Source organism: Brevibacillus invocatus (assembly GCF_003710915.1).
Lineage (GTDB): Bacteria > Bacillota > Bacilli > Brevibacillales > Brevibacillaceae > Brevibacillus > Brevibacillus invocatus.
Genome location: NZ_RHHR01000014.1, coordinates 57,534 through 114,387, shown reverse-complemented (window position 1 = coordinate 114,387; position 56,854 = coordinate 57,534). Strand labels below are relative to the sequence as shown.

Annotated in this window: 57 protein-coding genes, 1 pseudogene and 1 riboswitch (2 of these 59 only partly in view); of the genes and pseudogenes, 14 read left to right on the top strand and 44 right to left on the bottom strand. The window is 50.6% G+C overall.

The genetic code is table 11. The features are described 5' to 3' along the window. Together EDM52_RS10235 and EDM52_RS10230 are read left to right on the top strand one after the other, a co-directional pair. Positions 1 to 955: the 3' portion of a M23 family metallopeptidase gene (locus EDM52_RS10235; RefSeq protein WP_122908904.1), read on the top strand. Its footprint begins 53 nt before the window's first position; 955 of the gene's 1,008 nt are visible here — the last part of the coding sequence; its start codon lies off the left edge, out of view; the stop codon is at positions 953 to 955. A 218-nt stretch (positions 956 to 1,173) separates the two neighbouring features. Then, positions 1,174 to 2,706 (top strand): aldehyde dehydrogenase family protein, encoded by a 1,533-nt coding sequence (locus EDM52_RS10230; protein ID WP_122908903.1) that lies wholly within the window; start codon positions 1,174 to 1,176, stop codon positions 2,704 to 2,706. A 19-nt stretch (positions 2,707 to 2,725) separates the two neighbouring features. Here EDM52_RS10230 and kynA read toward each other — a convergent pair whose 3' ends face one another. Beyond that, the gene (kynA, locus tag EDM52_RS10225; protein ID WP_122908902.1) at positions 2,726 to 3,574 is read right to left on the bottom strand and encodes a tryptophan 2,3-dioxygenase; all 849 of its coding nucleotides are present in this window, start codon (positions 3,572 to 3,574) and stop codon (positions 2,726 to 2,728) included. Between the two features lie 180 nt (positions 3,575 to 3,754). On the opposite strand from kynA, the gene EDM52_RS10220 reads away from it, so the two are divergent. Beyond that, complete coding sequence (locus EDM52_RS10220) at positions 3,755 to 4,453, top strand: hypothetical protein (RefSeq protein WP_183184969.1); 699 nt, start codon at positions 3,755 to 3,757, stop codon at positions 4,451 to 4,453. 70 nt (positions 4,454 to 4,523) lie between these two features. Here the strand turns inward: EDM52_RS10220 and yunB are convergent, their stop codons facing one another. From yunB to EDM52_RS10195, 5 genes and pseudogenes are all read right to left on the bottom strand, one after another. After that, positions 4,524 to 5,252, bottom strand: coding sequence for a sporulation protein YunB (gene yunB, locus EDM52_RS10215; protein WP_245996761.1), 729 nt, complete (start codon positions 5,250 to 5,252; stop codon positions 4,524 to 4,526). 42 nt (positions 5,253 to 5,294) lie between these two features. Beyond that, on the bottom strand, positions 5,295 to 5,597 hold the full coding sequence (locus EDM52_RS10210; RefSeq protein ID WP_122908900.1) for a hypothetical protein: 303 nt from the start codon (positions 5,595 to 5,597) through the stop codon (positions 5,295 to 5,297). Positions 5,598 to 5,665: 68 nt separating this feature from the next. Further along, positions 5,666 to 6,199, bottom strand: a pseudogene (locus EDM52_RS10205) (DUF4004 family protein); the annotation flags it as partial. Between the two features lie 121 nt (positions 6,200 to 6,320). Then, entirely contained in the window at positions 6,321 to 7,637 is a 1,317-nt protein-coding gene (locus EDM52_RS10200; RefSeq protein WP_122908898.1) for a globin-coupled sensor protein, read from the bottom strand. 198 nt (positions 7,638 to 7,835) lie between these two features. Continuing rightward, positions 7,836 to 9,674 carry an AMP-binding protein gene (locus tag EDM52_RS10195; protein ID WP_276330109.1) on the bottom strand — a complete coding sequence of 613 codons (1,839 nt, stop codon included), beginning with the start codon at positions 9,672 to 9,674 and terminating at the stop codon, positions 7,836 to 7,838. Positions 9,675 to 9,987: 313 nt separating this feature from the next. Between EDM52_RS10195 and corA the strand changes: the two genes are divergently transcribed. Then, the gene (gene corA, locus EDM52_RS10190; RefSeq protein WP_122908896.1) at positions 9,988 to 10,923 is read left to right on the top strand and encodes a magnesium/cobalt transporter CorA; all 936 of its coding nucleotides are present in this window, start codon (positions 9,988 to 9,990) and stop codon (positions 10,921 to 10,923) included. A gap of 6 nt (positions 10,924 to 10,929) precedes the next feature. On the opposite strand, the gene EDM52_RS10185 is transcribed toward corA, so the two are convergent. The 5 genes from EDM52_RS10185 to EDM52_RS10165 all read right to left on the bottom strand — a co-directional run bounded on the left by EDM52_RS10185 (position 10,930) and on the right by EDM52_RS10165 (position 15,706). Continuing rightward, positions 10,930 to 12,024, bottom strand: a complete 1,095-nt coding sequence (locus EDM52_RS10185) for an HD-GYP domain-containing protein (RefSeq protein WP_122908958.1) — start codon at positions 12,022 to 12,024, stop codon at positions 10,930 to 10,932. A gap of 140 nt (positions 12,025 to 12,164) precedes the next feature. Next, a complete protein-coding gene (locus EDM52_RS10180; RefSeq protein WP_122908895.1) occupies positions 12,165 to 12,467 on the bottom strand; it encodes a YunC family protein in 303 nt (100 codons plus the stop codon). A 74-nt stretch (positions 12,468 to 12,541) separates the two neighbouring features. Next, positions 12,542 to 13,981, bottom strand: coding sequence for a bifunctional metallophosphatase/5'-nucleotidase (locus EDM52_RS10175; RefSeq protein ID WP_122908894.1), 1,440 nt, complete (start codon positions 13,979 to 13,981; stop codon positions 12,542 to 12,544). Between the two features lie 28 nt (positions 13,982 to 14,009). Next, positions 14,010 to 14,834: a sulfite exporter TauE/SafE family protein gene (locus EDM52_RS10170; protein ID WP_122908893.1), complete on the bottom strand. Its 825-nt coding sequence runs from the start codon at positions 14,832 to 14,834 to the stop codon at positions 14,010 to 14,012. A gap of 20 nt (positions 14,835 to 14,854) precedes the next feature. After that, entirely contained in the window at positions 14,855 to 15,706 is an 852-nt protein-coding gene (locus tag EDM52_RS10165; RefSeq protein WP_122908892.1) for a DUF72 domain-containing protein, read from the bottom strand. Positions 15,707 to 15,762: 56 nt separating this feature from the next. Between EDM52_RS10165 and EDM52_RS10160 the strand changes: the two genes are divergently transcribed. Continuing rightward, on the top strand, positions 15,763 to 16,215 hold the full coding sequence (locus EDM52_RS10160) for a M67 family metallopeptidase (protein WP_122908891.1): 453 nt from the start codon (positions 15,763 to 15,765) through the stop codon (positions 16,213 to 16,215). Here the strand turns inward: EDM52_RS10160 and EDM52_RS10155 are convergent. Next, entirely contained in the window at positions 16,191 to 17,597 is a 1,407-nt protein-coding gene (locus tag EDM52_RS10155; RefSeq protein WP_122908890.1) for an aspartate kinase, read from the bottom strand. The genes EDM52_RS10160 and EDM52_RS10155 overlap by 25 nt on opposite strands. 287 nt (positions 17,598 to 17,884) lie before the next feature. Here EDM52_RS10155 and EDM52_RS10150 point away from each other — a divergent pair, with 287 nt between their 5' ends. Beyond that, positions 17,885 to 18,634 carry a polysaccharide deacetylase family protein gene (locus EDM52_RS10150; RefSeq protein ID WP_122908889.1) on the top strand — a complete coding sequence of 250 codons (750 nt, stop codon included), beginning with the start codon at positions 17,885 to 17,887 and terminating at the stop codon, positions 18,632 to 18,634. Positions 18,635 to 18,801: 167 nt separating this feature from the next. On the opposite strand, the gene EDM52_RS10145 is transcribed toward EDM52_RS10150, so the two are convergent. Continuing rightward, positions 18,802 to 20,343, bottom strand: coding sequence for a flotillin family protein (locus EDM52_RS10145; protein ID WP_276330105.1), 1,542 nt, complete (start codon positions 20,341 to 20,343; stop codon positions 18,802 to 18,804). Positions 20,344 to 20,346: 3 nt separating this feature from the next. Then, positions 20,347 to 20,883 (bottom strand): NfeD family membrane protein, encoded by a 537-nt coding sequence (locus EDM52_RS10140; protein WP_122908957.1) that lies wholly within the window; start codon positions 20,881 to 20,883, stop codon positions 20,347 to 20,349. A gap of 66 nt (positions 20,884 to 20,949) precedes the next feature. On the opposite strand from EDM52_RS10140, the gene EDM52_RS10135 reads away from it, so the two are divergent. Further along, entirely contained in the window at positions 20,950 to 21,693 is a 744-nt protein-coding gene (locus EDM52_RS10135) for a GerAB/ArcD/ProY family transporter (RefSeq protein ID WP_183184967.1), read from the top strand. Next, the gene (locus tag EDM52_RS10130; RefSeq protein WP_122908887.1) at positions 21,690 to 22,001 is read left to right on the top strand and encodes a hypothetical protein; all 312 of its coding nucleotides are present in this window, start codon (positions 21,690 to 21,692) and stop codon (positions 21,999 to 22,001) included. Before EDM52_RS10135 ends, EDM52_RS10130 begins: the two co-directional genes overlap by 4 nt. 138 nt (positions 22,002 to 22,139) lie before the next feature. Here EDM52_RS10130 and EDM52_RS10125 read toward each other — a convergent pair whose 3' ends face one another. Next, positions 22,140 to 23,558 (bottom strand): aminotransferase-like domain-containing protein, encoded by a 1,419-nt coding sequence (locus EDM52_RS10125; protein ID WP_122908886.1) that lies wholly within the window; start codon positions 23,556 to 23,558, stop codon positions 22,140 to 22,142. 148 nt (positions 23,559 to 23,706) lie between these two features. Between EDM52_RS10125 and EDM52_RS10120 the strand changes: the two genes are divergently transcribed. Further along, positions 23,707 to 24,621, top strand: a complete 915-nt coding sequence (locus EDM52_RS10120; RefSeq protein ID WP_245996759.1) for a DMT family transporter — start codon at positions 23,707 to 23,709, stop codon at positions 24,619 to 24,621. A 27-nt stretch (positions 24,622 to 24,648) separates the two neighbouring features. Here the strand turns inward: EDM52_RS10120 and EDM52_RS10115 are convergent, their stop codons facing one another. Both EDM52_RS10115 and EDM52_RS10110 read right to left on the bottom strand, forming a co-directional pair. After that, positions 24,649 to 25,116 carry an NUDIX domain-containing protein gene (locus EDM52_RS10115; protein WP_122908884.1) on the bottom strand — a complete coding sequence of 156 codons (468 nt, stop codon included), beginning with the start codon at positions 25,114 to 25,116 and terminating at the stop codon, positions 24,649 to 24,651. A gap of 16 nt (positions 25,117 to 25,132) precedes the next feature. Then, complete coding sequence (locus tag EDM52_RS10110) at positions 25,133 to 25,669, bottom strand: suppressor of fused domain protein (RefSeq protein ID WP_122908883.1); 537 nt, start codon at positions 25,667 to 25,669, stop codon at positions 25,133 to 25,135. Positions 25,670 to 25,883: 214 nt separating this feature from the next. On the opposite strand from EDM52_RS10110, the gene EDM52_RS10105 reads away from it, so the two are divergent. Continuing rightward, complete coding sequence (locus EDM52_RS10105; protein ID WP_122908882.1) at positions 25,884 to 26,591, top strand: L,D-transpeptidase family protein; 708 nt, start codon at positions 25,884 to 25,886, stop codon at positions 26,589 to 26,591. A gap of 470 nt (positions 26,592 to 27,061) precedes the next feature. Beyond that, positions 27,062 to 27,325, top strand: a complete 264-nt coding sequence (locus EDM52_RS10100; protein WP_245996755.1) for a hypothetical protein — start codon at positions 27,062 to 27,064, stop codon at positions 27,323 to 27,325. Positions 27,326 to 27,500: 175 nt separating this feature from the next. Here the strand turns inward: EDM52_RS10100 and sufB are convergent, their stop codons facing one another. The 15 genes from sufB to EDM52_RS10015 all read right to left on the bottom strand — a co-directional run bounded on the left by sufB (position 27,501) and on the right by EDM52_RS10015 (position 42,355). Then, complete coding sequence (sufB, locus tag EDM52_RS10090; protein WP_122908881.1) at positions 27,501 to 28,898, bottom strand: Fe-S cluster assembly protein SufB; 1,398 nt, start codon at positions 28,896 to 28,898, stop codon at positions 27,501 to 27,503. A 40-nt stretch (positions 28,899 to 28,938) separates the two neighbouring features. Beyond that, the gene (gene sufU / locus EDM52_RS10085; protein WP_122908880.1) at positions 28,939 to 29,376 is read right to left on the bottom strand and encodes a Fe-S cluster assembly sulfur transfer protein SufU; all 438 of its coding nucleotides are present in this window, start codon (positions 29,374 to 29,376) and stop codon (positions 28,939 to 28,941) included. Further along, positions 29,363 to 30,589 (bottom strand): cysteine desulfurase, encoded by a 1,227-nt coding sequence (locus tag EDM52_RS10080; RefSeq protein ID WP_122908879.1) that lies wholly within the window; start codon positions 30,587 to 30,589, stop codon positions 29,363 to 29,365. Before EDM52_RS10080 ends, sufU begins: the two co-directional genes overlap by 14 nt. Continuing rightward, positions 30,589 to 31,887: a Fe-S cluster assembly protein SufD gene (gene sufD / locus EDM52_RS10075; protein WP_122908878.1), complete on the bottom strand. Its 1,299-nt coding sequence runs from the start codon at positions 31,885 to 31,887 to the stop codon at positions 30,589 to 30,591. The genes EDM52_RS10080 and sufD overlap by 1 nt, the downstream gene beginning before the upstream one ends. 21 nt (positions 31,888 to 31,908) lie before the next feature. Beyond that, on the bottom strand, positions 31,909 to 32,697 hold the full coding sequence (gene sufC / locus EDM52_RS10070) for a Fe-S cluster assembly ATPase SufC (RefSeq protein WP_122908877.1): 789 nt from the start codon (positions 32,695 to 32,697) through the stop codon (positions 31,909 to 31,911). A gap of 268 nt (positions 32,698 to 32,965) precedes the next feature. Then, on the bottom strand, positions 32,966 to 34,414 hold the full coding sequence (locus tag EDM52_RS10060) for an alanine/glycine:cation symporter family protein (protein WP_122908875.1): 1,449 nt from the start codon (positions 34,412 to 34,414) through the stop codon (positions 32,966 to 32,968). A 199-nt stretch (positions 34,415 to 34,613) separates the two neighbouring features. Continuing rightward, entirely contained in the window at positions 34,614 to 36,191 is a 1,578-nt protein-coding gene (gene pckA / locus EDM52_RS10055; RefSeq protein ID WP_122908874.1) for a phosphoenolpyruvate carboxykinase (ATP), read from the bottom strand. Between the two features lie 298 nt (positions 36,192 to 36,489). Beyond that, positions 36,490 to 37,644 (bottom strand): M20 peptidase aminoacylase family protein, encoded by a 1,155-nt coding sequence (locus tag EDM52_RS10050; RefSeq protein ID WP_122908873.1) that lies wholly within the window; start codon positions 37,642 to 37,644, stop codon positions 36,490 to 36,492. A 95-nt stretch (positions 37,645 to 37,739) separates the two neighbouring features. Continuing rightward, a complete protein-coding gene (locus EDM52_RS10045; protein ID WP_122908872.1) occupies positions 37,740 to 38,084 on the bottom strand; it encodes an SCP-2 sterol transfer family protein in 345 nt (114 codons plus the stop codon). Positions 38,085 to 38,314: 230 nt separating this feature from the next. Beyond that, positions 38,315 to 38,716, bottom strand: a complete 402-nt coding sequence (locus tag EDM52_RS10040) for a VOC family protein (RefSeq protein WP_122908871.1) — start codon at positions 38,714 to 38,716, stop codon at positions 38,315 to 38,317. 24 nt (positions 38,717 to 38,740) lie between these two features. Next, entirely contained in the window at positions 38,741 to 39,175 is a 435-nt protein-coding gene (locus EDM52_RS10035; protein WP_122908870.1) for a hypothetical protein, read from the bottom strand. A gap of 264 nt (positions 39,176 to 39,439) precedes the next feature. After that, positions 39,440 to 39,820: a glycine cleavage system protein GcvH gene (gene gcvH / locus EDM52_RS10030; RefSeq protein WP_122908869.1), complete on the bottom strand. Its 381-nt coding sequence runs from the start codon at positions 39,818 to 39,820 to the stop codon at positions 39,440 to 39,442. Between the two features lie 87 nt (positions 39,821 to 39,907). Then, the gene (locus EDM52_RS10025; RefSeq protein WP_122908868.1) at positions 39,908 to 41,095 is read right to left on the bottom strand and encodes an aminotransferase class I/II-fold pyridoxal phosphate-dependent enzyme; all 1,188 of its coding nucleotides are present in this window, start codon (positions 41,093 to 41,095) and stop codon (positions 39,908 to 39,910) included. A 2-nt stretch (positions 41,096 to 41,097) separates the two neighbouring features. Next, a complete protein-coding gene (locus EDM52_RS10020; protein WP_122908867.1) occupies positions 41,098 to 41,460 on the bottom strand; it encodes an arsenate reductase family protein in 363 nt (120 codons plus the stop codon). Between the two features lie 82 nt (positions 41,461 to 41,542). Beyond that, on the bottom strand, positions 41,543 to 42,355 hold the full coding sequence (locus tag EDM52_RS10015) for a DUF2797 domain-containing protein (RefSeq protein ID WP_122908866.1): 813 nt from the start codon (positions 42,353 to 42,355) through the stop codon (positions 41,543 to 41,545). Positions 42,356 to 42,513: 158 nt separating this feature from the next. On the opposite strand from EDM52_RS10015, the gene EDM52_RS10010 reads away from it, so the two are divergent. Beyond that, positions 42,514 to 43,209 carry a polysaccharide deacetylase family protein gene (locus EDM52_RS10010; protein ID WP_122908956.1) on the top strand — a complete coding sequence of 232 codons (696 nt, stop codon included), beginning with the start codon at positions 42,514 to 42,516 and terminating at the stop codon, positions 43,207 to 43,209. 56 nt (positions 43,210 to 43,265) lie between these two features. Here EDM52_RS10010 and EDM52_RS10005 read toward each other — a convergent pair whose 3' ends face one another. From EDM52_RS10005 to EDM52_RS09995, 3 genes are all read right to left on the bottom strand, one after another. After that, positions 43,266 to 43,724, bottom strand: coding sequence for a cupin domain-containing protein (locus tag EDM52_RS10005; protein WP_122908865.1), 459 nt, complete (start codon positions 43,722 to 43,724; stop codon positions 43,266 to 43,268). Then, positions 43,721 to 44,452 (bottom strand): amino acid ABC transporter ATP-binding protein, encoded by a 732-nt coding sequence (locus EDM52_RS10000; RefSeq protein WP_122908864.1) that lies wholly within the window; start codon positions 44,450 to 44,452, stop codon positions 43,721 to 43,723. The genes EDM52_RS10005 and EDM52_RS10000 overlap by 4 nt, the downstream gene beginning before the upstream one ends. A 138-nt stretch (positions 44,453 to 44,590) precedes the next feature. After that, a complete protein-coding gene (locus EDM52_RS09995) occupies positions 44,591 to 46,498 on the bottom strand; it encodes a heavy metal translocating P-type ATPase (RefSeq protein WP_245996774.1) in 1,908 nt (635 codons plus the stop codon). Between the two features lie 269 nt (positions 46,499 to 46,767). Here EDM52_RS09995 and EDM52_RS09990 point away from each other — a divergent pair, with 269 nt between their 5' ends. After that, positions 46,768 to 47,022, top strand: coding sequence for a hypothetical protein (locus EDM52_RS09990; protein ID WP_122908862.1), 255 nt, complete (start codon positions 46,768 to 46,770; stop codon positions 47,020 to 47,022). Positions 47,023 to 47,029: 7 nt separating this feature from the next. After that, complete coding sequence (locus EDM52_RS09985) at positions 47,030 to 47,230, top strand: RDD family protein (RefSeq protein ID WP_122908861.1); 201 nt, start codon at positions 47,030 to 47,032, stop codon at positions 47,228 to 47,230. 127 nt (positions 47,231 to 47,357) lie between these two features. Here EDM52_RS09985 and EDM52_RS24615 read toward each other — a convergent pair whose 3' ends face one another. The 9 genes from EDM52_RS24615 to EDM52_RS09940 all read right to left on the bottom strand — a co-directional run. Further along, entirely contained in the window at positions 47,358 to 47,495 is a 138-nt protein-coding gene (locus tag EDM52_RS24615) for a hypothetical protein (protein WP_183184965.1), read from the bottom strand. Between the two features lie 174 nt (positions 47,496 to 47,669). After that, on the bottom strand, positions 47,670 to 48,854 hold the full coding sequence (locus EDM52_RS09975; RefSeq protein WP_122908859.1) for an MFS transporter: 1,185 nt from the start codon (positions 48,852 to 48,854) through the stop codon (positions 47,670 to 47,672). A gap of 21 nt (positions 48,855 to 48,875) precedes the next feature. Continuing rightward, the gene (locus EDM52_RS09970; protein WP_122908858.1) at positions 48,876 to 50,951 is read right to left on the bottom strand and encodes an ABC transporter ATP-binding protein; all 2,076 of its coding nucleotides are present in this window, start codon (positions 50,949 to 50,951) and stop codon (positions 48,876 to 48,878) included. A gap of 15 nt (positions 50,952 to 50,966) precedes the next feature. Continuing rightward, on the bottom strand, positions 50,967 to 52,715 hold the full coding sequence (locus EDM52_RS09965; protein ID WP_122908857.1) for an ABC transporter ATP-binding protein: 1,749 nt from the start codon (positions 52,713 to 52,715) through the stop codon (positions 50,967 to 50,969). A 163-nt stretch (positions 52,716 to 52,878) separates the two neighbouring features. Continuing rightward, the gene (locus EDM52_RS09960) at positions 52,879 to 53,445 is read right to left on the bottom strand and encodes a GNAT family N-acetyltransferase (protein WP_122908856.1); all 567 of its coding nucleotides are present in this window, start codon (positions 53,443 to 53,445) and stop codon (positions 52,879 to 52,881) included. A 68-nt stretch (positions 53,446 to 53,513) separates the two neighbouring features. After that, on the bottom strand, positions 53,514 to 53,966 hold the full coding sequence (locus tag EDM52_RS09955; protein WP_245996754.1) for an OsmC family protein: 453 nt from the start codon (positions 53,964 to 53,966) through the stop codon (positions 53,514 to 53,516). An 82-nt stretch (positions 53,967 to 54,048) separates the two neighbouring features. After that, positions 54,049 to 55,089: an S-methyl-5-thioribose-1-phosphate isomerase gene (gene mtnA, locus EDM52_RS09950; protein WP_122908855.1), complete on the bottom strand. Its 1,041-nt coding sequence runs from the start codon at positions 55,087 to 55,089 to the stop codon at positions 54,049 to 54,051. After that, positions 55,086 to 56,315, bottom strand: a complete 1,230-nt coding sequence (gene mtnK / locus EDM52_RS09945) for an S-methyl-5-thioribose kinase (protein ID WP_122908854.1) — start codon at positions 56,313 to 56,315, stop codon at positions 55,086 to 55,088. The genes mtnA and mtnK overlap by 4 nt, the downstream gene beginning before the upstream one ends. A 159-nt stretch (positions 56,316 to 56,474) precedes the next feature. Beyond that, positions 56,475 to 56,620: riboswitch (SAM riboswitch) on the bottom strand. A gap of 91 nt (positions 56,621 to 56,711) precedes the next feature. Further along, a protein-coding gene (locus EDM52_RS09940) for an anti-sigma factor (RefSeq protein ID WP_122908853.1) crosses the window boundary here: on the bottom strand, positions 56,712 to 56,854 show its end. Its footprint extends 1,039 nt past the window's final position; the window shows 143 of its 1,182 coding nt (coding positions 1,040-1,182); its start codon lies beyond the right edge, outside the window; it ends in the stop codon at positions 56,712 to 56,714.

The following is a 56,854-nucleotide window of genomic DNA, read 5'->3' as shown; positions in this document are numbered from 1 at the left end:
CCTGCCGTTGGAGATGGCAGGCGCAGCTCCATCCGCCAAGCCTGCCGATCCAATTCTGCAGGAGCGACTCCAGCTATTTCATCAAATGGAAGCCACATACGGGATAGCCTGGACGTATCTGGCTGCCATCGATCAATATGAACGGGCGATGAAAATACGCAAGAAGCGAAATACGGAACCAGAGACTGCGGCAAAAAGATTGACCGCGATCGACATCCCTGTCTCGAAATGGGGAGGGGACTTGAATCCGGATGATACCGATACGAACCCCGCATCGATTCAGTTTTTTGGCGGAATGGGTCTGGACGGCGATGGTGATGGGATAGCCGATCGCAACAATGACCGGGATGTCCTGGCAGCCATGATTCACTTCCTGTCCGACTACGGGTTTACTCCTGATGATTTTCGTATTGGCTTGTGGTCTTACTATCAGCGAGGACGTTCGGCCCGAACGATTCATCAGTTTGCGATTATTTATGACAAATACCAACACCTCGATCTGGATGAACGCTACTTTCCCATTCCTCCGCGCTACACCTACAGCTACCGCAGTACCTGGGGTGCAGCACGCGGCTGGGGAGGACGCCGCATCCATGAAGGAACAGACATTTTCGCCGGCTATGGTACTCCCGTGCTCAGCACGGGCTACGGCATGATTGAAGTGCTCGGCTGGAACCGTTATGGAGGCTGGCGCATCGGAATGCGGGATATGTCCAATGTGTACCACTACTATGCTCATCTCTCTTCCTTTAAGAAGGGGCTGAAGACGGGTGACATCGTGGAGCCGGGACAGGTGCTTGGCTACGTGGGGAGCTCGGGCTATGGAAAGCCTGGGACTTCGGGCAAATTCCCTCCTCATCTTCACTACGGCATGTACCGCGAAACTGGCGGCAATGAGTGGGCATTTGACCCTTATCCGTATTTGCGCCGCTGGGAACGGTTAAAAAAGCGTTAAACCTTACGTGCGAGGGAGCGGTGAAATGACCGCTTCTTTTTTGCACTTTCAGAAAATTCAACTTCGCTGAAGCAGTAAAGGATGAAAGTATGAGAAGAACTATGGCTTTCGCTATCGGACTAGGCGATAAGCCAAGTTTTTCTAACTATTCTTGACAGAAGCAAAAGCCGGTTCCTAGAATCATCTTAGAGCGTACCCTATGAGCGAGGTGTAAACCTATGTCTGTCCTTACTATGCAAAACCCTGCTACCGGTGAAATCCTGGGTTCATTGGAAGAAGCTACACCGGATCAGGTCAGGCAAGCAGTTCAAAAAGCCCGTGCCGCTCATCCAGCCTGGTCAGCCACTCCCCTCTCAGACCGGGTCGCCTATTTGTCGCGACTGCGTCATTACTTGGTCGAACACGGCGAGGATCTGGCCCAACGCATCAGCCAGGATACCGGAAAAGTTCATTTTGAAGCGTACATGACCGAGATCTTCGTGACGATCGATACCATTCGTTTTTATGAGAAGCATGCCGAGAAGATGCTGGCCAAGCAAAAGGTACCCACTCCGCTGCTGCTTTGGCCCAAGAAATCGTACATTCATTACAAACCAATGGGTGTCGTAGCAGTCATCTCCCCCTGGAACTATCCCTTCCAGCTTGCAGTCATACCAGTCCTCTCTGCGTTGATCGCCGGAAATACCGTCGTGCTGAAGCCTTCCGAGGTAACAGCCGCCACAGGATTGATCATCGAAGAGCTATTCCGTGCTGTCCCTCTCCCTGAAGGGGTGATTCGTGTCCTGCACGGCGGTCGTGAGGTCGGACAAGAGCTGGTAGCAGCCCGACCCGACAAGATTTTTTTCACAGGATCGGTTCGGACAGGCAAAAAAATCATGGCGGCTGCCGCTGAACACCTCATTCCTGTTGAACTGGAGCTTGGCGGAAAAGACCCGATGATCGTCTGCTCCGATGCTCCTTTGGAACGGGCTGCGAACGCCGCAGTTTGGGGCGCTTTTACCAACGCGGGTCAGGTCTGCATGTCCGTAGAACGCGTCTTTGTGCATGAATCTGTGCACGACCGTTTTGTCGAGCTGGTCACGCAAAAAACAAAAGCCCTGCGCCAAGGCCATCCTACCGGTGCCGAAGTAGGCTCCATGACTTTTCCCGATCAACGCGAAATTGTGGCGCAGCACGTAAAAGAGGCTGTTGCCGAGGGAGCAACAGCCGTTCTGGGGGGGAATTTTCCCGCAGATGACATGTTTATGCCACCCACTATATTGACGAATGTTACCCCGGACATGAAGATCATGCAGGAGGAGACTTTTGGTCCGGTCCTACCCATCATGCGTGTTTCTACGGAGCAGGAGGCCATTGAGTTGGCCAATCGATCTCCGTACGGCCTGAATGCGTCCGTCTGGTCCGAGAATCGAGCTAGGGCCCGCCATTTGGCGGAACAGCTGGAAAGCGGCAATGTGTGCATCAACGATGTCATCATCAGCTTTGCCAATCCACATCTGCCCTTTGGCGGCGTAAAAGAAAGCGGAATCGGCCGCTATCGCGGACCACTCAGCCTGCAATCCTTTACGCACAGCATCTCCATTATCCATGATCCCGGCAAGCGCAACCGCGAGCTGAACTGGTATCCTTATACCGAAGATCAACTCACGATGATGACTGGCGTGACAAACCTGCTCTACGGCAAAAACCGAAAATGGAATTTCAATGCTTTGGGTGCTATCTGGCGAGAGTTAAGACGTCTGCGCGAATAGTCCAGAACCTGCCTTTTCCTTATAGCTTTGTACGTAAACTCCACAGTTCAGGGAAGAAACGGTGATCCAGGACTCGTTTAAGATACTGGACACCGGATGATCCCCCCGTGCCCATCTTGTTGCCAATGATGCGTTCCACGGTGAACATGTGGTTCAAGCGCCATTGCTGCTGACGGTTCTCGATATCCACCAGCTTTTCAGCCAGCTCGTACAGATCCCAATATTGATTGACATCCCGGTACACGGCGAGCCAGGCGTTTTCCACACTCTCATTTGGCTGATAATCCTGCGTCCAGTCACGATTCAATGCGCTGGAATCGATCGGCAGCCCTCTTTCGGCAAGCATGAAGATGGAAGCATCGTACAAGCCCGGCGATTCCAGGGCTTTCTTCAGCTGGGCATGAATTTCCGGCTCATGCTCGAAAACAGCCAGTGCTCGCGGGCTCTTGTAGCCCATAGCAAACTCGATGAGTCGGTTTTGATAGGATTGAAAGCCGGATGATTTGCCCAGCTTATCCCTGAATTCCAGATATTCAGACGGGGTCAATGTGGACAGCACGTCCCAGGATTGAATCAGCTGCTGTTGAATACGCGAGACGCGAGACAGCATCTTGAAAACCGGATCGAGATTTTTTTCCCAAATACATTGAATCGCAGCTTCCAATTCATGCAAAATCATTTTCATCCACAATTCACTCGTCTGGTGGATGACGATGAACAGCATTTCGTCATGATGATCGGATAGACGTTTTTGGGCGGAAAGGATTTTATCAAGCTGCAGGTAATCCCCGTACGACATGTCCTTTGAAAAATCCATGTGAATGCTCTTTTCATTTCCCGCCTGTACATGCTGGTCGTGGTTTGACATAGACGCTCTCCTTTATGGTCGTAATTTCTCCTATCGATAGGAGAAAAGCAGTTCCTCGCAAGCTGAATAAAAAATAAAGAATTTTATGACTACAGTTTATTAACTTTTTGACACAGTGTCAATATGTTTGATTCAGGCTGGTTTGACTACTCGGGTTGAGCCGTGATCCTGCTTACTATCATGCTGCACAAAGGAGGTGAAGTGGCATTGAAATCGTGGCTCTGCATGTGTTTTGTCCTCTTTTTCCTGACCATTCTGGCATCCGGATGCGCTCCCTCGGATGCGCAAGAATACATCGAGCTCCCCCTGGATTCGGGCTCGCTCTCGATCCCTGTTGAAAAGGTGGAGCCTCTCCACAAGTTCCTGGAATCCTACACCCCATCAGAACGACAGGTGGAAATCAGCCGAATCCAAGGAACAGCCTTCAGGTCACTGACTGGCATCGTGTACGGGGACATCCGATTCAATTGCGGGTCAAAGCTGTGTGACCACGTGCTTGTGCAGATGAAAGACGAAGCATTCAAGTCCCTTTCTTTACATGAAGGAAGTCTTTGGATCAGCCATTCCTTTTCCCCTGATGAACGACTTTTGGCGATCCTCCTCGGTCGAAATGAAGGAACGGAGCTGGTTCGCAACAGGATCATGATCCTCCATACGGAGACACTCGAACCCGCAGTCGTATGGGGTGATCCCGTCGTGACAGAACAGGCATTATCATCAGATTTTGTCTTTCCGATCCTCGATGTGAAATGGGTGCATGAAACCTCACTGGAGATCACGGTCCCCGATACGCCGGACAATTCGTATGAAACGCTACTGGAATGGAACCGAACAGGGAAAACCACGAAAACCATCCGACTTTCTGTCACGCCTAAATAACTCAATACACGTAAAAAATCCTCCTGCAACGGTATTGTGCAAGAGGATTTTTCCTGTTAAGCTGCCATCGTTACTTTGCAGGAGGTGCCTCGAACTCTGATTGGGCACGCGGCACATCCGGCTTGCCATCCGGATTGTTGTACAAGTATTGCGGCACATCACCGATAATCAGCGAGTGGGTGATGGGTATCTTCGTCGTTACGGTCTTCTCATCTGTCGCAAACGGAATGACGATCCGCAAATCCACCTCGACAAAGATGTAGACAGTAGCCAGCACCATGTTGATGCCTGCCTCTTTCAGCTCCGTTTCCAGTCTCGTCTTCACCGACCCGATAGGTACAAAAGTGATGGGCAGCTCTGGACCCATGTTCGCTAAAAAGCTGTTGCCGGTTGCCAACCCTAACGGAATCGTCCGTTCTACCTTATCCTTCTCAAATTCCTGCAGCTTGTTTTGCACACGCGAAGTGGTCTCTCCCACGATGCGCGCATACTCTCGAAAGTTGAACTGATATGCCTGAATTCGCCCCTCATTGTCTTTCTCGATCATGACAATCTGATTAAAGTCGACACCTTGTTGGGAAATCCGCTTGGTCACAGCATCTGTAATCGCATCTTTTGCGAGTTGCTCAGCCTTTTGCGAGGCGAGAATCAAAAGCGTGGGCTCCAGCCGCTTTTCAAGGAATACCAATGACTGGATGGTCATGACCAGAAAGAAGACCAACGCGATCATGAAGGCTTTGGTTCGGGAAAGCGGGTTTCTCCAACGCCGACGGGGTCGAAACATCGCCAAGCCCGTCACCTCCCAGTTGGTACATCCTATGGTGAAAAAGCCTAAAAAAGACTATAGCCTTTGGAAGAAACCCTCGTTACAGGAACCACTGCGACTGAGCGTGTTCTGATTGCCCATCACTCTGCCTCGAATCCAGCTGTCTGCCTGCTGAAGAAGCGTATTTTTGCAAACCTGGGCAGCTCCCGTAAAAACCCCTGCTACACTCAGTAGCAGCAACACGCTCCAAAGCTGGCTTCCGTAAAATGCAACCTTAACCGCTATTGCAGACAAAAGCGATGTCATCAAAAGGCCAGTCATGAGTGGAAGCCGGATATGCGAGATCAGATATGTTCCTGCCCATGCCCCCACGTTCATTAACGACCAGTCTTCAGATTGGGTAAATCGTTTGCTTCGCGTTCTGATCGAGACATATGATTTCCCCCTTAGATCAGCTTGCCCTTCAATTGCTCCGCCAGCTCCACCAGCGAAATTCGCGCGACCACTTTCACACCTTTATCAAAATGAAGATCTGCCGGAACGGATACCAGCAGGCACGAAGACACCCCCATCTTCCTGAAAAACAGAAGTTCATAGGGTTTGCCATCCGGCTTTGGCCATTGCTCGTTCAGCGTTTCCAGCAACAGCCCCCCTTCTTCCAGACTGATCTCGCCATTGGCTAGCAGCTGATTGATCGTAAAAAGCGGTAGCATTTGTTGAAAGGAATAGACTGCCGCTTGTTCGCTGCCCGGTGAGGCTCCATAACGGTCTAACACAATTACCGAAACAATGTTACGTTCCTTTAAATCATCTGAAGTCGCATATAGATCAGGCAACAATGGAGAATGGGACAGCTTCTCTGCCAATTCATCTAGCGATAAATCATCTTTTTTGTTGATGATTTGATCGATGCGAGAGAGAATTAAATCCTTTGGAAAAAACGTCTCCTGACCGGTAAAGGTGGATTTGCGTATAAACCACTCCTCCGGAACACACGCACAAAAAAAGAGAAACCCTGGTTTCTCTTTTTACATACTGAAGCACACCGCCCTCATGCAAGACGATGTACCTCTGCTTCTATTCGTTTACCTGCTGGCTCGTCTACAGATTTTCAGTGATGTCAGACAGTTCATCCGCAGAGAAAGCTACCTGCGCTACGGCCTGGTTCATATCCTCCATGACGCGGAAGAAGTTTTCCAGCTCACGTTGGATTTGGCTGCTCTGCTCTTTACTGTCGGACACTGCATCTATGATCCCTTCGAAGAATGCGTTCGTCTCATTGGTCATAGCTGTACTGGAGTGAACGAGTGTCTGAATTTCATGGACTACAGCAGACAATACAACCGTTTGCTGATTGGTTTTTTCGATCAGCTCACGGACGCCGGATACCGATTTTTTGGTCTGCTCGGCCAGCTTGCGCACTTCATCGGCAACGACCGCAAAGCCGCGTCCCTGCTCGCCAGCACGCGCTGCCTCAATAGCAGCGTTCAGTGCCAACAGATTGGTTTGCTCCGCAATAGCAGTCACGACATCGACAATTCCACGGATTTTTTCCGCGTTATCCTCGAGCATTTTCATTTCATCCGAGATCTGGTGAACACTGTTTTGAATCAATTTCATCTGATCCTGCTGGTTCTCCAGCTTCTCTTTACCTTCCTGGGAAAGGCGCTGCGCATTGCTCGAATAGCCTGTCCCATTCTCGGCAAAGCGTACTACTTCTCGAGCCTGTTCGGTCAATTGCTCGACAGAAGCACTGTTTTCCTCTGCTACAGCAGCAAGCTCATGCGCAGAGTTGGCCAGAGCGACGCGCAGCTCGTCTTTTTTCTTCTGTTCCTTCTGACGCGCGCGCTCATGCTCATTTTCGTATTCTTCCAGGACGATTTGCTGCTCGATGTTGAGGATTTTCGTCACGACCTGGATCGCCTGTACGAATTCACGCTTGTCCTTGATCGCTTCGTCCAGTAGTCCCATGATTGAGACCAGGAGATTTTGAAACGCGCACATGTACCATTTTGGTTCCAGACCAATGCGCATGTGGATGATCGCAATCCGGCTGCGCTGTGCGATGTACTCACTGTCGATCTTGCCGCAAAACATCTCGGTGATGTGGCGGTTTAGCGTCTGCTTCAGTCGATCGATCGTGCTGTTGTTATTGATAATCGTCATGAGCAGTTCTTCGTTGGCAATATTGTCATAGAATGCATCGACAATTTTATTAATATTTTGAATGATTACAGGTTGGATCGCTTTGGCTATGGACAAATCGTGTTCAGTCAGATGGATAAGCTCTAGCTGTCTTGACAAAAGAGAACCTGGGGCGATGTGAACTTCCCCTTGCTCCTTTACCTCACCAAAAAATGATTCACCATTAGATTTCCCTTTTACTCCGAACAAGCTGGAAAACGGACGAGTACTCATTGATTGGACTCCTTCTTAACCCTATAGGTATTTACACTCTTATAATACATTCAATAGATATTATGATTTCAATATATCCTATGAATTATATACCTTTCTTTTGATTTCTGTAAACATAGTAAGAAACACGATTCGCTGAAGAAATAAAGCTTCGTCAAAAAAATCATTTGACGAAGCCTTCTTCTTAATTTATGCCTTTTAGCCTTGTTTCATTTTTTGTCTTCTCGGCAATTGGTTCAATGCTCCAGGATTCATCAGACTGGAGGTATCCCCGAGTTCCTGAGATAAATAATGCTGTTTCATCAGTCTGCGCATGATCTTTTGCGTACGGGTCTTCGGCAGGTCTGCTACCAGGTGTATTTCACCCGGCTCGTACGGTTTACCCAGCTTGGCAGACACATGCTGCTTTAACGCATCCGGTTCGAGACGGGATGGCGGTGTCGGAACGACGAACAGCACAATCTCTTCGCCCTTCATCGGATGGGGAACGCCAATCGCAGCGGCTTCCAATACATCCGGGTACTGGCATACGACATCCTCCAGCTCTCCTGGCCCTGTCCTTCTCCCCGATACTTTGATCACATCATCGGCTCTCCCATGATGGAACCAATAGCCCTCCTCGTCTACCAGCACGATATCCCCCTGCCACCACATCTCATTTCCGAGTGGAAAATAGGTGTCCATGTACCACTGGCGATTTCGCCAAAAGCCTCGCGTCTGTGCCGGTTGTGGAACCGTAAAGACAAGGTAGCCCGCCTTGCCTCGCTCCACTGGTTTTCCCGACTCATCTACGACCCTCGCTCCTACAGCTGGCGTCGCTCCAAGGCAAGTGGGCTTTTGCGGCAAAATGCTGATCGAGGACAGGATTTCTGCGAAAACCTCTGTACCCCCGCTACCGTTTATGATGGGAGCCTTTCCGTCCGTCCATGACAAATACCAGCTCCAGGTCTCCTCATCGATTGGTTCTCCGGTGTGCCCCAGTATTCGCAGCGAGTCCAGGTTTGCTTTTTCCCGAAATGGCTCCGCGTAGGTTTTCAGCAACCGCAAGGCAGTAGCTGGAGCGCCGAACACGCTTACCTGATGCTTCTCAATCTGCCGGTAGATTCTCCCTGGATCCGGATGCATCGGACTACCTTCGTACATCAGGAAAGGAGCTGCTACACTGTGGGCCGAAAAGAGCGGTAGCTGCCCCATCATCCAGCCAAAATCCGTGATCATCGTAAAAACATCGTTCTCCCGGATGTCATAGATGAACATCCCGACCTCCGCTGTTTTGACTGCGATCCCACCATGTACGTGGACGATTCCCTTCGGACTCCCCGTCGTACCTGAGGAATAGCTGACCATGCAGACCTCTTCCGCGTCTGTAGCTACGGTCTCATACTGGTCCGGCACCTGCTCCATCCATTCGTTCCAATGCCAGTCGCGTCCAGGTGTTAGCAGCACTTTTTCGCCCAATCGCGCTGCAACCAAAACCGCCTGAACACAAGGAACTGTCTCCAGTGCCTTGTCCAGCACGTGCTTGAGCAAAACCTGATGCCCGCCACGATAAAAGCCGTCAGCCGTGACGACTGCCTTGGCCTCCACATCACGCAAGCGAACCGCGACAGCTTCTGGACCAAACCCGGAAAATAGCGGCACGGCAATAGCTCCCGCCTTGTAGATCCCGTAAAGCGCAATTACGGTTTCCGGAATCATCGGCATGTAGATCGCTACACGGTCTCCCCGCTCCACGCCCAATCTTCCCAGCGTATGGGCAAATCGATTCACCTGCCTGTAAAGCTCAAGGAAGCTGTAGCGTTTCTCCTCTCCCCCTTCCCCTTCCCAGATCAGAGCCATGCGTTCTGCCGTAGAGGGATTTTGCGCCCATTTATCGAGAAAATTATGAACCAGATTGATCTTTCCGCCAACAAACCACTTGGGGTCTGACAATCCATTCGAATCGTCCAGTACCTGGTCGTAAGGTTGGGCAAATTGAATGTCGGCAAAACGGATAAATGCATCCCAGAACCAGCTCGTTGTTCCTACTCTGTCAATAGCCCGGCCTGTCCTGCCAACTTCAGCGTTCCCGCCATATATGGTAAAATGCGGATGAGTACTTTTGCAAAATGTGGAAGACTAATGAGGATTACGATCCACGCGGGGATAAGAGACAAACAACGGTTCATACCTTCTTTAATGTAGGGAGCGAAAAAAGGGGGAAATGGGATGGATAAGCCGGGAAATGGGCAACAGACGGTGTTTTCTCCGCCAAGCCACGAAGCCCTTCGGTCGGCATACGACTTGATCCTCCGCGAGATCTGGCCGCGTATAGTCGCAGCAAATCAAACCACCAGCAGGAGAAAAATCCATGAACATACAACTGATCCAGAACGGAATACTCACTCCGATTGATGACATCGAGCAGACATTGCTTGCGCCAGACAACGGATTTTACTGGATAGACGCTACCCCTTTCGATCTATCCGTGTTGCAGCCTCTCTTCGGCTTGCACCATCTAGCCGTGGAGGATTGCATCGATGAAGAGGAACAGCGTCCTAAGCTGCAAGTCTACGACGATCATTATTTTCTCGTGGTCAATGGCATTACGTTTCACAATCAAGATATCTTCCTGCGCGAAATCAACCTGTTTCTCGGCAGTACGACCATCATCACGGTGACCAAGCAGGAAGCTCCTGAGCTGGAGCAAATGCTCTCCCTCATCCGGGAAAAGGAAATCAATCGTCCTGCTGCCTTTCTGTACTATCTGATCGATGATATTGTGGATCGCTTTTTTGACGTGATTGAGAATATCGAGGATCTTATTGAGAATCTGGAAGAAGAAATATTAATGAATACGCGGAAATCCCATCTCGAACAAATTATCGGTCTGCGCAGTGAAATCCTGTACGCGCGTAAAATGCTGTTGCCGCAGCGGTATTTAATTGATGAATTGCACAGAAAAGAACTTCCACTGATCGATCCTTACCTGCGAAAGTATTTCGGTGACATCGTAGACGACGCCGTCAAAGTCGTGGAAAGCTTTGATACGTTCCGCGACCTGATCGGCAACTTGCGAGAAGCATACCAGGCAGCACTCGCCGGGCGAGCGAATGACATCATGCGCATCTTCACCGCATTGACGACAATCTTCATGCCACTGACGATCGTAACGGGCATCTACGGTATGAACTTTGATGTCATGCCAGAATTAAGCTCTCCCTACGGCTACTACATTGTACTCGGCAGCATGGCCACGATTGGCATTACCATGTTTGTCATTTTTAAAAAGAAAGAATGGCTGTAACGACTGCTATACCAGCTCGTCACAGGCCACAATCATCAAATGAAGTCGCTTGGAAAGGTCGTATTCATAAGGCTCGTCCAGCTGATTGCCATTTTCGTCAGCGAGGATGCGAATGATCGGACGGCTCGGCAGCCCCTGATTGGCATCCACGACGACCCCCGCCTCCCCTGAATTCAGCGTGACACTAAGTCCCAACGGGTAAAGGGCGATGGTGTCTCGAAGCGCCAAAACGTATTTCTGATCGAACAGTCTGTCTGCTCCCGAATACAAGACCTCCATCGCTTCATGCGGCAGCATCGGCTCCCGGTAGATGCGATGTGTCGTCAGCGCGTCAAAGACATCCGCGACTGCCATCAAGCGAGCGTACGGATGTATTTCCTCGGCCTTCAGCTGGCGAGGGTAGCCGGAACCGTCCCAGCGTTCGTGATGCTGATACGCACAGTGCGCTGCCAGCAAGGGAATCTCGTCTTGCCTGCGCAGCAGCTCGAAACCGATCTCCGTATGCTTTTTCATCAACTCAAACTCTTCCTGCGCCAATCTGCCAGGCTTCTTCAGGATTTCGTCGGGTACATTCATCTTGCCGATATCGTGCAGCATACCACCAATGCCGATTTCCATGATTTCCTTTTCCGAAAAGCCACTCTTCATGGCCAGCGCAGAGCTATAAAGCGCTACATTGAAGGAATGGGTAAAGATGTAATTATCGAAAGCACATGCATCTGCCATCAGATTCATCGCGGAGCGGCAGCCCTTCATTTCGTCAGCAACCGCAGCCATGATCTGGCGCAATTGTCGCCCAAAGGACCTGTCCGAAAAAATCTGCTGCCATTTTTGAGGAAATTCGTTCACCGCAGAAAAGGTCTCATGAATGATCGACATCGCTTCTCTGCGCGTCTCTTCAGATATGACACCTTCAATAAAAATATCGTCAGTCCGTTTATCCTGGATATATAGGCTTGTTATATTTTTCGCTTTCAGTCTGGTCAGCATGCGGTCAGTCAGTTCTACACCCGCACCGACAAGCACCATGCCGGTTTCCGTATAAATAGAGCGCGCCAGGGTATCACCCGGACGACATTTTCGAATCGATATCAGTCTCATATTTTCCAACATTCGCCTTTCATCATGGTACACCTATTATAGCGTGATTCGACTCGATTCTACACGATATTTTGCACAATGTTATGGCGAAAAGCCTTTGTCATCGTTCGACAAAGGCTTTTGCTTTGGCCAGGTTGCTTCTACAGCATTTTGACAATCGCGTCTTTTCCGATCATTCCTGCTGTAATCCCCATATTTTCAGCTGTTATCGTCACGGATTCCAGCGGAGCATCCAACAGCTCCTGAATGGTCTTTACCCCTACTGCACGCCCGGCAATAATCTCTCTTTTGGCCAGACGTTCATTCAGCAGACCGACATCTAGCGCGCCGCACATGATATACCCTCGGTCTGTCGTGACTGCCAATAGCGTCGTCTTGGGCAGTTGGACACTCACCGCAATTGCTGTTCCTTCTGGAAAATGAATAGGCTGTACTTCGACCATCGCACATCCTCCTTCGTCACTCTTCATGGCGATATATCCTATGACATGAAAAGCGGAAAGGTGTACGTACAGCCTCAGCCAGCCTCGACCGGAATCCATCTGGGTGAAAACGCGCCAAGCAGCATTTGCTCATTGCAGAGTGTCTCTGCCAGAATCTCGCGGAGCATGGCAGGCAGGAAAAAGCGGATATCGCTTCCCTGTAAAAGTGTTGGAAACAGTCGATTGTACATGAACATATCCACTGTGCCGACCCGATATTCCTGATTACTCACCAGTGGCTGACCGTTCACTTCAATGGACACGATGCTCGGCCGCTCGGCTGGGAGGTACTGGATCTGCAAGCCGTCCACACCCATCCAGCCCTCGATCTGTCCACGGAATCCACAACCGTACAGCCTCTTCCTGACGATCTCGGGCTGGATCGCCTGTTCCAGAATTTGACCGAGCTGCTCGCCCGTCAAGGTGACAGCACACAGATTCAACGGGTGGGGCACACAACGCAAGAGATCTGCTGACGTTACGCTGCCGTGGTGGAGATCAGAGAGCAGGAGTCCGCCATTGGCCAGCCCGATCTCGGCTCCCGTCTTCTCGCGGATACTGGCAGCAAGGAAAGAAGCGAACGGCGTCTCTTGTTCCCAATTCATCAACAAATCTGTTCCAAGCACGGTCAGCGGTCGGGAAAGCAGCTCTTCCGCCTTCTTCTCTTCCCTTTGAATGACGGCAACGATATCCTCTGCCTGCTGATACTTTTCGGAAGCCAATACCTCTGCTTCAGCTTCGGTGATCTGTCCGGCCGTCCTGTCCCAGACCAACCGTACATGGCCGACGTATTGTCCGAAGCGCCCTGTCTGTGCAATCAAGGTATTTCCTACCCGTACACCGTGCTCCAAGAGGTGATGGGTATGTGCACCCAATATCACATCCAGCCCATCTACCTGTTCTGCCAGGCGACAATCCTCCTGATAGCCAAGATGGGACATCAACACAATAATATCAGCCTGCGAGCGCAAAGCAGCGACTTGCTCGACAAGCAACGGCAATACCTCCCTGATCTCCCAGCCCATGCTTTTGTAGGAGTGCGGATAGGGAATCGTCATTGCGAGCAAGGCTACCCGCAGATCGGACCATTGATGAATCGCGTAAGGAACAGCCCACTTGGGCACAGTGTCGTCCGCGCCCTCCAGCAAATTGCCTGCAATCACCGTAAAAGCGGCTGCTTCATACAGGTCATCCAGCTTGGACTTTGTCAACGTGATGCCTTCGTTGTTTCCGATGGTCGCATACTGATAGCCGCTCCGGTTCATGATCTCCACATTGACTTTGCCAAAGCTCGCTTCTGTGATCATGCTCATCCGGTCCAGATGATCGCCGATGTCGAGGGTCAGCACGCGCTCATCCCGCTGCTCCCAATCCTTCCGATGCGTGCGAAGACAGGTGGCGATACGGGGCATACTCGCAAAATGACTGTGCAAATCATTGGTATGCAGCATATGCAAGGTACAGGTGTCCGCCACGATCTCCCCTCCCTCTCTTTCCCGGAGATTATCCGAGCACGGTCTCTCCAATCATTTGTATCGCAATCCCCAGAATAAGAACCCGAAGCAACAGCACGATCGTCTTGCCTTTCATCCTGCTTGCCGCAAAAGCTCCCATCTTGCCGCCAGCCCATGCGCCTGGCGCCAGCATCGCCGCATACATCCAGCTCACATGATCATGCCAGACATTCGTGACCGAGCCTACGACAGCCGAAAACAAGATGACCAGCATGGAAGTGGCAGCAGCAATGTGAGGTGGAAAACGGAACAGGATGATCATGGCTGGCACCATCAGCACACCGCCTCCCACACCGAACAAGGAAGACGTGATGCCGACAAAAAAGGCGACAAGAATCGCCATCCAGCGGCTGTATCCATATTCGTATTCCTTGCCTTCATTGTCGATGAAATGACGCTTCACATCCCAATTCAACTGACGTGGCTGGATTTTGTCCTTCACCATCAGCAAAACGAACATACTAAGCTGAAACAAGCCGAAGAGAAGTGTAAATTGGGTCGTTTCTAGTAATGTATTAAGGTAAACACCTACGATAGCACCGGGAGCGCTTCCGATAAAAAAAAGCAAGGCACTCTGCATATCCACTTTTTTCTGCTTGATGTAAGAAATGGACGATGACAGGGCAGTTACCGCAATGACCACAAGGGATGTAGCGGCTGCAACCTGTGGAGTCATCGAGCCTGGCATGTACAAATTGGCAAAAAACAGTAACGCAGGGACGAAGAAAATCCCGCCACCCAGTCCGGCGATACTCCCTACGACACCTGCAGCGACACCAATGAACAGAAATAGTACAGCAATAGCAACAAACATAGCTCCCCTTCTTTCTTTATCTAAAACAGTTCCATCTGTCTGGGATTCAACCCGCTCGGCTCAAGCCCCAGCATGTTACTAAACTGCTTGGCGTTGGTTACCGCATCCCCACCCGAGTTGTTGTTGAACAAGATGCACACTTCTTCCGCCTCATTTGCGATCGTTTGAATATGCGGCACCCAATCCCGCAGTTCTTCTTCACTGTATCGGTACAAATAGCGGACATCCCGCCAGTTTTGCCCTTCCCCTTGATCACGCCAGCCGGAGTTGTTGCGTCCGTGAAAGCGTACCAGCGCCAGCGCAGGTTGAGTCACCCCGACCACGATCGGTACAGAGCCGCGACCGACCTGGGGCTCGTCGCACAGGACATGGGTGGCCTCAAGCGTCTTCAAGAAATCGAGCGTCCGCTCACGGTAGCGTTCTTCAAACCAGCTCTGATGCCGGAACTCCACAGCAAAGGGATAGTCAGCCATCTCCTGGCGACAAGCCTGCACGTATTGAACATTCTCTCTGGTACAATCAAACCAGGGCGGGAATTGAAAAAGAAGTGTCTTTAGTTTGCCCGCATTCACGAGCGGCTGAATGCTTTCCTCAAACTGGCGAAACATCGCCTGGCGATCCATTCCTGCATCCGATCTCGTATGTCCGGTCATCCCCTGGTACGGCTTCACAATGAAGCCAAAACGATCAGGCGTTTCCTTGACCCATGTTTCATAATTTCGTTGTGGTAAAATAGCGTAAAAGGAACTGTCCAGCTCCACGATTGGAAAGTGGCTGGCATATACGGAGAGCTTGTCCCGACTGCGCACGCCCTGGGTGTACAAATCGTCATGATCTCCCCAGCCACAAACACCTATCTGAATCGTACTCATCCGCACCATCCCCCCGTTCAACCTTTAAATTGATCACGTACTTACGGAGGACCACCATGAACATCGAACTGTTGGGTGAACCCTTTGCGTTTAAGAATACCAAACTATCCCTTGACCGGAAAGTAGCCAAAAACCTCTTGAAGGAAGCGCAAGAGGCCTTGCCGTACGAATATTCAGCCCTGCTTTGCGGCCAAGAGGCCACGATCACCCATCATATCGCAATGCCCACATCCACTCGGGACATGCATACTTTTGGCTGGGATGGTCCCAGCTTTATCCAGGCTCTGCAAAGCATACGCGAGTCCAATCAGCAGTGGCTCGGCGTGCTTCACACACATCCACATGCCCCGCCTATCCCTTCCCGACGCGACGCCGCTGGATGGCACTATCCCGCTCTGAGCTACTGGATCGTCGGAATGGAAACACCCGCCACTCCTTCGTGGCGGGTCTATCAATGGCAGAACGGATCATTTGTCGAACGCGCTTATCGCATCATCGATGTCATGTGACGATCTTGTTTGGCGAGCTCTACTTCATCCTGGACAAAAAAGGCTTGATACAGCGCAATCACGGCGCGATCAGCATCAGATGCCTTTACGCCGAACATCATGCTCACTTCCGAGGAGCCCTGGTTGATCATGTCCAGGTTGATTTCTGCTGCGGCCAAGGCTGCTGTCGCGCGAGCAGAAGTGCCAACCGATTGACGCATGCCTTCGCCCACAATCATGACCAGTGCGAGATCATGCTGTACCGCGATGTCGTCTACCTGAAGCTCAGTCTTGATGCGTTCTACGATGCGAGCTTCCTTGGCAGGCGTCAGATCCCGTTCACGCAAAATGACCGAAATGTTGTCAATACCAGATGGCGTATGCTCGTAGGACAGCCCTTCTTCCTCCAGGATTTGCAGCAGCTTGCGTCCGAAGCCGATTTCCTTGTTCATCAGGTACTTGCTGACGTAAATGCTGCAAAATCCGCTGTCGCTGGCAACACCGGATACCCGGTTGGCTGAAGGCTCCCTCTCCGACACAATCATCGTGCCCGGAGCAGACGGGTTATTTGTATTTTTGATGCATACCGGAATTTCCGCCTGATACGCAGGGATCAGCGCTTCTTCATGAAAAACGCTAAACCCGGAATACGAAAGCTCGCGCATCTCACGGTATGTGATCACCTTGATTTCCACAGGGTTTTCTACCAGATTTGGATTGACCACATAAACGGAGTCCACATCGGTAAAGTTTTCGTATACAGATGCTTTTACAGCAGCAGCGAGAATGGAGCCGGTAATATCCGATCCACCGCGGGAAAACGTGACCAGCTCACCCGCTTCCGAGTAGCCGAAGAATCCGGGAAAGATGATGATTCCCTGTCTGTCCCGAAGCTGTTTAAGCTTTTCGTAAGCGGCAGGCAGCACGTGAGCATTTCCCGCCTCGTCTGTTACGAGCATTCCTGCTTCACGCGGATTGACGTAATGCGCATCCTCTCCCAAGGAGCGCAGGTAGTGAGCGACAACCTTGGCGCTATTATCCTCGCCCGCCGCTTTTACCGCATCGACAAAACGCTCCGATGACAGTCCCGCCCGATTGCTAAGTACTTCCTCCAGCTCGGCTTCAATCTGTTGACCGACCTCACTCGAAAGTCCCAGTTCCTGTACAATCTCTTGATAGCGCTCGAAAACCGCCTGTTTTTCTTGCTGAGCCACTCCATTTTTCAGGAATGCCTCGGCATAGCTGATTAACAAATCCGTTACTTTCTTGTCATCCTTGTATCGTTTACCAGGGGCAGAAACGACAACAAGACGTCTGTCCTTGTCTGCCCTGATGATGTTGCATACTTTTTTGATCTGCTCCGCATTGGCCAGCGAAGTCCCTCCGAATTTGGCAACCTTCATCTCCGACTCCTCCATCTGTCTCTAGCTTCTGCCTGGGTTTCTCATCTTTTCTCCAGACAAACATGTTATTAGATTACGGTATCCTCCCAAAAAGCACAAGTGTCTTTTTGGAACGGACATAAAAATAACCGCATTTAACCCGGTTTCATCATTATCACGCACCGACATGCAAATCATTCCAGATCGGTTCCGTCCCTATTGTTCCACATATTCAAATCCAGTTTGCACATAGTAACAGTGCATAGTTCCCCTTCATGATGTCGCACATGGCGCAAGGAGTGAAAACCATGAACAAAATGATCACGTGGTGTCTGATTGTCGGAATCACCCTCCTGTTCCCTGATCAGACGGGGTCCGTACTTGCCAAGGAGAAGGAACGTGAGTACTACGAGACGCGTGGTGAAATCGTCTGGGAGGTACCGACCAAGAGTAAAGTAATCGCCCTTACCTTTGATGATGGCCCGGACCCTCGGTATACGACTCAGATTGCAGAGTTGCTCAAGGAGTACAATGCCAAGGCGACTTTTTTTGTCGTCGGTTCACGCGTGAAGGCCCATCCACAAGTTGTACGCCTATTGATGGAGCAACAGCATGAGCTGGCAAATCACACGTATACTCATCCAGATGTGCGCAGAATCTCCCCAGCCAATCTGCGCGAGGAAGTCCTGGCTACCCAAGAAGAAATTTACAAGCATACTGGGTTGCGCCCACATCTGTTTCGGCCACCGGGAGGAGTCTACAACGAATCACTCGTCCATGTCGCCAAAGACGCTGGTTTTTTGGTCGTCATGTGGTCCTGGCATCAGGATACGCGTGACTGGAGCGATCCAGGCGTGAAAAAGATCACGAACAAGGTATTGAACAACGCAAGAAACGGCGATATCGTTCTCTTTCATGACTACGGTGGGAACCGCAAGCAAACTGTAGATGCCCTGCGGGAGATCATGCCTGAGCTGCAAAAACGAGGGTATCAGTTTGTCACGGTAAGTGAGCTGATGAAGTATCGCAACCAAATCAAACAGGTAGGCATGGATTAAGCAATCCCAGCGTTTTTACATTAGAAAACTTGGCTACGCCAAGCTTTTGGCGGAGCCTTAGTTGCACTTATACTATCTTCCGCTAATCTTTTTAGCGCTTTAGCGCACTTAAACTTTCCGATAGTAGAACAAAAATCCCCTTCATACAGAAGGGGATTTCATCAGATCTATTCTGTTTTCTCTGCTGATTCCGTTGTTTGCGCTTCGGGAGCCGCATCGGTTTTCTGTACAGCGTGCGAAGGTTTCTTTTGCATAAAGTCGCTGATCATCTTGTTCATATCCAACCCGGATACGTCTTTGAGCATTTCAGGCAGCTGCGCCATCAGTTTGGTTACGTTGCCGCTGAGGCGATTGACACCATCGCCTTGTCCGCCGCCCGCATCGACGATCGTGACCTTGTCGATTGCCTTCATCGGCTCGGCGATCTTTTCTGCTAATTCCGGCAACATTTTGGAGACGATATCCAATACTGCAGCCTGACCGAACTTTTCGAAAGCCTCTGCCAGCTTTTCCTTCCCTTCCGCTTCGGCTTCCAGCTTCAATTTGGTTACTTCTGCCTCCGCGGCACCCTTTGCCCGCTCGGCTTCGGCAATCGCCAAACCTTCGAGTCGCTTCTGTTCTGCCATCGCCTTGGCTTCAGCCTCGATGCGATAGCTGACGGCGTCTGCTTCGCGCAATTTCTTCGCTTTTTCCGCTTCAGCCGATTGCTCTACCGAATAGCGATCCGCATCGGCTTTTTTCTTGACTTCTGCGTCGTATTGCTTTTCGCGGCGGAGAATTTCCTTTTCCTCCAGCTCGATCTCTTTTTGCTTGCGGACCAGCTCTACCTTCATTTCCTCTTCTGTAACCTGTTGCTTGGCTACAGCTTCTTGCAATTTATAGGCTTGGTCAGCACTTGCTCGCGCTTTGTCCTGTTCCTGTCTGAAAGCCGCAACCTTCAGTTCTTTTTCCTTCTCTGCTTCCGCGATGTTCGTCTCTTTCAAAACCTCTGCCTTGCGTGCTTCTTCCTCTGCCTGTGCCTGCTTGATCCGTGCTTCTTTGTCGGCATCCGCTTGAGAAATCGTCGCATCACGCTTTACTGCCGCGATTTGTGGAATCCCCAGTGCAGCGAGGTAGCCATTTTTATCACGCACATCCTTGATCGTAAAGCTGACGACGGACAACCCCATCTTTTTCAGGTCTTTCGTCGCTACACTTTGAACCTCTTGGGCAAATCGCTCCCGGTTCTTGTAGATTTCCTCGACGGTCATACTTCCCAGAATGGCTCTCAGATACCCTTCGAGAACCTCCTGAGCTTCTGTTTTCAGCGCTTCATCCGTTTTGCCCATAAACTGTTCAGCTGCGGTGGCAATATCTTCGATCGACCCGCCAACTTTAATAATGGCGACCCCGTCAGCCATGACCGGAACACCTTGCTCGGTATAGACCTCAGGTGTTGAAACATCCAGCTTATGAGACAGAAGACTTAGAAAATTAGCCTGTTGAAAAATGGGCAGAATAAAAGCACCGCCACCTCTAACGATTTTCATTTTGCGGCCCGAATCATCAGACAGCACGTTTTTGCTGCCCAGATAGCTTCCCGTTACGATCATGGCCTCGTCTGCACCTACAGTCTTGTAGCGAGCCCAGAATGCAAGACCCAATACCACAAATACGACGACGATTAGAGTAACAACCATGAGCACAGGTGACCCGAATAACAAATCCATTTTTTATTCATCTCCTTTTTCATAATTGTCCGGGAAAGGGGTAACGTAAAGCACGTGATCACGCACTTCCACGACTACGACACGCATACCTGCAGGGATCTGTTCCCCGTCTACGCTTGCCGCCATATGGTAAGTCGTTCCGCTGACCATGCTGACTAGCACTTCACCCAGTCCTTGCGCGGGGATGGTCGTTCCCACTTCACCGATTTTTCCAGGCAGCTGATTCATGGAATAACCCGTAGAAGTCTCGGCCTTGTTCATCGGTTTGACCCACAGAAAGTAGGCCGCCATCGCCAGCGAAATGCCTATGAATATGGCGATGATCAATACCGCAGCCATAGGCAAATCCGTCAGACGAGTCAGCAAAAAGCCGGAACCACCAAATGCCGTTATTCCACTCACGAGCAAGATCGGCTGAAAAATAGGAAGATGGAGTTCACCCAGCATATCCGAAATCGCATCACCCAAGAGTAGAGTCACCAGCGCATAGACGAGGCCTGCGACCAGGCAGACAAGAAACACGGTTTCCAACGCGCCCATCATTTGTCACCCCTTTCCATACTTGCCTCTATTTTTCATACGAATGAGGTCGGAAAAGGTTGCGTTTTGCCAGTTTTTGATTTTACAGAAATTTACAATGAATGTTTTCTTGTTCATGTAAGACAATACCAATATTCCTTCTCCAGGTTTAATGAAGTCATTCAGCCCGCTACCTTGCTTCTGCTTCTCATCGTCCTGACACAAATCTTTCGGGAAACAGATTTTGGCCGGGTGCTTCCCGTGCTTGGCGATGGCATACTGCCTGTCCTTCATGCCTTTCCAACCGTGTTCTTTTCCTTGCTGGGATTTGAAATCCTGCTGTTTATTCAGCCCTTTATGGAAAAGCCTACACAGGCTCTAAAAGCCTCTCTCCTTGCGATTGGGACCACCGTCGTCCTCTACACGGTGCTGACGGTACTCAGCATCGCCGTAATGGGATCATCCGAAGTTGTACTGAACGAATACCCGACATTGTCCATTATCAAGAACATCGAAGTGCCTGGCGCTTTTCTCGAAAGACTGGATTCCATCATGATGATGGTCTGGGTGCCATTTGCCGTCACCACAATAGTCATGTTCCACTACTGTGCCAGTCTCATCACTTCCCAGCTGCTCAAGCTGCAAGAGCATCGCGTTATCTCCCTTCTGTTTGTTCCTGTCGTCTTTCTGATTGCGGTACTCCCACGCAATATTTTGGAAGTGGTCGAATGGAACAAATGGACAAGCTGGCTTGGGGCGACACTGATCAGTCTGGTGCCCCTCCTCCTGATTCTCGTATACAAGTGGAAGACGAGGAGGAAGCCAACGTGAAAGCACATGCGCTCATCTTCTCATTCCTGATCCTGCCTCTCTTGCTGTCCGGCTGCTGGGATCGGGTGGAGATACAGGATCGTCTTATCGTCATGGCAGTCGCGATCGACAAGGCCGCGAAAAAAAACGGGGGTAGAAACTACTATGAATTCACTGCACAGCTGACAGAAGCCAGGGCTATGTCAGGACGAATCAGCAATCCCAATGTAGCCCCCGTCTTCTTTGGCTACCGCAGCATCCCGATTAAGCTGGCGGCTGTTGTACGCCACGTAGTAGCGGAACCGGAGAATCAGCCCTGTGATCAATAAGACGAGAGTCAAATAGTAAGAAGTAAGAGATTCGATAAATCCAATGACCAACGAAAAGCCCAATCCTCTCACCCTTCCTTTCATGGATATGTAACTCTAGTATGAACAAGGATGACTCTCCTTATCGAAGCAAATAGGTTACATGGAAAGAATCACTTGAGCCAGACGCCGAATCCCTTCCCGGATGGCGTCTTTCGTTTCCCAAGAATAGGTCAGCCTTAGCCAGCCCGGCTCTGCTCCGTACACCCCACCCGGCGTAAAGACTACGCCAGCCCGAATCGATACATCTAATAGCTCCCTCTCATCCAATGGCCGATGCAGCCTGCACCAGAAATGATAGCTTCCCTCCGGCAGATTCCATTCCGCCAGGCCGCTCATCTCCTTTTGCATGGCCTCAAGCATCGTCTCTCTTTGCTGAAGCAGGCTGGCAGCTAATTTTTGCATCTGCGTCTCATACCTGCTCTTTTCGAGAAACTCCCTGGCCATCTGTTGTGATACGCTGCTCGTACCAAAGTCCATTTGCTGCTTGGCATCAGCCAGTCTTTCGATTACAGAGCGCGGTCCCACCAGCCAGCCTATGCGCAGACCGGGTGCTATTGTTTTCGACATGCTGTTCACATAGAGAACCATGCCGCTTGTATCGATCGCCTTCATTGGTTTGGGAGGCTTGCGGTTATCCTGCAAGGTCAGTGCGTAATAAGCATCGTCCTCGACCAAAGGGATGCGCAGCTCCTTGCAGATATCGAGAACCTGCCGCCTTCTCGTCTGGCTCATTACGATCCCCGTGGGATTTTGATAGGTAGGATTGACGAATACCATGCGTATCCGGTGCTTTTGATGCAGCGAGCGAATCTCCTCCGGTACGATTCCTTCCCGATCCATAGGCAGTCGATACAAGCGCAAGCCAGCCGAAATAAAGAGCGGCAGTGAATAAAAGTAAGAGGGCCCTTCCATCGCGATGGCAGCTCCCGGACTCAGTAAACACTGGGAAATCAGATGAAGCCCCTGCTGGGCACCCGAGGTGATCAGAATTTCCTCTGGAGAAGCGGCAATCCCGTATTGCTCGAGCAAATGAACGGCGAGATCCTCCCGCAGGTCCGGATTTCCCTTGGGATGAGCGTAGCCTAGCTCCAGGTATGATTCATATAGCCTGTTTGGCAAGGAAGGGATCAGAGAGGGAGCCAACTCCGCTTTTGCCAAATTGATGACGGACGGATCAAAAACGGCCTCCCGAATCCGCTGAACCAACGGGTTGGCGGGTAAAAAAGCTCCTCCATTGGTATAGTTGTGCCAGTTTGGGACCTGCTGCACACCCCACAGATGTCGGCTCACCCAAGTACCGCTTCCTTGCCAGGATTGAAGCAAGCCAGTTGCGCGCAAGTCTTCATAGGCAGCAGATACGGTCCCTCTGTTAACACCAAAGCGCTTGGCCAGCACTCTTTCGGCAGGTAAAGAGACACCTGGAGGCAGCGCACCCTCAATGATCTGCTGCTCCAGCCACTTCGCGATCTGTTTGTATACAGGCTCTTGGCCTTCTTTTTCCGGCTTCCACTCCACAGTCGATCCCCCCACGGCGCTTTCCCTTATTCACTTTCCCGTTTCGTTCGACAAATTGGCCTACTCTTCCTGCTGCCAATTGGCTCTATACCTGAAAAGGAGGCAGCCCTAAGATGAGAGGAAAGACATGATAAAGGATGGGGTTTCAATGCGTGCAGAAGCTTTGGCAAAAGAAAAAAGCAGCCTGACTGACGAGCGAGCCGGGTTGCTTTTTGGACTATTGGGAGTATGCAGCTTCAGTCTGACATTGCCTAGTACGAAAATGGTAATCGATGTCCTCTCCCCGATTTCTGTCGGGCTGGGTAGAGCATTAGTAGCCGCCCTGCTAGCGGCTCTTGTCTTAATGATCAAACGGGTTCCGTTTCCCAGCTGGCAACAATGCAAACAGCTGCTTCTCGTTTCAGCAGGCGTGGTCATCGGTTTTCCCTTGTTCTCCTCCTTGGCAATGGCCCAGGTTCCCGCTACTCACGGCGCAATCGTAGTCGCTTTGCTTCCGTTGGCAACAGCTGGCGCAGCCGCATTCTTTTCTGGCGAGCGCCCATCGCGAAAGTATTGGCTGTCCAGTAGTGTCGCCTGCCTGACGATTCTCGGCTACGCCTTCAGCGCTGGCCTGGGCTCCTTGCATTGGGCCGATCTCGCCCTGCTTTGCGCCGTCCTGTCTGCTGCTGTCGGCTATGCAATTGGCGGAGAGCTCTCACGAACGATGGGAGGATGGCAGGTGATCAGCTGGTCATTGGTTTTCGCCTTCCCCTTTTTGGTCGTTCCGATCGCAGGACCTCTTTTAGCGGAATTGAAGCAGGGGACCTGGTCTACATGGCTTGGCTTTGGATACGTGAGCGTCATCAGTCAGTTTCTCGCCTTTTTTGCTTGGTACCATGGGCTTGCGATCGGCGGTGTCGCCAAAGTGGGGCAAATCCAGTACCTCCAGCCTTTTCTCTCGATCCTGGCCGCCTGGATACTCCTCTCCGAATCCATTACGATAGGAGCTATTGTCGCTGCGATCATCGTCGTGCTTGCAGTCGCCAAAGGGCGGAGCGCTACCGTTCGCGTAGCCAAGTCCTGAAGGAGACGTTCGCTTTTTTTGTTTGTCCTATTCCTCTTGTTTTTCCAGTACGTTTCCCAGGTAATCCGGCAGGTATCCTTGTCCTGTCAATGCCTTCAGGACCTGCAGCCGAACCGTCCCTTGATGCAGTGGAATCGACTTCCATTCATCAAGGGATACCCAGCCTGCCCATTCGATCTGCTCATCCTCCAAGCCGCCTGGTATCGGGTTCGTCTCTTCTCCCACCAGCTTGGCTAAAACGGCAATGCCAATCGTATGCTTTCCAGCACCCGCCCGATCGATCCGATCATCTACCCAGAGCATCCGTTCCATCTCCACCAGCAGCCCTGTTTCTTCCCACACCTCTCGACGTGTCGCTTCAGCGATGGACTCCAAAAACTCAATGTGACCTCCAGGCAGACTGTAGCCTTGGCCACGGCTTCGTTTCTCTTTGATCAGCAAGATACAGCCCTGATGCTCCACGACGACGGTGACTCTCATACCGATTGTCTTCATCTCGATCACTCCCTCCTCAAATTGCAGGGTGACGCATCACATCCAGTGAATCTACCTCGTTATGCGCAAACAACGCTTCAAGTGCCTCAAAGCCATACTGCCGCAAAAAGGCGGCCTCCGTTTCCGAAATCGCATGAAGCATCATCAACCGTACGACCTCATCGCCATTTGTAAAGTACTCAAAGCCCTCCTCCTCAAAATCAAGGGGTGTGGCCAGCAAATATTGTAGCTGGGATTGGTTTGCAATCGGTTGCTCCAGTCGATAAATGGAGCCTGTGTGCAAACGAATCTGATCCTCTTCCCAATGCTTGCTCACTTGTGAAGCTGCTGACGCCAAATGAGCGATCATCCCCGGATCAAAATGGTACGAGTACATCACACACTCACATGCACCCTTTTTGTGCAGCTCCAACGTCACATACGTCCAGCATCCTCGCTTTTTCGTGGGTGGAAAAACGGCAATCAGGACATCCGCTGCTTCGTATTGATACAGCTCGCTTGTGGAGCCAAAGGCGCTGCCGCAATGCTTCAGCAATTGCTTTACTACTATCATATGGTATTCTCCGTCCCGAACAGAAAGAAATCTTGTTTATAGTTGTAGTATACATGAATGAGAAAACCAATGATAAGACTCCTCCCCTTGGTTACTTTTACATGCACTCACTCCATGTCATCTGTAATAAAAGTTCTCACGAGAAGCAGAATAAGAACGGATGTCGGTTTGGAAATGCCAGCAAAAATAAAAAAGATTGGGTAGATTACTAACCATGAGGTATCCATCTATACGCTCTCTTGCACTCCGAGTCGCTGCAAGCATCCTTCTGGTGCCCAGCATAGCGGAAGCCAGCTATCAGCATTTTGCTTATGCGAATCCTTCACTTCCAATTGTAGACGAACAAGGCATCTATTCCATTGAAGTCTATCCGAGACAGCACAAGCTCATCGTGAAAAAGCATGGACAAGTATTGAAGACTTTTAGTGTAGCTGTTGGCGATCCGTCTACGCCCACACCAGTTGGAGAATATAAAATCATTTATAAAGGAGAAAATTGGGGTCCTTCTTTTGGACCACGCTGGCTTGGATTAAATGTCCCTTGGGGTGTTTACGGCATTCACGGAACGAACAAACCTCACTCTATCGGACAGCATCTGAGCCACGGCTGTATCCGTATGTATAACAAGGACGTCACCGAGTTATACGGGGTAGTTCCCCTAGGAACGAAAGTATCCATTCATGGACATGTATTGGGTCATCCGAGCCATGATCCAAGAAATTTAGCGGAAGGCGATGTGGGCGGAGATGTGCAGTTGATTCAATCTCGCTTGAAAAACGCGGGTTACTTCAAAGGATCCTGTGATGGCAAGTTCCGCTCCAGCACTACATCAGCCCTAAAAGAATTTCAAAGAGACCATCATTTGCCTCCAAACGGAATTGTTACCAAAAAGGTTTATTTTGCGCTGGGGTTGCTGGAGTAACCGAGTGGATGGCACGGATTGATTGGCTTGGCATTCAGTAACGGAGATTAATATTTGATCAGACGCCAGATCCTTATCGTGACGGCGTCTTTTCTTATGTACACGAGTAGGTATACGACTTGCCCTCAAGTAGTCGCAACTTCAATCAGGTTTAAAGCGTCTCAACTAATGTCTACAGTAACAAGGTCAGAAATCTACTCGCTTCCTCGACTACTCGTTTTTCTCGCCTGGACAGCCGCGTACACCAAAGGCAACTATAATCGTCCCGTTTCCTGTGTTACAACGAACGTAAAAAGACCTGCTGCGGCGGGTTTTTTTCTATTTGTCCGGATGTGAGTAATCATGAGACCCATTTTTCGAATAATTAGAGAAAATGCCGATCCAAAGTTGCGCAACTTTCTTTGACAGGTTCATTAGTTATTGCAGGAGGTGGTACAAGTGGCTCTCAGATGTCTTTGTCGAGGTAGTAGATGCACGATCTTTTGCAGACGGTTGGAAGCATCCTGTATACCTATAAAAATCGGTCCGAGCTCGCCTGTATGGATGGCATGATCATCGCGATGGCGTTAGGTGCTATGTCTAGTATCTCCTTGGGTATGAATATTCAAGTTTATGGCATGGCGGTCGGATTTATCACGGGAAAATTGGTCTCTCTTACCGCTTCTATTGAAGGAGTAATGTCCGGTGTCATGGGTGTGTACGTCCTCAGATTTTCCCATCGTGCATCTGATTGATGGCGGCGAAAATATAAAATACGTGTCCGAATGACTTTGGCACGCAAGCGTGAAAGTCACTGCAGACACGTATTTTCATGTTACCAAGAAAATTGAGGACGAATCGCTATCCCTTTTGTGGAAAAAAGGGGCCAAGCCCACTTTTGAAGCCCGGAAACCTCTTGTGGTGCAAGGGTTAACCGATACTTCCCTCCATCTCAAACTTGATCAGACGGTTCATCTCTACCGCATACTCCATCGGCAATTCTTTCGTAAATGGCTCGATGAAGCCCATGACGATCATCTCAGTCGCCTCTGCTTCTGACAAACCGCGGCTCATCAGGTAGAAGAGCTGATCCTCGGAAACCTTGGATACAGTTGCTTCGTGCTCCAGCGTGATGTGGTCGTTCATGATCTCGTTGTACGGAATCGTATCCGACGTGGAGAGCTTGTCGAGAATCAGCGTATCGCACTTGATGTTGGACTTGGAGCCTTCCGACTTGCGTCCAAACTGCGACAGGCCGCGATAGGTTACTTTACCGCCATCACGGGAGATGGACTTGGAAATGATCGTGGACGTGCAATCAGGCGCCAGGTGGATCATTTTCGCACCTGCGTCTTGATGCTGTCCTTTACCTGCTACGGCAATCGAAAGAACGGTACCTTTGGCACGTGGTCCTTTCATGATTACCGCTGGATATTTCATGGTCAGCTTGGAACCGATGTTGCCGTCGATCCACTCCATGTTGGCATCCGCGTATGCAACGGCACGCTTGGTCACGAGGTTGTATACGTTGTTGGACCAGTTTTGGATGGTGGTATAGCGGCAGCGTGCACGTTCCTTGACGATGATCTCAACAACAGCGGAGTGCAGGGAATCCGTGCTGTAGATCGGCGCTGTACAGCCTTCGACATAGTGGACGAATGCATCTTCGTCTACGATGATCAGCGTGCGCTCGAATTGTCCCATGTTCTCCGAGTTGATACGGAAGTAGGCTTGCAGTGGTGTTTCTACTTTAACGCCTTTCGGAACGTAAATGAAGGAACCACCGGACCATACAGCCGAGTTGAGTGCAGCAAATTTGTTGTCTGCTGCCGGAATAACGGTCGAGAAGTACTCTTTCACGATCTCTGGGTGCAGCTTGACAGCGGAATCCATATCACAGAAAAGTACGCCCAGCTGCTCCAGGTCTTCCTGCATGTTGTGGTAAACAACCTCGGATTCGTACTGTGCGGATACACCGGCGAGGAACTTTTGCTCTGCTTCCGGAATACCCAGCTTGTCAAAGGTAGCTTTGATCTCTTCCGGAACCTCATCCCAGCTACGTCCTTGCTTCTCAGATGGCTTGACGTAGTATGTGATGCTGTCGAAGTCGAGATCGTCCAGATCGCCACCCCATTTTGGCATCGGTAGGCTGTTGAAAATATCCAGGGATTTCAGACGGAATTCCAGCATCCATTCCGGTTCTTCCTTGATCTTCGAAATTTCTTCGACGATCTCGCGGGTCAGACCCTTCTTCGTACGGAAAACCGATACGTCCTTGTCGTGAAAGCCGTATTGATAATCCTGTATCTCAGGGGCTTTTTTTGCCATCTTGATTCACTCCTTTATTTTCACATGCTTGTGCCTATGACTATTCCTGTTCGGACTGTTTGATCCCTTGCTCTAGTGCTTTCCACGCCAATGTCGCGCACTTGATCCGAGCAGGGAACTTGGCTACGCCAGACAGTGCCTCAATATCACCCAGGTCAATGGAATCATCGATTTCCTTGCCTTGCATCAGCTCTGAAAAACGGTGTGCCAGCTCGAGAGCTTCTTCTACCGATTTGCCCTTGACTGCATCGGTCATCATCGAAGCGGATGACATGCTGATCGAGCAGCCATCCCCCATAAACTTGGCGTCGCTGACTTTGCCGTCCTCTACTTTCAAGGATAGAGAAATGCTGTCGCCACAAGTAGGATTATTTAAATGTACGATAAGGCCTTCTGTTTCCTCCAGCTTGCCGCGGTTGCGCGGTTTCTGGTAGTGGTCCATAATGACGCGGCGGTACAGATCATCAAGAGAAGACATTGCCAAAATACTCCTTCGTCTTCTTCAACCCCGCCACCAATACATCCACTTCTTCTTCCGTATTGTATACGTAGAAGCTCGCCCGTGCGGTTGCGGTGACATTCAGCCAACGCATCAGCGGTTGAGCGCAATGATGTCCGGCACGAATAGCAATTCCGTAGCTGTCCAGCACGGTCGACAAATCGTGAGGATGTACCCCGGCCAGGTTGAATGTGATTAAACTGCTGCGGTCCTGCTGCGGGCCGTAAATCGTTAAACCTTCAAGCTCACGCATCTGCTCCATCGCGTACGACACCAGCTTCTTCTCATGACGCTCGATGTTGTCCATGCCGATTTCCTCGAGGAAGTCAATGGCAGCTCCCAGACCGATCGCACCTGCGATGATCGGTGTACCGCCTTCGAATTTCCAAGGGAGCTCTTTCCATGTAGAATCGTACAGCTCCACGAAATCAATCATCTCACCACCGAATTCCATCGGTTCGATGCGCTCAAGCACTTCACGTTTGCCGTACAGGACGCCCAATCCGGTCGGGCCGCCCATTTTATGACTAGAAAATGCGTAGAAATCGCAATCCAGATCCTGAACATCCACTTTCTTGTGCGGAGCACCCTGCGCGCCATCGACGAACAGCAAGGCTCCGTGCTGATGAGCGATCTGGGCAATTTCCTTGATGGGAGTAGTATCGCCCAACACGTTGGAAATATGGTGAATTGCCACGATTTTCGTGTTGTCCGTAATGGTTTCTTTGACGGCGTCCAGCGTAACCGTGCCGTCCTCTGCCAACGGAATGAACTTGAAAGTAGCTCCGGTCGCCTTGGCTGCTTGCTGCCACGGAATGAAATTGCTGTGGTGCTCTACCACTGTCGTCACAATCTCATCACCCGGTTTGAGGAAGGTGCGTGCATAGCCGTAAGCCACTGTGTTTACTGCAGAAGTCGTCCCGCGTGTAAACACAACCTCTGCTGCTTCACGGGCATTAATGAAGGCGCGTACCTTCTCGCGTGCGCCTTCATAGCCGTCCGTTGCCAGGCTGCCCAAGGTGTGTACCCCACGGTGTACGTTGGAGTTGTACTCCTTGTAATATTTGTCCATCGCTTCAATCACTTGGATCGGCTTCTGCGAGGTAGCACCGTTGTCCAGATAGACCAGCGGATGTCCGTTTACCTCCTGATGAAGGATGGGGAAGTATTTCCGAAGCTCTTTCGCGTTCATCAGCCTAACTTCCTTTCCAAAGCCTGACGAAGTCTGTTCTGTACTTCTTCGATCGGAATCTCAGCTACAACCGGATCCAGGAATCCGAGAATGATCAGCCGTTCTGCAGCCTGACGGGAAATCCCGCGAGACATCAGATAGTAGATGGACTCTTCACTGAAGCGACCTACGGATGCAGCATGGCCCGCTTTGACGTCATCCTCGTCGATCAACAGGATCGGGTTGGCGTCTCCACGCGCTTTATCGCTAAGCATCAGAACGTTTTCCGCCTGCTCACCGTTTGCTTTTTCGGCACCTTTTTCGATCTTGGTAATCCCGTTCAAAATGGAGACGGCTTCACCAGTCATCACAGCTTTGCTCACCATGTTGGACTCGGAATGTGTTCCGAAATGCTGAACCTGGGAGGTCAGATTTTGACGTTGGGAGCCAGTTCCCACTGAAATGGTTTTGGTTTCTGCTGTAGAAGCCTGACCTTTCAGGAGCGTCGTGTTATTGGAAACGGTATTACCGTCGTTCATTTCGCCTAAAACCCACTCCATCGTACCATCGCGGTCGACAGTTGCACGACGGAAGTTGTAGTCGTGTACATCTACGGACAGGGTGCGTACAGATGCGACTTGCACGTTGGCCCCCGGGCCTACAAAAGCTTCTACGATGCTGTTGACTACCATGTTGTTACCTTCTCCAGAAACGAAGGTATCTACGTAAGAAACTTTGCTGTTCGCTTCAGCCACGATCAAAACATGCGGGCTGACGAGAGCATCGTCTCCTGCTACCTGGTACACAGCCTGCAACGGCACCTTCACTTCCACGTTCTTTGGAACATAGAGGAAGACACCGCCGCTTACTACTGCCGTGTGCAAAGCAGTCAGCTTGTGCTCATCCAAAGCGATGACTTGCTGGAAATACTTTTGCACCAGGTCGCCATGCTCTTTCAGGGCCGTCGCCAGCGGAGCGAAAATCACGCCTTGCTGCTTCAGCTCATCCGTTACGGCGAAAAATTGGACAGAAGCGTTCTTTTGCACCAGCAGGTTGCTGACGTTATCCAGGTCGATTTGCGCCTTGACCACTTCATCCAGCTCCTGAACGGACGCTACTGGAGAACTTGCTTGGAAGGGCACAAATTGTTGAATGTTCCATTTATCAATTTTCGTTTTCTCCAAAACGGGTAGTTGCAACTCTCCCGCCGCCTTCAACCCGGCGAGGCGCTTTTCTAGGAACCAGGCAGGTTCCTGATTGGCCTTGGAGAACTCGGTGATCGCTTCAGAGTCAAAGCGGAGTTGTAGATCCACACTCATTTCACTGCTGCCTCCTTCTTCCTACACGTTAGCGTTTACGGTTTCATCCTCGATGCCGAGCTCTTCTTTGATCCAGTCGTAACCTTCTGCCTCGAGGCGCTCAGCCAGCTCAGGTCCACCGGATTTCACGATACGTCCCTGCATCATCACGTGTACGAAGTCAGGCTTGATGTAGTTCAGCAAGCGCTGATAGTGAGTGATGATCAAAAAGCCACGGTCTGCTGTGCGCATTTCGTTCACGCCATTCGCAACGACCTTGAGTGCGTCGATGTCGAGACCGGAGTCGATCTCGTCGAGAATACAGATGCTCGGCTCGATCATCATCATTTGCAGGATTTCATTCCGTTTTTTCTCCCCACCGGAGAAACCTTCGTTCAGGTAACGGTGGGAGAAGGATTCATCCATTTCCAGTGTGCTCATCTTTTTGTCCATTTCACGGATAAACTTCATCAGCGATATTTCATTGCCTTCACCACGACGCGCATTGATTGCAGAACGCAAGAAATCGGAGTTCGTCACCCCGCTGACCTCAGATGGATACTGCATGGCCAAAAAAAGTCCAGCACGAGCGCGTTCATCAACAGCCATATCCAACAGGTCTTCACCGTTGATCAAAACTTCGCCTTCTGTTACTTCAAACTTTGGATGTCCCATCAAAGTAGATGCAAGTGTAGACTTACCCGTACCGTTCGGACCCATGATCGCATGTACTTCGCCGCCCTTGATTTCAAGGTTCATGCCTTTGAGGATTTCTTTGTCCTCAATCTTGGCGCGAAGGTTTTTTATCTGCAAATGTGGTATTGCTGTCATCAGTTTTTCCCTCCATAAACGTCAAAAGTGAGTTGGTTTATTCTCAATCCATTCTCAATACCCATCTTATAATAATAATAATTATAAATCAAGGTATGAAACATATCTGTAATTTTTAAATCATTATATTTAGAAAGTCGGTTTTTGGTGATTGTGGCTTGCGTGTATTCCTCTGTATCGAGGAACATTTTTCCCTTGGAAACTTTTTCTCATAAAAAATCCCCTCGTTCAGGATACCTGCCGAAGGGACACTCTTAATTATGCATCCTTATTTTACATGCGGATTCAGATACTCCTTTTCCCAGAAATCCGCATCCGCAACACCTGCTTGCTTTGGGTCGAATACGGGATCCTTTCCCTCGCGCTTCTGTCTTTCGTAATCCTTCAGAGCACGCAAAGCTGGTTTTGTGAGCAACAAAATTGCGATAATGTTGAGCCACGCCATGCTTCCTACGCCGATGTCACCGAGCGTCCACGCCAGCTTGGCTGACTTCACACTGCCGTAAACGACCATTGCCATCATCAGGAGCTTCAGTGCGTATTCGGACCAGACGCGTCTGACTCGGCCATTCAAGTAGGTCAGATTGGTCTCAGCCATGTAGTAATAGGCCATGATCGTCGTAAAGGCGAAGAACAAGAGGGCGATGGCGACGAACGGTGCGCCAAATCCGGGCAATACGGATTCGACTGCCTGCTGGGTGTAGATCGGCCCAGGCTCTACAGCCCCCAATGGATGGACGATTGGCTTCATGCCCTCCGGCTCGACGTTGTACATGCCTGTGATCAAAATCATGAAGGCCGTTGCGGAACAGACAAACAGGGTATCTATATAGACGGAGAACGCCTGTACAATGCCTTGTTTGGCAGGGTGAGTGACCTCCGCCGCTGCTGCAGCATGAGGAGCCGTCCCTTGTCCCGCTTCGTTCGAATAGATGCCTCGCTTCACGCCCCACATGATAGCAGAGCCAAGTATTCCACCGAATGCAGCATCTGCCCCAAACGCGCTCTTGAAAATCAACGCAAACATGGCAGGAAGCTCATCAACATGGAGAAAGACGATCAGCAAGGCTACCAGGATATAGCCCAACGCCATAAAAGGGACCACGACTTGTGCAACATTGGCAATGCGCTTTACGCCACCGAAGATGATAGCGCCAAGGATCAGTGCGAGAAAAACTCCCGTGATCCACGGATTGATGCCAAAGGCCGTTTTCATCCCGGAAGCGATGCTGTTTGCCTGAACCCCAGGCAAGAGCAGTCCAGTCGCGATCACTGTTACGACGGCGAACAAAACGGCATACCATTTTGCCTTCAGACCTTTTTCAATATAATAGGCTGGTCCACCGCGAAACTGTCCATCCTTCTTTATCTTGTAGACCTGTCCCAAGGTTGCCTCGACAAATCCCGATGCGGATCCTAGAAATGCCATCACCCACATCCAAAAGATCGAACCTGGTCCCCCAAAGGCAATCGCCGTTGCAACCCCGGCGATATTACCAGTTCCGACCCTTCCAGACAAAGCCATCGATAATGCTTGAAAGGAGGATACACCTGCATCAGAGCTCTTCCCGTCGAACATGAGCACGATCATGTCCTTCAAATGACGAATCTGGAGAAACCTTGTTGCGATCGAATAAAACAAACCTGTCCCCAGGCAGAGATAAATGAGTGCCTGACTCCAAATCAGATCATTGAGCCCGTTTACGAACTGCTCCAAAGGTTGCCCCCTCCTTTTTTGTGCTAGTTACATTATAAGGTTTTTTATTTTTCTTAAACACTTTTAATTATTGTAAATTTTTTAGTGAAACGAAATTCCAGAAGCACCGAAATACTGTGACCTGCGCACGCATTTTTGGAAACAAAAAACGGCTAGACGCCATTGTCTAACCGTTTTGGTCAAATCGCCGAAGCGATGATTAAGCTGTTGGACCAGCTTTTGCGATATCTGTTGCGTCTGGGAATTTCTTTTGGAAGATCTCGATGAAGCGATTTGCCAGATCCTTCGCCTGCGCGTCATACGCTTCTTTGTTCTCCCAAGTATTGCGTGGCTGCAGTACGTCAGCTGGTACGTTCGGGCAAGAAGTAGGCACTTGCACGCCGAAAGTAGCATCTGTCACGTAATCCACTTTTTCCAGCTCTCCAGCCAGAGCAGCCGTAACCATTGCACGCGTGTAGCTCAGCTTCATGCGTTTGCCCACTCCGACAGGCCCACCTGTCCAGCCCGTATTGACGAGGTACACTTGTACGTCTCGTTCGTCGATCTTTTTACCCAGCATTTCGGCATAGACTACTGGATGCAGCGGCAGGAATGGCGAACCAAAGCATGTGGAGAACTCGGTTTGCGGAGCTGTTACCCCACGTTCTGTACCGGCCATTTTGCTGGTGTAGCCAGACAGGAAGTGATACATCGCCTGTTCCTTGCTCAGCTTGGAGATTGGAGGCAGTACGCCGAACGAATCTGCTGTCAAGAAGATGATGACGTTAGGCTGACCGCCTACTCCTGGAATCACAGCACCCGGAATCGCTTCTACAGGATAAGCTGCACGTGTGTTTTCTGTATATTTGTCGCTGTCGTAGTCTGCTTGACGGGAATGTTCATCCACATCCACATTCTCCAGAACCGTTCCAAACTGGATGGCTTTCCAGATCTGCGGCTCGCCTTCCTCGGAAAGCTTGATGCATTTGGCGTAGCAGCCGCCCTCGATATTGAATACACCGTTGTCAGACCAGCCGTGCTCGTCGTCTCCGATCAGGAAACGGTCAGGGTCAGCGGATAAAGTGGTTTTTCCTGTACCGGACAAACCGAAGAACAGTGCCACATCTCCGTCTTTACCCACGTTGGCAGAGCAGTGCATGGAAAGGACGTTGCGCTCAGGCAGCAAGAAGTTCATCACGCTGAAGATCGATTTCTTCATTTCACCCGCGTACTCCGTTCCGCCGATCAACACCATTTTTTGCTCAAAGCTGAGCACGATGAACGTTTCCGAATTGGTTCCATGAACAGCCGGGTTCGCTTTAAAATTCGGTGCATATACTACAGTGAAATCAGCTTTGTGTGCAGCCAGTTCTTCTGCCGATGGACGGATGAAGAGTTGACGTGCAAACAGATTGTGCCAAGCGTATTCGTTCACAACACGGATAGGCAAGCGGTAGGTCTCATCTGCACCTGCAAAGCCGTCAAACACAAACAGCTCTTTATCTTGCAGATAAGCCATGACATCCTGATGCAGCAGCTGAAATTTTTCTTCAGAAATCGGTTGGTTCACCGGACCCCAGTTGATCTTATTGTGTACGGAAGCTTCGTCCACGACAAATTTATCCTTTGGAGAACGGCCAGTAAACTTCCCTGTTAGCGCGTTGAGCGCCCCCTTGTCGGTCAAAACTCCTTCTCCGCGCTTTACTGCCATCTCTACGAGTTGCGTTACAGGGAGGTTTTTATGAACCTTTGTAGCTGCTAGAATGTCAGTAAGCTTTTGAACCGTGTTGGTTTCCATGTGTGAACGATCTCCTTCCCAAATGTGTAACAGTATTGTATGATAATGAGGCCCTTTATTTATCGTCTGATTTGTAATTAGTATATCACATTTAGCTAAATAAGCTACATAATTTTATAATTACTTATGAAGAATGTGTGAATATCCGTCCACCCTATCGTTCCCTTCTTCGAGTAATTTAGCGCTCATCCAAGCTGGTTCTCCCTGTGAATCGCTGGATAGTGATTTTTGCCAAAAAGAGAAGGCCCGTTCATTTGACGGGCCTTCTTATTGTATCAGAAAGTCTAAACCTGCAAACCTACTGTTCTGCTTGCAGCTTCTCGAACGTCCTCACGACGACACGCGCCATGATCTCTACCCCTTTTACCAGATCCTCACGATTGAAATGCATGTTCGGGTGATGCAAGCCTGGCTGCAGGTCACAGCCCAGTGCAAGCATCGTTGCCTTGATGTGTGGCCGTTCTACCGTATAATAATGAAAGTCTTCAGCACCCGGACTGACAGGGGCTGGCTTCAAATTCTCTTCTCCCAGCACATCCACGATCGCTTGCTCCATCAATTGCTTCGCCGATTCATGCACTTCTGCTGCCACCATTCGCGAGCCTGATTCCAAAGTGATTTCCGCCTGGAACGAGATGGCAACTCCTTCGATAATCTGACGAACACGTTTAATCAAGTCATCCATCGCTTCGTTTGTTTGCGCTCTCAAATCCAGGGCAAAACGCGCCTTGTCCGGGATGATATTATAGCTCTCTCCGCCTGCTTGCAGCATCGTCATTTTAACCGTAGCTGGCACCATCGGGTTGATATGTACTTGACCAATCCCCTGAATGATGGCTCCAGCTACTTCGATCGCATTGATCCCCAGGTGCGGTCTGGCTCCATGGGCCGATACGCCGGTGATCTCTCCATATAAGAACATGGCGCCGCCGTTGTAGATCGCCCCTCCGCAATTTCCGCTTTTCATCTCCTGGATCGGGCGCAGATGGACACCGTACAGATAATCGATATCGTCAACCATCCCTTTTTCAATCAGCTTCAATGCACCCGTTCCTTTTTCCTCGGCTGGCTGAAACAGAATTTTCAGTTTGCCCGGAGGCTGGTATCCCGACGCGACCAACGCCTCGACTGCTTCCAGCACCACGGTCATATGGCCGTCATGTCCGCAGGAGTGATTGGCTCTCCACTCACCGTCCACTTCTTGCCACAGCGCGTCGATATCGGTACGCAGACCAACGACAGGCTTGCCTTCTCCCCATTCTGCTACAAGGCCTGTGCAATCTTCAAAGGTGGTGACACGAAGCCCCAAAGCCTGCATACGCTCGGCTAAATAGCGAGTCGTCTCTACTTCCTTCCAGCTTATCTCCGGATTTGCGTGCAAATGATGGAATGTTTGGTCAATTGTTTGTACTCTTGAGGTCACTACTTGATTGAGTGACGACGAAGTAGACATGCGGATTCCTCCTCAAATTCTTTCCTTTTGCCCATTATAGCACAGGAGATGTGGGCGGTTTTTCCAGACAAGCACTTGAGGGAAATGTCCTCCGGCTATTTGCAGGTCAGGCGCAAAATGGCATCCAGCTTCAACTGGTCTCTGCACGTCCCCACCATTTTCACCTGTTGTTTAGCCATCGTATATATCATTTCATCGCCTGCAAACAACATCTGAATGGACCGCTCCTTGCCTTGCAGGACCAGATCGGCTTGATCCTCGTCCTTCCATTCCTGGTGCAAGGTTCCTTCTCTGGTGAACATCAATTGCCACCGGCACTTCGTATCCTCTGTGATAATGCCAACACGGCGTTCCCACCCTGAAGTAACGGGTCCCAAATGCTTTTTTTGCTGCAAACGGAATATCACCTCGTCTAACAGCTGCACCAAACCAAATGCCATCACCGACCGCCTCCCTCTCTTAAAGACTTGGGTTCGTGAGGCTCGGCGTCGAATCCTTTGGCGAGGTTTCAGAACCTCTGTCGGCTCTTGTCAGGCACCCGTTCTTTTTCTCGACATGCATATACACAAAAGTGCTTAAGTTATTATTCATTTATTCCGATAGAATGAATAATGAAAAGACACCTGCTCTACAAACGAGCAGATGTCCATGCTTCCTATCCCTATGATTTTTACTCATCAATGTCGTCGAACTCGTCCTTATCCAATCGGACTTCTAAATGATGTCCATCCGGTGTTTCAAAATACAGATTAAAGCTCGTCGGTCTGGTGATAGGGCCACGGTAACAGATGTTTTCCGCCTCCAGCTTGTCTACGAGATAATCCAGTTCAGCGCGGCTGGTAACGGAAAAAGCGATGTGGTCTACCTGTCCCACTCCGCCTTTACCTTCATCCCCCTGATGTGGGTGAAGTCCGATCCGTGTGTATGTGCCAATTTGAAAGTAGACAGGCTCTCCTTCCACTATACTCTCTAACGGGATAGGAACTTCCAAGATGTCTGTAAAAAACCGAGCTGTTTTCACGACATCGCTACAATTCAGCGCGATGTGATGAACGCCTTTCAAATGAAACATTCACACTGCCTCCCAGGTCATTCGTCAAGCGCTCTTCTGCGATATCTGCTTTCTCTTATTATATTGCTTCAATCGCTCGCTCAACCTTTTCAAACGGATCATTAACATGTCTCGCCATTCCTCGTCCTTCAGATCCTTGGCTACGCCAAGCAGATCCAGCGAGACGTCAATCTGTTGTTTCAATACCTCCGCGAAGCTAACGGCTTCATCCGTCATGGTACAATTCTCAAACAACTCAGATGTATTGTCAACACTCACGAAGTCAGAGAAATCGACTTCTGGGGCTTTATCCCCCTGTGCATATTCTACTAAAATCTCGTATTCTCCTTCAATAGCAGGATGAACGTCAATTCTGTCACATACAGGACAAAACATGATGGGGACATTGTGCACCAGTGTTTTATGATGACGGACAGTTCCAATCGACCCTACCATCCCGGCTCCGCAGCAAAAACTCATTTTGTCTCCCTCCTTCTTCGCCAAACAATAAAACACATGTTTGAACGATACTCTGTCTGTAAATGCAATTGTAGCGTATTTTCGATAGAAGACTCCACCCGCAAAAGATACCAAAAAGCTTGATGGTAAAAGTAAAAGGTATTCCTATTGTACTCCATCCCTCTAGTGCTGACCACTATTTTCTGACTAGTTTGAAATTATTCCCTTTTTCCTTTGGTATGAAAAAAAGCTGAGGCGTATCGGCCCCAGCTTCCTTTTGGATTCTTATTCTTTTACCATTGCACCGTATTTTTCAGCGTCCATCAGCTTGTCCAGTTCAGCTTCATTCGCCAATTCCACGACAATCATCCATGCTTGTTCATACGGCGAGGAGTTCACCAGCTCTGGCGCATCCTCCAGCTCGCCATTCACCTCAACTACTTTGCCAGATACAGGAGCGTACAGCTCAGAAACCGTTTTAACAGACTCTACGCTACCGAATGGTTCGTCCTGCTGAATGGTTGCTCCAACCTCCGGCAATTCAACGAACACGATGTCACCCAGCTCAGATTGAGCAAATGCAGTAATGCCGATATACGCCTTGTTACCTTCTACTCGCACCCACTCATGTTCTTCGCTGTAACGCAAATTTTTTGGGAAATCCATCGTTTACGTATCCTCCTATCAGGTACATTCCATTACATCATAAAACATATTTGACGCCATTTCTAGGATTCCTCTTCCATGCACCCATCATTTTCCCTGTTTTCGCTGGATAATTCCTGACTGGGCGATCGATGCCGCCGCTTCCCTCAGCACTTCTGGCGATTGCACGAGTGCAATGCGGACATACCCTTCTCCCTGCTCTCCAAATGCACTTCCCGGAATCACGACCACTCCGGTCTCCTCCAAGAGCGCAAAGGCAAATGCATCGCTGGTCCAGCCCTTAGGCACGGGGGCCCATACAAACATCGTCGCTTTTGGCGGTTCAATGATCCAGCCCGCTTTTTCGAGCTCATGTAAAAGAACATCCCTGCGCTCCTGATACAAGGCTCCTACGCTGTTTTGGCCTTCCGACAGCCGATCCTGCTTCATGGCTTCTATCGCCATTTGCTGAACGGGGAGGAACACCCCGTAATCGACATTGGACTTGACCACAGCGAGCGGTTGGATGATAGCTTCATTTCCCACGACATAGGCGATGCGGCAGCCTGCCATGTTGAAGCTTTTGGAAAAGGAATTGAACTCGATCCCTACATCTTTAGCACCGGCAGCCTGCAAAAAGCTGGGAGGCTTGTATCCGTCAAAGGCCATTTCTGAATACGCCAGATCGTGTACGACAATGATGTCATGGCGCTTGGCAAATGCCACTGCCTCATCAAAAAAGGCGACGGTGGCGACAGCCGATACCGGATTGTTGGGGTAGTTGAGAATCATGAATTTCGCCTGGTTGGCTACCTCTTCGGGAATAGCCGACAGATCAGGTAAAAACCCATTTTCCGCTTTGAGCGGCATGAAATAAGGGGTGGCCCCAGCCAAATGGACACTCCCCGCATAGATGGGATACCCTGGATCAGGCACAAGAACCAGATCACCGGGATCCGTCCAGGCTAGAGCAAAGTGGGCGAGACCATCCTGAGAACCCATCAGGGAATGAACCTCTCCATCCGGATTTAGCTCCACGCCAAAACGGTATCGATACCACTCCGCCACCTCTGCCCGAAACGATGCTGTCCCTTGACTGAGGGCATACCCAAAAGCCCCAGGCTGTTGGATCGCTGCCACAAGCTCATCCAGCAAACGCTGGTCTGGCTGTTGATCCGGACTGCCGATACTAAGGTCGTACACTTTTCTCGTTTTGGCAACTTCGCGCTTTCGCTCTGCCATTTGCGAAAAAATCGCGGCCGACAACTGCTCCAGTCGCTTCGACGGTTTGGGCATACTCACTTTCCTCCCCAGGTTTTTTCCAGGTCTTCTGCTTTAAAGCCCAAGGTAACGTTTTTCTCGTCGGTGATCAAAGGACGTTTGATCAGTTTTCCATTGGAAGCGAGCAGCTCCAGCATTTCTTCCTCTGTCATGGTTGGCAGCTTGTCTTTGAGTCCCAGCTCCTTGTATTGAACCCCGCTCACATTGAAAAACTTGCGCAGTTCAAGCCCGCTTGCTTTCCAGATGCGGCGCAGCTCTTCCTTGCTTGGTGGAGCGTCCACGATCGGAATTTCCTCGAAGCCCACGCCTTCCTCCGTCAGCCATTTCTTTGCTTTGCGGCACGTATCACACTTGTTGTACAGGTATGCTTTGATTGTCATCGAGAATCACCTCTACGATTTTATGTATGAATAACGACAGCTCACACATCCGTAAGCTGCCGTTTTCTTCCTTTTCACTCTATTATGAACGGGGCTTGACGGAAATTTCAACCTGATAGCCAGCATGCTTCCTCGTTTGAAACACCGCATTTTCAAAAATCAGGTACTGGGCTTTTACGCCGATCAGACGGCCTCCGATGCTTTCTTCCTTATCCAATGTTTTGGAGTTGATCTTGTCCAAAGATTCCAGAATAGGGTACGTAATATCCACCCATTCGTCTTCACGGTATTGGAAAGGCTTGAATGCATCCGGGAAGTGACTGTACACCTCGTCTCGCATGGTGATCAGGTCGATCTCCCGTACCTCTCCCTTGAGCATTTTGCGCCAATTGGTCTTGTCCGGCAAAAACTGGCTGAGATGGAATTCCAGCTCCCCGGCCATCCTCCGTGTAGGGACTTCTGCGATCGGAATCGCACGGATCGCTCCCTGATCGACCCAGCGCTTGAGCTGGTTGTTCTTGCGAGTCAAACCAACCTTGATATCACTGGACACAGCGAGGTAGACGTAGTGTGGTATCATGCAATACGTCTCACCAAAGCTCTCATCCCTGCAGGTTCCCAGTTCAAAGTGGCATTCATGAGGCTTGACGATACACAGGTCATTCTCGGGAAGCTTGGTAAAACAGGGATAGCAGTACCCGCTGTTAAAGGTCTTGTTCGTCTTTCTCCCACAGGCAATACAATTTTTCTGACCTAAAAAAGAAATCGTGACGTCATGATCCAGCCATTCATTTAACGGCAAACGATCTTCGCCGATTTGCATATAGTAATCTACGGGCTTGTCCTTCCCGTGATACTGATGTGTCAATCCATGTAGCATACCTCGGAGCTGCACACATACTCTCCCCTTCCCCGTATACAATCGATCCTTTCATTCTACCACATCATCCGTTCCCTTTGATCGCTGCTTTCTTTTGGCAGCATGTTTTCCGCGAACAGAGGCGAAGCTATGACTATATTCCACGGAAGGAGGCGTTTTCCTTGAGACACAGCATGCTTCTTGCATGGCTCGTCATCGCCGCTTGCCTTCTTGGCTACGCTGCACTCCCCGTACAGGCCGGCACTTCTCATCTCACCTATGAGCCGATTCACCGAATCGATACAAAGAAAAAAGTCGTTGCCCTTACCTTCGACGACGGACCCGACGCGACGTATACACCTAAAATATTGGAGGTCCTGCACCAAAACAAAGTTCCAGCCACTTTTTTTGTCCTCGGCTCTCAGGTGGACAAGTATCCCAAAGTGATGCAATGGATTACCAAGGCAGGGCATGAGATCGGCAATCATGGCTATGATCACCATGATCTTAACAAGCTCACCGAGCAAGAGGTTTACGATGATATCAAGCACGGAGAGCTTTCTATTTTACGCACGACCGGAATACTCGCCCAAAATTATCGTCCCCCTGGCGGTGTCATGACTCATGATGTGATGAATGCAGTTCAGGCTTGTGGTTATGATCTGATTCTCTGGTCCATTGATCCGCGCGATTGGTCCCTGCGTCGTACCGCCTCGGTCATCGCCAAAAGTGTGAAAAGCAACGTCTCGTCTGGCGATATCATTTTATTTCACGATGGCGGGCTGAACCAGAAGCAAACCGTTGCCGCCCTGCGGGATTTGATCAAGCACCTGCGCGCACAGGGCTATCGCTTTGTTACGGTAAGCGAGCTATTAGATGAAGCAAAATAACGCTATTGTAGCAATAGGCACCAGTGCTCCGTACTCGAAGCAGCTGGTGCCTATTCTTAAGAACCGTTCGGGTCGGAATTCCAGTCTTGTAAGGAATCCGTTTGTTTAAACATCTTTTTTTGTCCACGTGCAAAGAGGACATCTTCATCTGGATAGTAGGCAATATCATCCTTTACCTTTAGTCCCGTATCCAGAATTTCCAATACCTCTTCACCCGTATTGATGAACTGGTGGGCGATTCCTCTTCCGGCAGGCTTGGCGATGAAATCCCCTTTTTTCACTAGGATGTATTCATCATTCATCCGAAGCGTACCCGTGCCCGCCAGGATCAGAAAAAACTCCTCCTGAAGGCTGTGACTGTGATACTTCGTGCTTTTTGCCCCTGGCTGCACCTTGTCGATATTGACATAGAGCTTTTCACTGCCGGCAGCATCCCCTAGAAAAAGGGTACACATCTTCTGATCATCATCGATATGATCTTCTGGCAAAGCTTCTATATTACACAGCTTGATCAACTAACCATCACCTTGCCCAAAAAGGATCGGAGTCTCTCATTTGTCGGATTTTCAAATACCTCTTCAGGCTTTCCTTCCTCCATGATGACTCCCTGGTCCATAAAAATAACCCGGTCCCCCACCTCACGTGCAAAGCCCATCTCATGGGTGACCACGATCATGGTCATTCCTTCTGTAGCCAGATTTTTCATAACAGCAAGCACCTCACCCACCAGCTCGGGATCAAGTGCGGAGGTTGGCTCATCGAACAGCATGACTTTGGGATTCATCGCCAAAGCACGGGCAATCGCCACGCGCTGCATCTGTCCGCCTGACAAGCGGTCCGGATAGACATCGGCTTTGTCCTCCAGGCCTACCTTCTTCAATAGCGCCAAACCATGCTTGCGTGCCTCTTCCTGCGCGGTTTTGCGCACTTTGATCGGTGCCAGCATCACATTTTCCAGCACCGTTTTGTGTGGAAACAAATTAAAGCGCTGAAAAACCATTCCTACATCTTCGCGCACCTTGTTGATATCTACCTTGGGATCAGACAAATCATGTCCGTTCATGATGATCTGGCCGCTGGTCATCTCCTCCAACTGATTGAGGCAACGTAAAAATGTACTTTTCCCCGAGCCAGATGGGCCGATTACACATACGACTTCTCTTTCTTCGACCTGTGTGGTTATGCCCTTCAATACCTGTAAATTGCCATAATTCTTCTTCAAGTCCTTTACCTGGATAATCATGGCATCACCCCCTGCAAATCGTCTACTTTTCGCTTATCTCCTATATATTACATGAATATTGCCGCAATTGCATGAAATGGGAGCAAAAAGAATAACCGGAAGCAACTCTCCTCCGGTTTAAGCTGTTTTGCACAGCCACTATCCTTTTGCCGTCAGATTACAGTCACCCTGGCAAGAACAAGTCGTACAAGTCATGGACGGTGGAGTCATGCCTTTTTCTCTCTTTTTGCTGGACAGGAAGTGAATCAACCGAGCCGAATTGAGGACGACCAGGACAGATGTGGCATTGTGGACAAAAGCTCCTCCTACAGGCCCAAGGATTCCGGCCATCGCCAGAATGACCGCTATGGCGTTGATCACGCTGGAGACGATCAGGTTCTCGCGAATGACCCGAAGCGTTTTTTGTCCGAGCTGTACGACATCTGCCACCTTGGACACATCATCGTTCATGATGACAATGTCAGCTGCTTCCGCTGCTATCTGTGTTCCGCCAGCCCCCATCGCAATCCCCACATGCGCTGCTGTCAGTGCAGGCGCATCGTTAATACCGTCACCGACCATCCCGACAATATGCCCTTTTTGACGATGCTCTTCTACACGTTGATACTTCGCCTCCGGAAATTGTTCTGCATAGACAGTCGTCACCCCGGCCTGACGCGCAATCTGACTGGCCGCCCCCCTGTTGTCTCCGGTCAGCATCGCAATCTCGCCCACACCATTGAGCCGCAATCGTCCGATCGTATCCCGCGATTCCAGACGAACGCGATCAGCCAAAGAAATCATTCCGACCAGCTTGCGGTCACGGGCAACGAAAACCGCCGTATGCCCAGCACTCTCCTGCTCTTCTCTCATCTGCGTCAGCTCTGCTGTTTCAATCCCCTTGTCCGCGAAAAAGCGGCGATTTCCTACCATGACTTCATGACCGTCGATTTGCCCCGACACACCATTCCCCGGGTGAACGAGAAAGGAATCCACCTGCGGCAGCTTGATGCCTCTGTCTTCCCCTGCCTTCACGATGGCGTGTGCGACTGGATGCTCCGAGTGCTGCTCCAGCGCCGCGGCCAGGCGCAACACATCCTCAGCCTGCTGGTTGTGCAAGCGAGCTACTCCGGTTACCTGCAATTTTCCTTCGGTCAGTGTACCTGTCTTGTCAAAAAGCAGAGCATTGACCAGACCGATTTGCTCCATCGCCACGCCACTTTTGATGAGAATCCCATGCTTGGCTGCACTTCCGATACCTGCCATGATCGCAGTCGGCGTAGCCAATACCAATGCGCAGGGACAGAAAACGATGAGGATGGTAACCGCTCGAACCAGATCACCTGTGATCATGAACATAAGAATAGCCAGGATCAGACTGCTGGGAACAATCCAGGCTGCCCAACGATCCAACAGGCGCTGCACCGGCGCTTTTCGTTCCATCGCTTCCGCCACGAGACGGGTTACCTTGGCAAAAGTCGTTTCGTCACCAACTCGCTCCGCAACGATCTCGATGACGCCATTGGTGTTCAACGTACCCATGAAAACCTCGTCGCCCTGACGTTTCTCTACTGGCAGCGACTCCCCGGTCAATGCTGCCTGATCAACAGCTGCTTGGCCGTGATGAACGACACCATCTACTGACACCTTCTCACCCGGCTTTACCTGAACCACATCGCCCTTGACGACCTTCTCCAATGCAATCTCTACCCAGCCGCGCTCACGTTTGACCATCGCCGTCTGCGGAACCATCTGCACCATTTCCTCCAGTGCAGACGCTGCCTTCGCTACGGTACGGTTCTCCAACCACATCCCGATCATCATGATCAAAGCTACTTCTCCGGCAGCAAAAATTTCACCGATGCCTACAGCAGCTACGATTGCAATCGTCACCAGCACATCACTGTTGATTTTACGCTCCATAAACAGCTCCTTGCTTGCCGCCCAAGCGATCGGAACGCCGCACAAGAGCACGGCTATCCAAGCCAGGTCAATCCCCCAAACCTCCCCGTACAGCCAACTGCTCAACAAACCGATTGCAGACAGAGCCATCGCGATTTTTTCCATCAAGACAACCATCTCCTTTTTTTCTCTCGTTGAGAAAGAGAATCAGACTTATTTCTCCCGTAAAAACAGTGGAAGCTGCTGCCCGAAGGCAACAGCATCCTAATTGATAATGATTATTCCTATCTTTACCTAGGTGAATATTTTTGCGCAAAGCCAATAAATTTATATTAATTCTAATGTAGACCTCTTTCTTCGTCAATCCTTTTTTTGGCGTTTCGCATGTGTAACTCTAACGATTGCTGCTCATGCTAAGACCTGAGGTGACCTGTATGGAACGCAAACAATGGATCGCTCTTATCATCGTCTTTTCCGTTCTTTTGGCTGGGCTTATCGTAGAAGGGTTTGCTGGCACGACGGATGAACTCGCCGACCACCCCGGCTACTCCTGGGATGAAAATATTGTTTCAGGGGCCGGCAGCAGTAAAATCGTGCAGCTGTTTGTCACTGGAGTCATAACGGGACAGCAGAGCGCGGCAGCCACTGTGGTTCGCTACTCCCTGGTGGACGGGACAGACACTGGGTAAAATCATCATGGGTATTCGCGTGATACCGGTTGGTGCGAAACGCCAAACGTTATCCATCGGTCAGGTGCTCGTGCGTGAATGGATCGGCAAGCCGCTTTGCTTGCTTCCATTCGGACTGGGGTATATGTGGGTTGGCTGGAACAAGAAAAAACAAGGATGGCAGGATCTGATCGCCCATACTTTCGTAATTCGAGAAAAACGGCATTAGGTCTATACATAGCAAAAAGACTCGCCTCCAGCTCATACCTTGCATGGAAAGCGAGTCCTTTTTCGCAAAAAAATCATGTAAGCGCTTCTCCGCAAAAAGAAGATTCCACTCTATGTGGTCAATCCATTTACTTTGTCTGAACCTGAGGTGCGGCAGGAACAGGTGATTTGGCATCCTCTTCGGCAAAAAACGGAATGACAAACATGCTGATGACAAAAAATACGACCCAGATGATCCCTCGCTTGAAAATACATGGAGTAAGCATAAGGAGCAACCCCTTCCACCATTCATTCTCTATATATCTACGCTTCCCTACCTGCCGCCCGTTTATGCTTCTTTTTGGCACCATGAACAAATTGTCGGACAAAACCTCTAAAAAAACGGCACCTCCCCTGTCTTTTACAGGAAAAGTGCCATTGCCCATCCTTTACTCTTTCGATTAACCATGCTTTTGCAATGAAATCGGTAACTCTTTTTGTGCCGCTGAAGTCTCGCGATGGACCAGACACGCGATAGCAAACGCCAGCAGCTGCGCTCCCATCAGCCAAAACATCGTCCACGGCTCCCACGCCTGCATTAAAAATCCATTCAAGCCCGGAGCCAGAATGCTCGCTACCCCAAAATTGATACCGGCTATGATTCCCACCGTAGGGATCATGGAAGCAGGCAAAATGTCTGCCGCGTAAGCCAATCCGAGCGAGTAAAAGGACCCCACAGCCGCCCCGGCGATTGCCAGCATCAGCATCATGAACCAGACATTTTCACCCGCAACCGGGAAGAGAAAGAAAGCCACAGCTCCGACCAGAGCGCAGACAAACATGACCTTCTTGCGTCCAATGCGATCACTCAACATACCAAGCGGCATTTGCAAAATGATGCTTCCTACGATAAAGGACGGCAGGATCAGGGAAGTCCACTCCAGTGACAAGCCTGTGCGCAAGGCGTAGATGGGAAAGCTGCCATTTAGCGACGTTTCCATGAAGCCGTAAAGAAAAGGAGGAATCAGCGCCAGCCAAGCGATGCGGAGGACTGTCACGTACTTGTTCTGCTTTTTCTCCGTCTGTTTGATTTCCTCTGGGAAGTCATTCTTGATTCGGGCCAACAGCGCATAGGCGATGACGTACAACACGATCAACGCCCCAAATGGCACCCATACCCCGAACGTCAGCAGGTTTAAACCCAAAGGTCCTATCGCAAAGCCAAATCCGAATGCCAGACCGTAAATGGACAGATCCCGACCGCGGTTCTTCTCCGAGGTGATCTTGGTCACCCACATCTGGCTGGCGTAATGCAAGCTGGAATCGCCTACGCCCATCAGAAGTCTCAGAACAAACCAGACGGTGAGCGAAGAAAACATAGGGACGAGAAGCGTCGATACGGTCAACAGCACTAGTCCCCAAAAAATCGTATTGCGGTACCCGATGCGGCGCAAGGGGATCTCCAGCCAGGGTGAAACCAGTACAACTCCGATATAGAGGGCAGTCGCATTTAACCCATTCACGACAGTCGATACGCCCTGCTGCTCCAGCATGACAGCGAGCAGCGGAATCGTCAGTCCTTGATTGGCCCCTGCGACCGCCACGACGACGATCAACACCCAAAAGGTGTAGCGAGATGATTGCATGGTGTTGAACCTCCACTTGGATTATCCATTTACTGTAGCAGACAGACCGCCTTGCTGGAGCTGGTACATTTTTCGATACAGTCCATCCTGCCCCATCAATTCCTCATGCGTGCCCCGCTCTACGACTTCACCACGAGACAGCACGAGAATCTGATCCGCATGTTGAATCGTAGACAGCCGGTGTGCAATGATGAAGGTCGTCCTTCCGCGGGACAATACGTGCAGAGCCTCCTGGATCGCAGACTCGGTCTCGCTGTCAATACTGGCTGTCGCTTCATCCAGAATCAGGATCGCAGGATCAGAGACAAGTGCCCGGGCAAAAGAGATGAGCTGTCGCTGGCCAGCGGACAACGTCATCCCCCGTTCTACTACCGGTTCGTCATAACCACCCGGCAGTTTTGAAATAAAGGCATCTGCCCTGACGGCCTTGGCTGCTTCTCTGACTTGTTCGTTGGTGATGTCGTCGTTGTACATGCGAATATTGAAGCCGACGCTTCCAGTAAACAGGAACGGATCCTGCAGGACGAGGCCGATATGACGGCGAAGCGACTGAATATCCATCTCGCTCATTGGTGCATCATCAATCAAAATGCGTCCTTGGGTCACCGGATAGTAGCCCAGCAGCAGATTCATCAAGGAGCTTTTTCCAGAACCCGTGTGTCCAACCAGCGCAATCGTCTCTCCCGGCTTGGCGGTGAACGAAACGTCTTTCAACACGTACTCCTCACCCGAATAAGCAAAGGAAACCTTGTCGAATACCACTTCTCCACGCGGTCGCGCGATCTGTTCTCTCGCGCTAGCGACCTCTGCAGGCGTATCCATGATTTCAAACACGCGCTTGGCCGATATATTCGCCTGCTGCAGCTGTGACAGGCGGTTCATGATCATGTTGATTGGCTCAAAAAAGCGCCCCATGTAATCCACGAAAGCGAAGAGTGCCCCGAAAGAGATGGCACTGTGGAAGGAAGCAGAGCCGTAATACCAGATAATGATCGTCAAGGCGATTTTCCAGATCAGGTCAACAGCCGGGCGCAGGAGAAACGACTCGATGTTGATTTCCTTCAGCTTGACCTTGAAGTACTCCTCGTTTACCTTTGAGAATTCCTTCTGGACACCTTCCTCTCGACGGAAGGCTTGCACGATCGTCATGTTTTGAATCATTTCGTTGATCATCGCATTCATGTCAGCCAGCCTCGCACGAATGATCGTGTAGTAGCGGGAGCTGTATTTGCGATAAAAAATGACCAGCAAAACAAGCAGCGGCACTGTCAAAAAGCAGAACAGCGCGAGCTCTGGCTGCAGGATGTACAGGGCAATCAAGATGCCGATCAAATACAATCCGTTTTGCACAAAGGTAGCCAGCACGCTGACGTACAGCTCGCGTATCGCCTCGGTATCATTGCTGACGCGGGAGACGAGAGAACCCACTGGCGTCTTGTCAAAGAAAGACACCGGCAGCTTTTGCAAATGAATAAACAGCTTCATCCGCATCTGCTGGATAATGCGCTGCGCGATGGTTTGGAGCCATAAGATCTGAATGTAATTAAAACCCGCTGACAAGAGGATGAGTGCGCCATACCCGACAGACAGCCAAATAATCGGCTGAATATCACCTTCGTACATCGCTTTGACCTCATCTGCGGTCAAGCGTATCCCTGCTACGGGCTCCGACTGGTTGACCGTTACTTCTACGTGCTGACGGCCATTCTCCTCAGTCGTCGGTACAATGCTCTTTTCCCCGTTCTGGTCCACAGGTCCAAAGACCAGATAATACGTGGTTCCTTCCGCCAGCACCGTCGTCTGATGCTCCTTGGCGCCCTCCGGTGTTTCTCCGATGGAGGGCAGCCGATCCTCCCGCACATAGTACTTGCCTTCCACTTCTACGGCTTTTTCAGCACCGGCCGTTGGTTCCTGTGCAAACTCATACCAGGCCTTTTGGATCGACAGGATGTGATTGTCGATCATGACCTTGGCCAAAAAAGGACCTGCCAGCTCTGCACCCGTACCGAGCAACAGCAAGAAAAGCGCTCCTGCTATCTGTTTTTGAAACGGTCTGGCGAAATCGACCAGCCGTTTCCACACGCTATGCCCATTCATGAAACGCTCTCCTTCCTATTCCTGGCCGACTACATCCTGTTCCATCTGCTGGCGGCGATACTGCTCAGCGTACCAGCCACCCAGCAGCATCAGCTCGTCATGCGTACCGCGTTCCACAATCCTGCCCTCCTCGAGCACGAGGATCAATTGGGCATGCTGGACAGCAGACAAGCGGTGGGCCGTAATAATCGTTGTTTTTCCTGCGCGCTCCTGGCGCAGATGATGCACGATCCTCTCTTCCGTCCGCGCATCCACAGCAGAAAGGGAGTCATCGAGAATGAGAATATCTGCATCCATCAGCAAGGCTCGTGCAATCGAAATACGCTGCTTCTGTCCGCCTGACAGGGTAACTCCCTTCTCGCCTACCATCGTCTCAAGACCCTCGCTGAACTGCATGAGATCGCGTCCCATTTCAGCCAGCTCCAGCGCACGAAGCACCTCCTGCTCAGTCGCTTCAGGCTTTCCGAATGCCACATTCTCCGCGATCGTTCTGGAGAACAGCAAATGCTCCTGTGGCACATAGCCGATTTTGGCACGCAGCGCATCAAAGGACAGTCTCTCGATCGCTACGCCGCCAATGAAGAGGGCATCATCCTGCATGCGGTATTGATGCAAGAGAGAACGGCACAGCGTCGATTTTCCGCTTCCTGTGCGCCCCACGATCCCGAGCGTTTCTCCTTCACCGAGTGAAAATGAAAGATCCTGCAAGACAGGCTTGCTCGTACCCGGATACGTAAATGTAAAATGGCGGGCTTCAATCGAATTGCCTTTTGCTTCCGTGACAGGCTGATTCGCCTCATGCACATCGGGCTCCTCGATCAGCATTTCGGACAAACGCTTGAGGGACGCGCTTCCCCGCTGTACGACATTGATCAGCCAGCCAAAGGCAAACATCGGCCAGATCAACAGGCCCAAATACAGGTTGAAGGCGACCAGATCGCCAAGTGAGATGGAGCTGGTAAAGACGAGATACGTCCCATAGCCAAGCCCGATTAAAAAACTGAACCCGATAATGATCGCGATCGTCGGATCGAATAACGCATCGATGCGTGACACGTTTACGTTTCGTTCCAGCGTTTTTTCGCTGACACGGCGAAAGGCATCTACATCTTTGTCTTCCTGCACAAAAGCGCGCATCACACGAACACCCGAAACGGATTGCTGAACGTGATCGTTCATCTCGCCAAATGCTTCCTGCGCCAAGTAAAAGCGTTCGTGCAGCAGTCGTCCGTAATAAGCAGTCGACCAGGCCAAGAACGGCATCGGGATCAGTGCTGCCAATGTCAGCTTCCAATCGATCGTAACCATCATGACTCCAAGCGTGAGTACAGTCATAAACAAGGAATCTACCAAGGTCAGTACACCCATGCTTGCCGTCTGTTCGACTGCCGGTATATCGTTGGTCGCGATGGCCATCAGATCGCCGCTTCGTCTGCGCTGATAAAAGGAAGGTGTCATGCGCGTCAGATGGGAAAAAAGGCGCTCACGCAAAGTCCGCTCCAGAATGAGTGCTCCGCCATTCAACAGATACCGCCATATAAATCGCATCACGTATAAAGCGATACCCAGCGAGAGCAGGATCGCGACCGACTCGGTCAAATGGGCCGTCGTCAGAGAGCCATTGCGAATCGAGTCTACCGTCTCACCGACCAGACGCGGCGGCCACAGCATCAAAACATCAATTAAAAACAGGAATGCGATACCCACTGTGTACCGTTTCCAATGTGCTCGAAAAAAACAGGATAAGTCCCGCAGTATCTGCATGCTAATCACCTCTTTACAAGCCAAATATACCTGCCTATCCCCCCAGAGATGGAAATAATCCTCTGTCGAGGCACCATCAGGGAAGAGTGACATCGAAAAAGGGGATGCGTAATCGCAACCCCTTTTACCGCTTTCCTCATCGTAATTTACTGAATTTTCCTTGTCAATCCATTTTACTTGAGCGGAATTCTTCCCACTCCGAGCGCAGCATACTGTACACGGCGTGGTCGACGAAATGGTCGTAGAGGAATTCGTTTCTGCGCAGAACTCCTTCCAGCTGAAAGCCCAGACGCTCCGGAATCGCCCTGCTTTTACCATTTTCGGTTGCCGCTTGAATCGTCAGCTTTTCCATTCCCCAGGAACCAAAAACCAACTGATCCATATACGAAACCACCGCCTGGGTCATCAAACCATGCCCTTGATATTGGGCTCCGAGCCAGTAGCCCAGCGATGTTTTTCTGTTTATCCAGTCCAGGTTGTGCACGCCCAGCGTTCCAGCGAGTCTTCCTTTATACCAGATCCCGTAATGCGTACCCTGATTATTGTTGTGCTGGTTGATTGTCATCTGGATAAAGCCGGCCGTATCCTCCACTGTTCTCGTGTAGTCCAACCAGGGCAGCCATTCGCGCAAATACTGGCGGTTGGTATCGGTCAACCAGAACATTTCCTGTGCATCGGAAGGCTCCAGCTGTTTGAGATACGATTCTTCTGACATCGGTATTACTCTCATCCAAATCCCTCCCTATTTCTATGTACATTCTTTCAAGCACACTTTTTCCTCTGAGAGTGAATTTGTCTCTATTCCTCCTCGGGAATGGGAGTCTCGATACCGTTTAGAATGACATGAGGGGTAATGACAGCTGTGAGGGAAGCCGCCACCGGACAATACCGCTCTGTTTCCAGCTTTACTGCCTGCCAGATGCGAGACGGTGAGAGCTCTCCCTTTACATGAAAGATAAGATCGACTTCTGTAATCGCATGGGGCACCTCCACTTCACGAATGCCATCCGCCACGATTTCGAGGGATTCCAAAGGCTGACGCATCTTTTCCAGCAGCTGCGTCACACCTATGCCGATACAGCCTGTCAGACCGACAAGCACCAGCTCAAGTGGACTGTTTCCTCCACTCTCACCACCATACGCTGGACCTGCATCCATCAGAACGGGATAGCCACTCGGTCCCTTCGCTTGGAATTTCCGCTTTCCCAACCATTCCGCCTTTACACTCATACGTTTTTTCTCTGCTGTCATTGCATCTGCACCCCTTTTCCTTTCCATATTGCCCTATATGAAAAAGCGCCCACCTCTATGGCTGGTGGACGCTGGCTGTCAGTTAGGATTTGCTTTTTCCGATTTCTTCCGGTTTGTAGATTCCTGTCTCGGTCACGATCGCGGTAATGTACGGTGCTGGTGTCACATCGAACGCAGGGTTGTAGACCTTGATATCGTCCGGTGCCACCTGTTTGCCCAAACCGTGCGTGATCTCCTCTCCCGGACGTTCCTCGATCGGAATATCTGCTCCGGTAGGGGTCTCCATGTCGATGGAAGAAAGCGGGGCTGCAACGTAAAAGGGAATGCCGTGCGCCTTCGCCAGTACCGCTACGCCGTAGGTACCGATCTTGTTGGCTACGTCGCCATTGGCTGCCACGCGATCCGTACCGACGATCACAGCTTGCACCTTGCCTTGGGACATCACCATGGCCGCCATGTTGTCACAGATCAGGGTTACATCGATGCCAGCTTGCTGCAATTCAAAAGCGGTCAGACGAGCACCCTGCAAAACAGGACGAGTTTCGTCCGCGTATACCTTCAAATCCCAGCCTCGCTCCTTTGCCAAATAGAGGGGCGCAGTCGCTGTACCATAGGCCGCAGTCGCCAATGCCCCGGGATTACAGTGTGTGAGAATACCCATCCCGTCTTCCAATAAAGTAAGCAAATGCTCACCAATAGTCCGGCAGACCTCTGCGTCTTCTTTTTGAATCGCCAACGCTTCGTCCAGGACGGCTGCTTTCAGTTCCGCGACAGACTTGTCGGCATCCTGCTGGACGCGCGCCTTGATGCGGTCAATCGCCCAGAAAAGGTTCACTGCCGTAGGACGGGAGCTGCCCAGATATTCCGCCTGTTTGCTAACATCAGACCAGAAAGCCTCAAACGTGGTAGCCTCGCTGTTGCGGATTCCCAGATACAGTCCATAAGCTGCAGCCATGCCGATCGCCGGTGCTCCTCTTACCTGTAGGTGGCGGATCGATGCCCACACCTCTTCAGAAGTGGTCAATTCCAGGTAGATTGTTTCTACGGGCAATTTCGTCTGGTCCAGCAGAATGAGCGCATCGCCTTCCCACTTGACTGGCGTTAGTTGTGTACTCGTTGTCATACTGTCGCTGCCTCCTGATAAAATCTTGCTGACACGGTACGGACAATGTCCGTGATATCGGTCGATTCGCCGACGTTGCCGCGCTCCAGAATCAGTGCCTCTCCGATGGCGAGTGCCAGGCGTTCCGCTTCTGCTCGCACCTTCTCATCCGCAATTTCATTCAGGTCTGCCACGCCGGCAAGTCCGATCACGCGTCGCAGCACCTTGCAGCCCGCATAGCCAGCTGCATCCTGGATCAAGCGCTTGACGTAGCTCTCCCACAGACCTTCCACATGGGCGCTGCGCTCTTTTGCATGCTTGTGCCACAGCTGAACGAACTGCGAAACGAATTCGTTCCAGACATCTTCTACCGTTTCCAGTAGATATTCGCGGTACGACTCCCTTTCTCCTTGATCTTTCTGCAAGCCGTGCTGACCTGCGTAGTTGAGCAGAAGATTGGCAATCACCGCTCCGATATCAAAGCCGAGTGGACCATAGTAGGCGAATTCCGGATCAATCGCTTTCAGACTGGTTTTTGTAATAAAAATGCTGCCTGTATGCAGATCGCCATGCAGCAGCGCCTCTGCACGTGTCAGGAAATCATATTTCAGCTTGGCGATCTCCAGCTTGAGCGGCTTGTTGTGCCAGATCGCTTCCACTTCACGGCGAATCAGCGGGTTAAAGTTGTTGGTTGGAGCATTTTCGTACGGGTCTGTAAAGACAAGATCTTCCGTAATTTTGCACAATTCTGGATTGATGAATCTTCCGACAAGAGCCTTTTTCTCATATGGATGCGCCCCCAGGTCCGAGGTGTAGAACAGGGTGTGCGCTAAAAATTTGCCGATCTGCTTTGCAAAGAGAGGATAGCGATTGCCTTCAATCAAGCCTTTTCGCATGATGACATGGTCTCCGACGTTCTCCATGACCGTCAAAGCCAGCTCGGAATCAAAGTGATAGACCTGCGGCACCAGCTCGGGAACCAGTTTGTACTGGATTTGCAGCGCTTCACTCTCAATCCGCGCGCGGTCCAAGGTCAGCGGCCATGACTCTCCAACCACCCGTGCGTACGGCAATGCCTGCTTCACAATGACACTTTTGCCCGTCGCATCCTCGCGAATATCGAACACCAGATTCAGGTTTCCATCGCCGATCTCTCGACTGGACAACTCTGCTCCCTTCGAAAATAGACCAGGTATTTCCTTCACATACTGTACCGCCTCTTGTTCTGTCAGCGCGCGATATGCCATGATTTTATTTCTCCCCTCTAAGCAATTTATCGTATATCATAAGCCGACTGGTCTATTGCCCAGTCTTGCGATCAAACGGAATAGCCCATGCAAAAAAACCTCTTTTCTCGAAGAAAAGAGGTCGTAATCGTACACGTAGATGAAAACGTGCCCGTCTCCCCCTTATCTTCCAGACCACTTTTGTTTCTGCAGGAATTAGCACCGTGCACGTCGCATTTTCTTCAGTCGCAGTAACGACCAAATCACGCGTCATGTCGGTTGCCGGGTATCATCGGGCCAGTCCCTCCACCTTCTCTGGATAAGGTATCCAACGTATGCAATTTTGATTAGTTTGAATCATACAACCACGCTACTGACTATGTCAACACCTTTTTAGCTCGAATGTGCGCCTATGCTCTACCAACTATTCTGTGTGCCAGAAGCAGCGGGACGCTCCCAGTTCCACCAGTCTACTTGACCCAGAAAAGCAGCCGTGATAGAAGTTTCCTCCTTCAGCTTGAGCAGTTCCTTAGTCGGTCCTGTTATCACCGCGCCGTAGA

Excerpts from the sequence above, each read along its gene's own strand:
- EDM52_RS10230 (WP_122908903.1), top strand. The coding sequence starts at position 1,174 with ATGTCTGTCCTTACTATGCAAAACCCTGCTACCGGTGAAATCCTGGGT.
- kynA (WP_122908902.1), bottom strand. The coding sequence starts at position 3,574 with ATGTCAAACCACGACCAGCATGTACAGGCGGGAAATGAAAAGAGCATT.
- EDM52_RS10220 (WP_183184969.1), top strand. The coding sequence starts at position 3,755 with ATGCTGCACAAAGGAGGTGAAGTGGCATTGAAATCGTGGCTCTGCATG.
- EDM52_RS10210 (WP_122908900.1), bottom strand. The coding sequence starts at position 5,597 with ATGAACGTGGGGGCATGGGCAGGAACATATCTGATCTCGCATATCCGG.
- EDM52_RS10200 (WP_122908898.1), bottom strand. The coding sequence starts at position 7,637 with ATGAGTACTCGTCCGTTTTCCAGCTTGTTCGGAGTAAAAGGGAAATCT.
- corA (WP_122908896.1), top strand. The coding sequence starts at position 9,988 with ATGAACATACAACTGATCCAGAACGGAATACTCACTCCGATTGATGAC.
- EDM52_RS10185 (WP_122908958.1), bottom strand. The coding sequence starts at position 12,024 with ATGAGACTGATATCGATTCGAAAATGTCGTCCGGGTGATACCCTGGCG.
- EDM52_RS10180 (WP_122908895.1), bottom strand. The coding sequence starts at position 12,467 with ATGGTCGAAGTACAGCCTATTCATTTTCCAGAAGGAACAGCAATTGCG.
- EDM52_RS10170 (WP_122908893.1), bottom strand. The coding sequence starts at position 14,834 with ATGTTTGTTGCTATTGCTGTACTATTTCTGTTCATTGGTGTCGCTGCA.
- EDM52_RS10165 (WP_122908892.1), bottom strand. The coding sequence starts at position 15,706 with ATGAGTACGATTCAGATAGGTGTTTGTGGCTGGGGAGATCATGACGAT.
- EDM52_RS10160 (WP_122908891.1), top strand. The coding sequence starts at position 15,763 with ATGAACATCGAACTGTTGGGTGAACCCTTTGCGTTTAAGAATACCAAA.
- EDM52_RS10155 (WP_122908890.1), bottom strand. The coding sequence starts at position 17,597 with ATGAAGGTTGCCAAATTCGGAGGGACTTCGCTGGCCAATGCGGAGCAG.
- EDM52_RS10150 (WP_122908889.1), top strand. The coding sequence starts at position 17,885 with ATGAACAAAATGATCACGTGGTGTCTGATTGTCGGAATCACCCTCCTG.
- EDM52_RS10145 (WP_276330105.1), bottom strand. The coding sequence starts at position 20,343 with ATGGATTTGTTATTCGGGTCACCTGTGCTCATGGTTGTTACTCTAATC.
- EDM52_RS10140 (WP_122908957.1), bottom strand. The coding sequence starts at position 20,883 with ATGGGCGCGTTGGAAACCGTGTTTCTTGTCTGCCTGGTCGCAGGCCTC.
- EDM52_RS10120 (WP_245996759.1), top strand. The coding sequence starts at position 23,707 with ATGCGTGCAGAAGCTTTGGCAAAAGAAAAAAGCAGCCTGACTGACGAG.
- EDM52_RS10115 (WP_122908884.1), bottom strand. The coding sequence starts at position 25,116 with ATGAAGACAATCGGTATGAGAGTCACCGTCGTCGTGGAGCATCAGGGC.
- EDM52_RS10110 (WP_122908883.1), bottom strand. The coding sequence starts at position 25,669 with ATGATAGTAGTAAAGCAATTGCTGAAGCATTGCGGCAGCGCCTTTGGC.
- EDM52_RS10105 (WP_122908882.1), top strand. The coding sequence starts at position 25,884 with ATGAGGTATCCATCTATACGCTCTCTTGCACTCCGAGTCGCTGCAAGC.
- EDM52_RS10100 (WP_245996755.1), top strand. The coding sequence starts at position 27,062 with ATGCACGATCTTTTGCAGACGGTTGGAAGCATCCTGTATACCTATAAA.
- sufB (WP_122908881.1), bottom strand. The coding sequence starts at position 28,898 with ATGGCAAAAAAAGCCCCTGAGATACAGGATTATCAATACGGCTTTCAC.
- sufU (WP_122908880.1), bottom strand. The coding sequence starts at position 29,376 with ATGTCTTCTCTTGATGATCTGTACCGCCGCGTCATTATGGACCACTAC.
- EDM52_RS10080 (WP_122908879.1), bottom strand. The coding sequence starts at position 30,589 with ATGAACGCGAAAGAGCTTCGGAAATACTTCCCCATCCTTCATCAGGAG.
- sufD (WP_122908878.1), bottom strand. The coding sequence starts at position 31,887 with ATGAGTGTGGATCTACAACTCCGCTTTGACTCTGAAGCGATCACCGAG.
- sufC (WP_122908877.1), bottom strand. The coding sequence starts at position 32,697 with ATGACAGCAATACCACATTTGCAGATAAAAAACCTTCGCGCCAAGATT.
- pckA (WP_122908874.1), bottom strand. The coding sequence starts at position 36,191 with ATGGAAACCAACACGGTTCAAAAGCTTACTGACATTCTAGCAGCTACA.
- EDM52_RS10050 (WP_122908873.1), bottom strand. The coding sequence starts at position 37,644 with ATGTCTACTTCGTCGTCACTCAATCAAGTAGTGACCTCAAGAGTACAA.
- EDM52_RS10045 (WP_122908872.1), bottom strand. The coding sequence starts at position 38,084 with ATGGCATTTGGTTTGGTGCAGCTGTTAGACGAGGTGATATTCCGTTTG.
- EDM52_RS10040 (WP_122908871.1), bottom strand. The coding sequence starts at position 38,716 with ATGTTTCATTTGAAAGGCGTTCATCACATCGCGCTGAATTGTAGCGAT.
- EDM52_RS10035 (WP_122908870.1), bottom strand. The coding sequence starts at position 39,175 with ATGAGTTTTTGCTGCGGAGCCGGGATGGTAGGGTCGATTGGAACTGTC.
- gcvH (WP_122908869.1), bottom strand. The coding sequence starts at position 39,820 with ATGGATTTCCCAAAAAATTTGCGTTACAGCGAAGAACATGAGTGGGTG.
- EDM52_RS10025 (WP_122908868.1), bottom strand. The coding sequence starts at position 41,095 with ATGCCCAAACCGTCGAAGCGACTGGAGCAGTTGTCGGCCGCGATTTTT.
- EDM52_RS10020 (WP_122908867.1), bottom strand. The coding sequence starts at position 41,460 with ATGACAATCAAAGCATACCTGTACAACAAGTGTGATACGTGCCGCAAA.
- EDM52_RS10010 (WP_122908956.1), top strand. The coding sequence starts at position 42,514 with ATGCTTCTTGCATGGCTCGTCATCGCCGCTTGCCTTCTTGGCTACGCT.
- EDM52_RS10000 (WP_122908864.1), bottom strand. The coding sequence starts at position 44,452 with ATGATTATCCAGGTAAAGGACTTGAAGAAGAATTATGGCAATTTACAG.
- EDM52_RS09995 (WP_245996774.1), bottom strand. The coding sequence starts at position 46,498 with ATGGAAAAAATCGCGATGGCTCTGTCTGCAATCGGTTTGTTGAGCAGT.
- EDM52_RS09990 (WP_122908862.1), top strand. The coding sequence starts at position 46,768 with ATGGAACGCAAACAATGGATCGCTCTTATCATCGTCTTTTCCGTTCTT.
- EDM52_RS09985 (WP_122908861.1), top strand. The coding sequence starts at position 47,030 with ATGGGTATTCGCGTGATACCGGTTGGTGCGAAACGCCAAACGTTATCC.
- EDM52_RS24615 (WP_183184965.1), bottom strand. The coding sequence starts at position 47,495 with ATGCTTACTCCATGTATTTTCAAGCGAGGGATCATCTGGGTCGTATTT.
- EDM52_RS09975 (WP_122908859.1), bottom strand. The coding sequence starts at position 48,854 with ATGCAATCATCTCGCTACACCTTTTGGGTGTTGATCGTCGTCGTGGCG.
- EDM52_RS09970 (WP_122908858.1), bottom strand. The coding sequence starts at position 50,951 with ATGAATGGGCATAGCGTGTGGAAACGGCTGGTCGATTTCGCCAGACCG.
- EDM52_RS09965 (WP_122908857.1), bottom strand. The coding sequence starts at position 52,715 with ATGCAGATACTGCGGGACTTATCCTGTTTTTTTCGAGCACATTGGAAA.
- EDM52_RS09960 (WP_122908856.1), bottom strand. The coding sequence starts at position 53,445 with ATGAGAGTAATACCGATGTCAGAAGAATCGTATCTCAAACAGCTGGAG.
- EDM52_RS09955 (WP_245996754.1), bottom strand. The coding sequence starts at position 53,966 with ATGACAGCAGAGAAAAAACGTATGAGTGTAAAGGCGGAATGGTTGGGA.
- mtnA (WP_122908855.1), bottom strand. The coding sequence starts at position 55,089 with ATGACAACGAGTACACAACTAACGCCAGTCAAGTGGGAAGGCGATGCG.
- mtnK (WP_122908854.1), bottom strand. The coding sequence starts at position 56,315 with ATGGCATATCGCGCGCTGACAGAACAAGAGGCGGTACAGTATGTGAAG.